This window comes from Halomonas citrativorans, from assembly GCF_900163645.1.
Lineage (GTDB): Bacteria > Pseudomonadota > Gammaproteobacteria > Pseudomonadales > Halomonadaceae > Vreelandella > Vreelandella citrativorans.
Genome location: NZ_FUKM01000014.1, coordinates 115344 through 160683, shown reverse-complemented (window position 1 = coordinate 160683; position 45340 = coordinate 115344). Strand labels below are relative to the sequence as shown.

Genomic DNA, 45340 nt, shown 5'->3' with positions numbered 1-45340 from the left:
GGCCGGACTTGGCCTTCTGAACAGCATCCATGGAAAGGGCGCGAATGGCATTGGCGAGGGTAAAGCGATTTTTCATAAGGATAATGCCTTGGTCTTGTTGATTAAATGATACTGCGAGTTATAAAGCGCTACGCGATTAATGACGCCAGTTCCTGTTAGTCGCTGTCAAAAGCCGAACGTCATCCGCCAGCGAGTGTTCGCAAAATCTATCTAAAACGTCATTTTTCGCTATTTTTAAAATGAACAGTGATTGATCAAATGATTGGATAATTAAGCGCTTTTCGTCAAACATGGTGACGGGGTTTTTGAATGGATAGTTACTATACAAAAGTATATAGGTATCATGTTTTTATAGTTTTATTAGCTATAAATATATATTATTCAATCATTTATCATGGATGTTTTTTATAATATTTTCATGATCTCTAAAATGTGCCTCCTGTTCTTATGATCAATCTATTTACAAATGATCGTCTAGTGGTAGATTGAAGGCATCAGTAGGCGGCTGGATAGAGTGTCTGGATATTTGTTGTTATCAGCCGCTGTGCTTCTATTGCTTGTACGGGGAGAACCTGAATGTCTAATAAAACGCCTGCTCTCAGAATCGCGATTGGTGGCGATGAGGCTGCTTACGACTTAAAAGAAATACTGATCAGCCATGTTCGTGAGCTAGGCTTCGAGGTTGAAGATTTTGGCACGTTTAATGCTGAGCCGGTGCTGTATCCCGACGTCGCCTTTGAGGTGGCAACGGCCATTAAGGAAGGACGTTTTGATCGTGGAGTACTGGTCTGTGGGACGGGTATCGGGGTGGCTATTTCTGCCAATAAAGTGCCAGGTATACGGGCTGCTCAAGCGCATGATGTTTATTCGGCCGCTAAAGCTCAAACCAGTAACAACGCACAAATTGTGACCCTTGGAGCGAGGGTTGTGGGACCAGAATTAGCCAAGTTAATTGTCTCCACTTTTTTGAATCATCATTTTTCTGGTGGTGCTTCCGAATTAAAAATAGCAAAAATTGAAGAGTACGAGTCTCGATTAACAACCCGCTAATCATAAGTTGATGGGATGACGAGACTGATTAATAGCCAGAAATTAACAATAACACCACCATGCAAGCTGTGATGACGCCGTACGTCTTCACCCCGGAGGTATAACAATGACACGCCTGTTTAATGATCCGAGTAATTTTCCTGAAGAAGCGCGTTTAGGGTTAGTGGCTGCTAATCGCGATAAGTTGATGGCTGTGCCCGGTGGTGTTGTGCGCAGTACGCGCAGTGAGCCCGGTACGGTAGCCGTTGTAATTGGAGGCGGGAGCGGCCATTACCCAACCTTTGCTGGTTTGGTGGGGCAAGGGTTAGCGCATGGTGCCGTCATGGGAAACCTGTTCTGCTCTCCTTCCTCTCAGCAGGTTTACTCGGTGGCTAAAGCCGCCCATAACGGTGGGGGTGTGCTGCTTTCGTTTGGCAATTATGCGGGTGATGTGCTGCATTTTGGTGAGGCACGAGAGCGCCTCATTGCCGAGGGTATTCCCTGTGAAATCGTGCTGGTGACTGATGATGTAGCCAGTGCACCGCTAGAAGAGATAGATAAGCGTCGTGGCATTGCGGGGGACTTAACCGTTTTTAAGGCCGCTGCTGCCGCTGCTGAAAACGGCTTATCGCTTGAAGCAGTCGTCGTGGTGGCGAAAGAGGCAAACCGTTGCACGCGCTCTTTTGGTGTTGCCTTTGAGGGGTGCACGCTGCCAGGAGCGGATGATTCGCTCTTCCATGTGCCTGAGGGCAGGATGGCTATTGGGTTGGGGATTCATGGCGAGCCTGGCATTAGTGAGGCTGATATTCCCACCGCGGATGAGCTGGCAGAAATGCTCGTTAATCGATTGCTGCAAGAGGTTCCTGAAGGTATTGAAATCAGCGGAGCCCGCGTGGCCGTGGTGCTTAATGGTTTAGGCACCGTAAAGTACGAAGAACTATTTGTCATTTATCGTAAGGTCGATGAGCTATTGCAGAGTGCAGGCATACACATTGTAGAGCCGGATGTGGGTGAGCTGGTGACTAGCCTGGATATGGCTGGGGTTTCACTGACATTTTTCTGGCTTGATCAGCAAATGGAACCGCTTTGGACCGCTGCGGCTGATGCGCCTGGTTATCGAAAAGGCAGTGTCAAGCCCGCTGAGGCGTTAGACCCGGCTGAGGTAGAGGTAGTGGTGCAAGATGCTATTCCTGAGGCCAGCGAGTCTTCTCGCAAGTTAGCGCGGGGCGTCATCGAGTCGCTGGAGGTTCTTGCCAATACCGTCAATAGGAATTGTGATTTATTGGGTCAGATTGATGCCGTCGCAGGTGACGGTGATCATGGCATCGGTATGCAGCGCGGTAGTAAAGCGGCGCTAGAAGGTGCTAACGAGGCTTTTAATAGAGGTGCGGGAGCGCAAACAGTGCTGCAATGGGCAGGGCAGCGCTGGTCAGATAAAGCGGGCGGTACGTCAGGGGCTATCTGGCGGGTGATTCTGAAATCAATGGGAGAGTCGCTGGGCAATGATAGGCCGCTCTCGGGCCAGCGCCTGGCGGCAGGTGTGATAAATGCGCGTGATCAGGTAATGGCGTTTGGTAAGGCGGAGCTGGGCGATAAGACGCTCGTTGATGTGCTGGCCCCATTCGCCGATGCTTTATCCAGAGAGGTTGAGAAAGGCGGTGAGCTGGTGACTTGCTGGGAGATTGCCGCACTCACTGCTAGTAAAGCAGCTGACGAAACGGCGAAGCTGTTGCCCCGAGTGGGGCGGGCACGCCCGTTGGCAGAAAAAAGCCTGGGCACGCGCGATGCAGGAGCTGTTTCGCTCGCGCTGATCATTCAAGCGCTTATCCCTGTATTGAAAAAGTGTGAGCCTAGCTGACATTATACGTTCTCGTGCGAGGTGCTTAAGTAGGAGCGCCTCGTTTTTAAGTACGTGCCATGCTTTTAAACAATTCCCGGATGCTGAATGAATAGTCAAGATGTTGCTGACATTGACTTAATGACAGAGATTTCGACTCTCTACTATGTACAGGGGGAAACCCAAGAAGCGATTGCTAATCGACTCGGTCATTCACGAGTACGAATAGGACGTCTGCTTAAAAAGGCGCAAGCAGAGGGAATTGTTGATGTTCGAGTACGAATGCATCCCGCTGTTAGTATTGAAATTGAGCAAGAGCTTAAGCGACGTTTTGGCCTCAAGAGGGCGCTAATTGCCTTGGATAACGCGGATCCGGATGCGCAGCGTTCAGGTGTGGCAAGCCTCGTGGCAGATCACTTATCGCGTAGCCTGATTGATGGCCAGATTGTCGCCGTTGGTATGGGGCGTAATGTAGCCGCCGTGGCAGATAACGTTTTTCAGGCAGAGGTATTAAAGGTTTCTTTTGTCTGTGCAATTGGCGGATCGCTGCGTGCAGGTGAGCATATGAACCCTGACCATATTTGTCGACGCTTGGCGAGCCGGTTTGGCGGCGATAGTGAGACACTTTACGCTCCTGCCTTGGTGCAAAATGGCGATGTAAGGGACGCATTGTACGAAAATTCCACTGTTCGCCAGACGCTGGATCGTGCTCGACGTGCTGATACTGCTTTAATTGGTGTGGGTGACGTAAGTGAAGATAGCAATATGGTGCGCATGGGGTGGTTTTCTGCTCAGGAGATAGCCGAAGCACGCCTGTCTGGAACGGTGGGGGATATGATGGGCTATGACTTTATCGATATCCACGGTCAGCCTTCTGATACACGCATGCAGGGGCGTGTAGTAGGCCTTAATATTCAGGACCTTACGCGAATTCCCGATGTTATTGCTATCGCTAGTGAGAATACCAAAGCTGTAGGTATTTTGGGTGCGCTCCGCACAGGCGTGATTGATACATTAGCGACCAGCGTCACCAATGCACACACTATTCTGCGCCTTGATGAGGCGACTCAGCGCAATGTGACATAAGCAGATGCCTGTCCATTGGCTTTTTGGCTGACCTGAACGCCCAATTTATTCAGGTGCTTGGCGGCTTTGGTTGTCTGCTTAATCCCTTTTTCAGTCTCTTCTTTTGTTTATCGCTTTGTCCATGGCATATGCATTTTGGTATGCCAAGGATGTCGTGAGTTAAGCAATGCATTTAATAAGGCTGTGATCATATGATCGAAGATAATTCATGTATTGCTGATATAGTCATCTTTTATGCCTGATTAATTTTTTATTTTTTTATTGTTAATAATCAATTTGTTATTGCTTTAGCCTAAAGTATGAGTATGAAAAGTTACATTATAAATTGACTCGACTATCCTTAAAGTACTTAACTCATATGTACACGGTGATATCTTTTGTAATGTACGAAAGGTTGTAAACCATAATAAGAGACATTAGGAGTGAGCAATGCGTAATGCCGATAACAACAAGCACGCTGAATTACCACTAACCATGCAAGCTGTCGTGGCCTATGCTCCAGGTGATTATCGCCTTGAGGAGGTTGCTGTTCCAGAGGCGAAAGAGGGAGAAGTGGTGATTAAGGTCGAAGCATGCGGCATCTGCGCAGGTGACCTCAAGGCATACGAAGGCGCACCCAGCTTTTGGGGAGATGATACTCAGCCCGCTTATATAAAGGCTCCTATGATTCCTGGGCATGAATTTATAGGTCATGTAATGGCATTGGGTGAAGGCGTTAAACACTTGGAAATTGGTGATCGCGTTATATCTGAGCAAATTGTGCCCTGCTGGGAATGCAGATTCTGTAACCGGGGTCAGTATTGGATGTGTGAAAAGCATGATGTCTATGGGTTTCAGAACAATGTAAATGGTGGTATGGCTGAATACATGGTCTTCCCCAAAGAAGCCATTAACCATAAGCTCCCCGATGAAATCCCGATGGAAAAAGCGGTTCTCATTGAGCCCTATGCTTGCTCACTGCATGCCGTTAAACGTGCACAGGTTGAGCTGGGTGATGTAGTGGTTCTCTCCGGTGCCGGTACGCTTGGACTAGGAATGATCGGCGCGATTAAAAAATCCGGCCCTTCAAAACTAGTGGTCCTGGATCTCAATAATAAACGACTAGAGCTGGCCAAAGAGTTTGGGGCGGATATCGTTCTGAATCCAGCTGAGGTTAATGTTGTCGACTATGTAAAAAGTATTACAGAGGGATACGGCTGCGATATTTATATTGAGGCTACCGGAGCAGTTAAGTCGGTAGAGCAGGGACTTTATATGATTCGTAAACTTGGGCGGTTTATTGAATTTAGTGTTTTTAAAGAACCTGTTACTGTTGATTGGAGTATCATTAGTGACCGTAAAGAGTTGGATATATTGGGTGCTCATTTAGGCCCCTATTGCTATCCATTAGTTATTGACGGTATTGGTAATGATGATTTTCCGACGAGCCGTGTAGTAACCCATAAGCTTCCATTGAATAAGTTTCATGAGGGGCTAGATCTTATGCGCAACGATCCCGATGCATTAAAAGTGGTGTTAATTCCAGACTGGAAGTAAGTCGTGAAAGATTTTTATCATAAGCATAATAATAACTGGAGTGGTCATGCCAGCGACATTAAATTCGTTGCCCGCTAACAAGCGTATGAAGGTTTATGTGGCAGGTGTTTGTGCCCTAGCGCTTATGGCACTAATGGCATTTGATACCAAAGTTTTAAGCCTTGCTGAGCTTGAAGGTGAAGTGGGTTTTTCACCAGAAAACTTTGCACAACAAAGTTTTCCTGAGATCAAAGAGTACATTGAAACCAATGCGGTAGAAGCAAACGTGTTGGCCCCAGAGGCTCTTGAGAGTGCCGGTGCGTCAGGAAAGAAATACGGTGTTCCATCAGGTATTGGCCATGTTATACCGGTGACACTAACAGGTGTGGTCGTAGACGAAAAGTCAGGCATTTACACCGTTAATGTCGCTGATATGTCCGATGAAATTGTTATTCGGGTGCAAGCCGGATCGGCGATTAATGGCACAACGCTTCGCGATACCACTGGTGATATTCAGTTTAGTGATTTTACCAACCAGATTGAGTATCAAAATGCAGGTGCTGCTTTAAATGAAGAAATGAAGCGTCAGATACTTTCGGAAATGGCAGGGCAGGATTTAACGGGAAAAACATTAGTAATCGCTGGCTCCTTTAACATGATTAATCCAAAGAACTGGCTAATTACTCCGGTGAGCATAGCGATCACTGACTAAGGAGTAGCTATGTATAACAATCAGAAATCGACAGCTAAAACGACTTCACGTGAGGTGATCCTTTCTGCACGTAATGTTGAAAAACGTTTTGGTGCAGTGCAAGCCCTTAAAGAAGTCAATTTCGATATACACCGAGGACTGGTGACTACGCTTTTTGGCGAAAATGGGGCGGGAAAATCTACACTGATGAAAATTTTGTCTGGCGTCATCCCTCAGACAGCTGGAGATATTGTTCTTGAAGGAAAAAATGTTTGCTTTTCTTCACCATCTGATGCGGAAGCATTAGGTATTACTATCATTCACCAAGAGCTAAGTTTGGCTCCTAATTTGAATGTCCGCGATAACATCTTCATGGGGCGGGAGCTCACTAAAGTTAGTGGTAGCGTCGACTATAGCGAAGAGGCACGTCAGGCTGAGTTGTTAATGAAAGAGCTGGATGAGCCCATTCACCCCTTGACGCCGGTCGAAGATCTGCGTGTGGGTCAACAACAGATTGTTGAAATCGCTAGAGCGCTGTCCAAAAAATCCCGCATTCTCATCATGGATGAGCCGACTTCTGCATTAAGCGCGTCGGAGGTTGAGACACTATTCAAAGTAGTCCGGGATCTCAAAAGCAAGGGTGTATCGATTGTCTATATCTCACACCACTTAGAGGAAGCGCTGCAAATTACAGACCATGCTGTTGTTCTGCGTGATGGCGTTATGACCGCCTATGCCCCGCGCTGCGAAATCGATCTTCAATGGATTGTAAGGCACATGGTGGGCGAGAGTTTTGATCTTGGCTCACCCCCGGAAGGGTATGAGCAAGGAGACATAGCGCTTTCTATTCAGCACCTTTGCGTAAGTGACGATAATGTCGCAGATCGCTATGTGGTGGATGACTTGTCACTTGATGTTCGTGCGGGAGAAATAGTCTGTATTTATGGATTGATGGGGGCAGGAAGAACAGAGCTACTAGAGTGTGTTGCTGGGCGAGTAAGGCAGTCGGAAGGGAAAATATTGCTCCAGTCACAAGAGGTATCGCATTACAACATTGCACAGCGAATAGAAAGAGGTTTGGTGCTAGTACCGGAGGACCGCCAACGGGATGGATTGGTGGCAACCATGACAGTCGGGCGTAATTTGTCGCTGGCTAGCATCAATGCATTTACTCGCAAAGGACTTACTTCATCCAGCTTAGAGGAGGGAATGGTTGCTTCAGCCATCAATAAGGTACATATCAAAACAGATGGTGGTGAGGCTGAAATTGGCTCGTTGTCTGGAGGCAATCAGCAGAAAGTTGTTATCGGTAAAATGCTGGCAACCAATCCTGACGTCTTCATGCTTGATGAACCGAGCCGAGGTATTGATATTGGCGCGAAAGCAGAGGTCTTCAAGCTGCTCAGTGAAGGGGCACGCGAGGGCTTGGCAGTCGTTTTTACAACATCTGAAGTAAGCGAGTGCTTAAGCATACCGCATAGGGTTGTAGTGATGAGCAAGGGGCGAATCTCTGCTGAATTCGGACCTGGCGTATCAAAGGAAGAAATTATGGCCGCTTCAGGCGAATCAGTTGCCGCGTGAGTATTCAATCGGATAGGTGTTTAACATGTCTCATTACAACAACGGATCACAAGGCAAAAAGGGCGGCATTGATATCATCAAGATATTATTGGAAGGTAGGGCCTTTTTTGCATTGATCGCGATTATTATCGTCTTTTCTATTCTCTCGCCTGTTTATTTCTCGACGGGCAATTTTTTGACGATGTCCTCGCACGTAGCTGTTTTCGGTTTGCTAGGTATAGGAATGCTGTTTGTCATCCTAACAGGCGGTATAGATTTGTCGGTAGGCTCTACATTGGCGCTGTGCGGAGTATTTGCCGGCATGCTACTAGAGGGGGTTGAGATTGAGGCGCTTAATTTAGCGTTCTTTCCCTCCGTGTGGGTTGTTGTAGTGCTTACGTGTTTACTAGGTGGGTTGGTCGGAAGTATTAACGGTGTTCTGGTTGCCTATTTTAAAGTACCTGCTTTTGTTGCCACCTTGGGCATGTTGTATGTTGCCCGCGGCGCAGCATTGTTATTGACTGATGGCCTGACTTTTAATCGCTTGAGTGGCGATCCTGCATTAGGTAATACGGGGTTCGAGTGGCTTGGTTTTAACAAATTATTGGGGATTCCTGTGGGAGTTCTGATCCTCTTTTTTGTGGCTATTGTATGCATGCTGGCGTTAAGTCGCACACCGTTTGGCCGCTGGATCTACTCAACGGGTGGTAATGCACGCGCGGCAGAGTTATCGGGTGTGCCTGTTAATAGAGTGAAGCTCTCTGTTTACATTATTTCCGGTGTATGCGCTGCCTTGGCTGGGATTGTTCTTGCCTCTCAATTAACGTCAGCAGGACCCACAGCCGGAACAACCTATGAATTAACGGCAATCGCTGCAGTCGTTATAGGGGGTGCTTCACTAATGGGTGGGCGCGGCTCAGTAAGAAATACTCTGCTGGGTGCATTTGTAATTGGCTTCCTGGCAGATGGCTTGGTAATCATTGGGGTTTCTGCCTACTGGCAAATGGTGTTTACAGGAAGTGTTATTGTTTTTGCCGTCATGCTTAATAACATTCAGTACAGTGCCAAAAATAAGTCTTCTAAAAAGTTAGAGAAAAAACAAATTGATTCAAAAGATAAAAATTCTGAAGCAACAGCCGCTTAGCGTGGTTTTGCTTAGAAGTATGGCCTGCTAAGGGCTACGCAGAAGCTCTAATAATCATAACTATGAGGTGATGTATGTTTCCAAAAAGTAAAAAGCTAGCTCTAACAGCGCTTGCCAGCATGTCAATGCTAGTAAGTGGCTCTATTGTGGCTCAGGATAAAGGGTTAATATCTATTATTGTGAATGATATGTCTAACCCCTACTGGCAAACAGAAGGAGCAATTGCTGAGCGCACCGCACAAGAATTAGGGTACACAGCAAATGTCAGTTCACATGTAGGTGATACTAATACGGAAAGCAATCAGGTGGACACGGCTATTACCAATGGGGCTGAGGCTATAATTTTGGATCCTGCTAATGCAGATGGCTCCATTGGCGCTGTCCGTAGGGCTGTCGACGCAGGAATTCCTGTATTTATAATTAATGCTGAAATAAATCAGCAAGGATTAGCTAAGGCGCAGCTAGTTTCAAACAATGCTCAAGGGGCTGCACTAGGAGCACAAGAATGGGCAATGCAGTTGAACGGGGAAGGGACCTATATAGAATTAGAAGGTCCGCCTTCAGATAATAATGCCGCAACCCGCTCTAATGGGTATGAGACTGTCTTGAGCCAGTACCCTGATCTAACCCAGGTAGCCTCTGATATTGCTAATTGGGATCGTACCCAAGGGCGTAATAAGATGCAGAGTATGCTGCGTTCTCACCCAGATATTAGTGGTGTCATCAGCGGTAACGATGAAATGGCGCTAGGGGCTATCGTGGCTCTCAAACAAGAGGGCCTGCTGGACGGTGTGTTAGTTGGTGGGTTCGATGGTTCTCCTGATGCCGTTGATGCAGTTCGTTCTGGTGAGTTGGCTTATACAGTCTTGCAGCCAGTAGCTGTCTTTGCAGAAGATGCCGTTAGAATTGCTGATAATTATATTAATACAGGTGAAACTGGTCTGGATAATGAAAAGCAACTTTATGACTGTATCCTTATTACACCAGATAATGTTGATGACTATATCGCGCCCTTCGTACTAGAAGGATAAGTGGTCAGAAAGCGATCTAAAGGCCAGTCAGTTTTATACTGGCTGGCCTTTTTAATAAAGAGAAGAGTTGATGATTTATAATTATGGTTCGATTAATATCGATTATATCTATCACGTTCCATATTTTGTTCGTCCCGGAGAAACACAAAGGTGCGACGGGCACAGTGTTGGATTAGGCGGTAAGGGCGCAAATCAATCGCTGTCAATAGCATGCGCTAACGGTTTGGTAAGCCATTGGGGTAGAGTGTCTTCAAAAGATGCTTGGGCGGTTGAAGAGCTAAAAAGGGCGGGAGTAAATGTATGTGATATAGAGCTAACCCAGCAGCCTAGTGGACATGCTGTTGTTCAGATTGATGAGCAAGGGGAGAACTCTATAATTTTGTTTCCTGGTGTTAATCACGGAGCTGAAAAAGAGCGATTGGCATTTTTGCTATCTAAAGTGAAGTCGGGAGATACGTTACTTGTTCAAAACGAGTGTGATGGACTTGGCTATATTATTCCGCTTGCAGTTAGCCATGGTTGTAACGTTATATTTAATCCCGCACCCATGACCGCAGATGTATCAGAATTACCCCTGGATCAATGCAAGTTGCTTTTTTTTAATCGCACTGAAGCCGCTTCTTTATTAGAAATGCCGATAGAGTCGAGTGCATCAGACTTGCTCCGAAAGTTAAGAAATAAACTGGGCAGTGCCGAGATAGTACTGACCTTGGGAAGCGAGGGTGCATGGTACTTATATAATAGTGAAACTTATTTTCAAGCTGCTTTACCGGTGAGAGCTATTGATACCACAGCGGCGGGTGATACCTTTGTGGGCTATTTTCTTGCAGCTCGCCAGGCGGGCGCTGAGCCATTTGAGTGCCTCAAAAGAGCAACGGCAGCCGCCGCGTTAGCCGTTCAATACCGGGGCGCTGCCAGCAGTATCCCAAAGGCAGAAGAGGTCGATCGGCTGATGCGGCAAGAAGGGATGTAAAGTGCTTTTTTAATATTTTAATGGCTAAGATTTATCCGCCCTGTGCACGCGTAGGGATGCGGTTGTTACATGTATTGGTGACTAATATTAATTGGATGCGATGATATCTCGCTCGTTGGCTTTTTATTTTTTCGCTGATCTTCCGGCCTTTTTCTTCCTCTCAGTATGTCCACATCATGGGTTTGAGTGTGTGTTTATCTCGAACATGCCCAGACCTTGAGAGCACCCTGGCTTTCTCTGTCTTTCAATATTGGTTGACCATTTTTCCATGAGTTTATTTATATTGTCTGCAGTTGTGGATACGACATTGATTTTGCGTGCCTGCTTTATATGGTTAGGCGATATTTCTCATTCATCTGATTGTTTTTATTGAATTTTTAAATGGTTTTAATTATTTTATTTTTCTATATTTATTAAAGTTAATGTAATTTACCATAGACTAAAGTTCTGTTTCGAGGAATATAAATTGCCTATATCTTCAATTGGTCAACCAATTGGAGGTGACTTGCATGAGTCAAACAGCTACCGCATCGAAGGCCAGTACCGTAGAGGCGCTTCGGAAGCGGGCTTACAATATTCGCCGTCACGCCCTACGTATGGGCGAGGTGCAAGGTCAGGGCTATGTGGGTCAAGCCTTGGGAATCGCCGATGTACTGGCCGTTTCCTACTTCCACGCTTTAAAAATCGATCCTAAAAATCCCGAATGGGAAGAGCGGGATCGCTTTCTGCTGTCCATTGGCCACTATGCCATCGCTCTTTATGCCGCTCTGATTGAGGCAGGCGTTATCAGCGAAGACGAGATTGAAGACTACGGCAGTGATGACAGCATCCTGCCCATGTCCGGTATGGCCGCTTATACCCCGGGCATGGAAATCACCGGCGGCTCCTTGGGGCACGGTTTAGGTATCGGTGTTGGCATGGCGCTTGGTCTTAAGCGCAAACAGAGCACTTCACGGATTTTTAATCTGTTATCCGATGGTGAGTTGAACGAAGGCTCCACTTGGGAAGCTGTTGCCTCAGCTGCGCACTGGAAGCTGGATAACCTGATTGCCATCGTTGATGTTAACGACCAGCAAGCCGACGACAAGTCTTCCATGGTGCTTAATTACGAGCCCATCGCAGATAAGTGGACGGCGTTTGGCTGGGAAACCTACCGCGTTGATGGCAACGATCTTGAAGCCGTACTTGAAGCCTTCGATAACGCCTTGGCAAGTAACTCCGACAAGCCCCGCGTGATCATTTGCGACACCTTGATGGGCCGCGGCGTGCCCTTTTTGGAAAAACGGGATAAGAACCACTTTATTCGTGTGGATGAAAACGAATGGAGCGTGGCGCTCAAAGAGCTTGATGACGTTTACGGTATCCAGTCAGGGGAGAAATAAGATGAGCGCCAAGAAGAAGCTTAAAACATCGGCCATGATCGCCTCCATTGCGGGGGAAGACCAGCCGACTACCTCGGCGCCGTTTGGCCACGCGCTGGTCGAGGCCGCCGGTAAAAACGACAAGATCGTCGGTATGACCGCGGACTTGGGAAAGTACACCGACCTGCATATTTTCGCCAAGGCCTACCCGGATCGTTATTACCAGATGGGTATGGCCGAGCAGCTTTTGATGATGGCCGGTGCCGGTATGGCTCGCGAAGGCTTCATTCCCTTCGTGACCACCTATAGCGTATTCGCCTCGCGCCGCGCCTATGATTTTATCTGCCTGGCGATTGCCGAAGAGAATCTTAACGTCAAGATCGTCGGCGGCTTGCCTGGCCTGACCACCGGCTACGGCCCGAGCCACCAAGCCACCGAAGATGTTGCCATCTTTCGCGGCATGCCGAACCTGACGATCGTCGACCCGTGTGATGCGGTCGATATCGAGCAGTCCGTTCAGGCGATGGTGGATTTCAACGGCCCGGTATATCTGCGCCTGCTGCGGGGCAAGGTGCCGCGCGTGCTGGACCGCTTCGAAGGTTACAAGTTCGAAATTGGCAAGGCCAAGCAACTGATCGACGGTAAAGACGCCCTGATTATCTCCTCAGGCCTGATGACTATGCGGGCTATCGAGGCTTCCGACGAGCTCAAGGAGAAAGGCAAAGAGGTGGGCGTGCTGCACTGTGCCACCATCAAGCCGCTGGATACCCAGACTATTCTGGAAGAAGTGCGCCGCCACCCGGACCGCCCCGTCTTTGTCGCCGAGAACCACTCGGTAGTAGGCGGCTTGGGTGAAAGCGTGGCCTCGCTTCTAATGAAAGAGGGTGTGGCCGTCAAGTTCTACCAGATCGGCCTGCCGGATGAGTTTTTAGATGCCGGTGCGTTGCCCACCCTACATGACCGCTACGGTATTTCTACCAAGGAGGTAGTCAAAACCATTGAGCAACATGTTGCTGTAAACGTTAATTGATTCAGAAACTTAATACGCTAGTTACAACTTACAACAAATAATCGAATTGAGAGAAACGTCATGAAAAAAACTGTACTTGCTACTGCCATCGCCGGCGCTGTTTTATTTGCAGGCAGTGCCACCGCCCAACAGACCCTTCAACTAACGCACAATGCGGCAGAGGGAAACCCCAAGTGGGAGGCATCCGAGCTTTTTGCCGAATTGGTTGAGGAAAAAACCGGTGGTGAGTTGAGAGTTGATGTTGGCGGTAACGCCCAGTACGGCGACGACATGGAAGCCTTGACGCTCATGCGTATGGGTACCCTGGCGTTCAGTACCAATAGCCAAGGCGCAACCTCCAGCGTAGTGCCCCAGTTCTCTGTGCTGGGTCTACCTTTTCTCTTCGACTCGCTTCCCGCCGCTTGGGAGGTCATGGATGGAGAAGTGGGTGAGGAGCTGAAACGCTTGGCCGAAGAGCAGAACTTGGTACTGCTCGGGCTGTGGGATAATGGAATTCGTCACGTTAGCAATAACGTGCGGCCAATCGAAACGCCAGCCGACCTGCAAGGCCTCAAAATTCGTACGCCGCCGGATGAAATGACGGTGGATATTTTTGAGGCATTGGGTGCCAACCCTACCCCCATGAATTTCTCCGAGCTTTACATCGCGCTTGAACAGGGAGTGGTAGACGGTCAGGAAAATCCTTTGATGAATACCTACTCGTCAAGGCTCCACGAAGTTCAGGACTATATCTCGCTGACCGGGCACAAGTATGAGTCCACTCCACTGCTCATGAGCAAGATGATGTGGGACATGCTCTCTGCTGAGCAGCAGCAGGCGGTTCGGGAAGCGGCTAACGAGGCAGGTGAATTCAATCGCCAAGCTTCTCTTGAAGCCGATGAACGGCTTCGTGGCTTGATCGAAGACGCCGGAGTGAGCATTAACGAGGTTGATAAGGCGCCTTTTGTCGAAGCGACCTCCTCGGTTTACGATCTGTGGCGGGAAGAATATCCCGAGCTTGTGGACATGGTAGTTAACGCCGCTCAAAACGGGCAGCAGTAACGAACCGGAGGGGCTTTTCATGACGCTCTCAGACGAGAGCCGCAACAGCGAAGCCGGTAAGCCGGTTTCGCTGTTAATCGGCTCGAAGAACTTGATTTATCAAGTATCCAAGTGGTTGGCGATCATTTCGATCGTGACCATTTTCGTGTCTCTGCTCTCTGGGGTGGTAGTTCGCTATCTTTTCTCGACAAACCTTGGCTGGGTGACGGAAATTCCCAACCTGTTCTTTCCTTGGTTAACCATGGGCGCCATCGTGGCGGCTGCGGCCAGAAACGAACATATCGGGATTGAGCTGGTGGTGGAGAAGCTACCAAGGCTACCCCGAAAAGTGGTGACACTCACTGTGAATGTGATCGCGCTGGTTGCTTTCAGCACTATGGCTTATCACGGCTTGAATGTGGTGGAGATTGCAGGCGGACAGCGTTTTCCCATTACTCGTCTTGGCATGTCTTGGGCGTATTGGTCGGTGGTTGCTGGGTTTGCAGGGCTCGCGCTTGTCTCGCTGATCAATAGTGCATTGGTTCTGGTGGGCGGTGAGGAGCAGTCAGGCCCGCAGGTATCGCACGGGGAGGAAGGAATATGACAGTTCAAATGCTAGTGGCGTTTGTTCTCTTCTTGCTGATGGCAATGCCCGTGGGGTATTCGCTAGTCATTAGCGGTTGGGCGGCATTGTCGGTCTTCGGGCCTATGCCTTCCAGCATGGCGTTGATGAAGATTTTTCAACCAACGCAGAGCTTCCCACTTCTGGCGATTCCTTTCTTTATTCTTTCCGGTAGTCTGATGATGTCGGGCAAGTTGGGTCAGAAGCTGGTCGGTCTAGCGTCAATGCTGGTGGGCAAGTATCACGGCGGGCTGGGGCAGGTAAGCGTGGTGGGCTCGACGGTGTTCGGGGGCGTATCCGGCTCGTCGGTGGCGGAAGCCTCGGCACTGGGTTCGATGCTCATTCCGTGGCAGAAAAGGGAAGGCTATCCTGGAGCATTTGGAGCCGCGGTCACATCGGCTTCCTCGGTCATTGCTGGTCTGATGCCGCCCTCGATTCCGCTGATTTTGTTTGCCACGGTATCCAACAGTTCCATTGCCTCGCTGTTTATCGCCGCCGTTATTCCCGCCCTGATGCTGGCGGCCGGTATGATGCTGGCCTGTTACTTTGTGGGCAAGCGCCGCGAGTTTCCTCGTCTTAAACTCAAGCACACGCGCGCCGAGATGCGCAGCACGCTGTTCACCGCGCTGCCTGCGCTGCTGATGCCGGTGTTTATCGTGGTACTGCTAAGAGCCGGTATTGCCACGCCCACTGAGGTCAGCATCATCGCCGTGGCCTACGCGCTGATGGTCAGCGGTATCATCTATCGCGATTTGACCGGCGAGCGGGTTATGGCGGCGCTGGTCAATACGGTCATCACCACGGGCATCGTGATGCTGATCATCGCAGCGGCCAATATCATCGCCTATATCTTGACCTCGGGTGGTGTGCCGCAAGCAGTTGCCCAGTGGGCCGTTGAGTATCTGAAACACCCGCTTCTGATAATCCTGGCGATCAACCTGCTGCTGCTTTTCATCGGCATGTTCCTGGACTTGCCTGCAGCCATCCTGCTCTTGGGCCCCACACTTGTCTCCATTGCCAACGCTATTGGGCTGGATCTGGTGCAACTGGGCATCATGATGTGCGTGAACCTGAGTATTGGCCTGTTTACGCCGCCTATTGGCACAACACTGTTCGTCTCGGCGGCGATCGCCCGCGAGCGTATCGGAGCGGTAGTAAAGGAGCTCGCACCTTTCTATCTGGTGGCCATTATCGTGCTGCTGCTTGTTTCTTACGTACCGGCACTGATCATCTACTGAGGTTTGATATGCATAACATAGCTTTTGCTGGGCTTGGCGCTATGGGCCGACCCATGGCGACGTGCTTGAAAAACGCAGGCTTCAACGTGCTGGGTATTGACGCGTTTGAGCAGGTTGAAACAACCTTCAACGATCAGGCCACTTCGAGCGACGCAAAGCATCGTTATCTCGCCGATTGTAATGCACTTTTTATCATGGTGGTGAACGCCGAACAGGTGCGCGCCGTGTTGTTTGGCAACAACGCAGGTGACGGCACCACTTCAAGCGTCGTGTCGTCGCTAAAAGAAGGTGCCTGTATCGTGCAGATGTCGACGATTGCGCCAAGCGACGCCGCTGGTATCGCCAGCGAAGTGGCAGCGGTTCGACCGGGTCTTCATTACATCGATGCGCCGGTCTCCGGCGGGGTCGTAGGCGCCCAAGCCGGTGAACTGACTATCATGGCCGCCGGTAGCGAGGAGGCCCTTGGCCGTTGTTCGAAAGCGTTCGAGGTGATGGGAAAGGCGGTGTTCGTCGCCGGGCCCACGGCGGGCCAGGGCGCGGCCATGAAAGCCGTTAACCAGTTGCTGTGCGGCGTGCATATCGCCGCGGCCGCCGAGGCGCTGTCGCTTGCTGAAAAGAGCGGAATCGAGTCATCGGTCATGCTTTCGATGGTGCAGGGCTCGGCCGCTTCGAGCTGGATGCTGGGCGACCGCGGCCCACGCATGATTGCCGAACCCGGCGAGGTCACCAGCGTCGTCGATATCTTCTGTAAGGACATGGGCATTGTCTGCGACTCCGCCAAGGTCGCCAAAGCGTTCACGCCGCTGGCGGAGACCGCCCGGCAGATGTTCGTGGCAAGCTCCGAGCGGGGGGAGGGCAAGCTTGATGATAGCCAGGTCATCCGCACCTACCGCCTGCTCAACGGCAAGGGATGAGGCGACCTATGGCAATGAGTTTTATATCCGTCAGTACCGCTGCCTACGATGGCTATGGGTTCGATGTGATCTTGCCTTCGCTTGCGCGGTGCGGGGTAAAAAATGTTGAGTTCGCTTTTATCGATGGCTACGTAGAGGCGTTTACTGATAGCGACTTTACCGAGTCATTTGCCAGCGATTTGAAAAGCGAGATGCGCCGCTATGGCCAGCAGTGTCGTTACTTCTCAGGCCATATTGATCTGGGGCTTGAAAACGCTGCTGCCAGGCTTGAGGCGCGCTGCCGTTTTGCGGCTTCGCTAGGCGCAGGTTTTGTCATTACCAACGCGGCCACGAGTGAGCATGAGAGCACGTTCTTTAAGCAGGCCGATACACTGGCCGCCATTGCGCGTGAGTACGGCGTGCGTATTTTGCTTGAAAACCCCGGTAACGGGGCGCCCAACGTGTTCGATAGCTCAGCGGATGCGTCGGCGTTACTTGAACGGTTGGGTGATGAGGCCTTTGGCATTAACTACGACATGGGCAATTTGCTTTCCCACTGCCTAAATAAGAACGCCCTTGATGATGCTCTGGCGGCCATGTCTATCGCCGATCACTTTCATCTCAAGCCCTGTGCTCGACGTAGCGATGGGTTCGATTTTGTTCCGTTCGGCGAAGGTGATACGGATGATAAAGCGCTCGCTGCTTCGCTGCTTGACCAAGGTAAGCCGTTCTCGCTGGAACTTCCATTTCGACTGCATCGCGATGCTGGTGCTCAGCCGTGGCGCGATGAACAACCACTGCCGCTCGATAGGATCGAGTCGCAAATTTTACGCTCCCTTGAGGAGTTGGCTTTACTGACCCAACATTAATAAAAGGAAAACGTCATGCTGCTTAAAGGTAAAGTATGTATCGTGACTGGCGCTGCCGGTGAAAAAGGTATTGGTCTTAGAACGGCGCGTCTCTTCTACGAGCACGGTGCTTCCATTGTTATTTCCGACATCAATGAGGCAGCCTGCGAGAAAGTACGCAGCGAGTTTGACGCTGACCGCTCGATGGTCGTAACAGGTAACGTGGTAAGCCGTGATGACTGCTTCAGTCTGGCGAAAGCCGTGATGGAAAAGTTTGGTAGAATTGATGTGCTGGTCAATAACGCAGGCATCACTCAGCCGGTTAAGTTTGAAGAGATTACGCCAGAAGATTACGACCGTATTTTAGACGTTAACCTGCGTGGCATGATGTATATGTCGCAAGCTGTCGTGCCGCACATGAAACAGGGCGGAGCTGGGTCTATCATTAATACATCTTCGGTTTCTGCACAACGCGGCGGTGGTATCTTCGGTGGCCCACATTATAGTGCGGCCAAGGCCGGTATGCTGGGGCTTGGAAAAGCCATGGCGCGCGAGCTCGGTGCATCCGGTATTCGTGTTAACTCCGTAACGCCTGGCTTGATTGCCACCGACATTACTGCTGGCAAACTTGATGATCAAATGAAAGCAAAAATCCTGGAAGGTATTCCGCTCGCCCGCTTGGGTGGACCCGCCGATGTTGCCAATGCTTTCCTTTTCCTGGCAAGTGATCTCTCAAGCTACATGACAGGGACTACTCTGGATGTGAACGGCGGTATGCACATTCACTGACTATGATAAGCTACCCTTATACTTAAAATACGGTATAGGGGTAGCACTTGGATGACGCTATGAGCCAAATGGATCCGAATCTTTTGGATAGGCTTAAGGAGTTTGTTTCTGTCTCCGAACTTTCCAAGGATGGCCGGTTAAAGCTCCCTCCAGAAAGAGCGCTCTGCGAGCACTTTGATATGCACCGCTCATCGGTACGAAATGTACTTTCAGTATTGCATAGCCTTGGGTTCATTGAGCGCAAGCAGGGCAGTGGCACCTTTCTCAAAATGCCGGAGCCGGTGTTTATTCAGCTCTACTTTGAGCTGGCGCTAAAACTTAATTATATCTCTGTCGATCATCTTGAAACTGCCCGGGAAATGTTTGAAAAAGAGATTGTCCAGGCAGCCGCGGTCAACCATCAGGCCCATGAGCTAGAGCAGCTTGAAAGGCTCTGCAGCAAGATCGTTAATTCCACCGATGTACTTGAAGGTATTCAGGCGGATTACGAGTTTCATGAGCTGTTGGCGATTATGGCCAAAAATCCCGCTGTGTTGATTATTTTTCAAGGACTGTCATCGGTGCTTAAAAAAGTACTTCATCAGCGCAGGGTTCTTGCCAGGCAGTCAAAGGGCGCACAAAAGAAAACCAACGAGACGCATATCGCGCTTGTTGATGCTGTTAAAACCCGTGATCGCGAGTTGGCACGCCAAGCTATGCACGACCACTTTGAGACCTGGAATCAGCAGACATTACGCTCCTTCCCTCAAAAGAAAGCGCCTGCTTTTTCGATAGAGTAAGCGCTTATATTCCAAGGCAGCGGAGCTATTTTGATAGCCAGCGTAGCGTAGCGTTGCTGCCTGCCTGATACACGTCAGTCTTCACCGCGTTAGCGCTGGCAATCCTGCAAGCAGCGTCGGCTTCCTTGCTATTGGTGTCCTTGTATAGCCTGGTCAGTGATAAACTATCGTTATATTTAGCGGGTTAATAAATTAACCCGCTAGCGCAGATTTCGGTAGCGAGGGCTGGTGTGAAAGGTGTTGTAAGTACAAGAAGTGCAAAAGGGCTGTTAACGTCGCTAAGCGTTGGTGCGCTAGGCGGCACGATTTTTCAACTGACCGGTTTACCGCTTGCCTGGATGCTTGGCCCTCTGGTTGCCAATTTGCTGGTTTCCTCTCGGGGCGTTAACGTTGTAGTGCCGGAGCGACTGCGTAATGTTTTTCTCGCTGTTATGGGGTTGGTGTTAGGCAGCCAGGTAACACCGGAACTCGCTCAGCGGGTGGTCGATTGGCCAATATCAGCCGTGCTGTTGTTAGCGGGCATTAGCGCCTCTACGGTGGCGGCCTCGGCCTGGTATCGGCGCTGTGGGTTTGATTCCGTCAGCGCTTGGTTTGCCGCCGCTCCCGGCGCCATGACCGCGATGATTATTCTGGGCGACAAATGTGGCGGCGACCCTCAGCGTATTGCTATTGCCCAGTCGATTCGCGTGATTTTGGTGATTTTAGTGTTACCTCCTCTTTTTTGGGCCTACGAGGGCGGGGACGGTGACATGGCGTTGCGGGCAAATGAGTTTGAACATGCCTGGATGCTGTTGCTTATCCCTCTGCTACTGCCGCTCGGGCGCTGGCTACGCTTTCCTACCCCCGCCTTATTGGTACCGTTGCTTACCGCTGCACTGCTTTCAGGGTTTGATATTGCAAGTCTTCGGTTGCCTGATTGGGGGATGAACCTGATGCTTTGGGTATTGGGCAGCGCAATCGGTTCTCGCTTTAAAGGCATGACGCGACGGTTATGGGGGCGCTATTTATGGCAGTCAGGCATTGCCACGCTGTTGGCGCTTATGGTGTTGGCCCTGTTTGCTGAGTTGATTCATCAGTTTGTGGGCGTTGGCCGTGATGTAGCCCTGCTGGCGCTGGCACCCGGCGGGGTTGGCGAGATGGCCATTTTGGCGGTGGCGCTTAATATTGATCCGGTATTTGTCGCATTTCACCACCTTCTTCGCATGGTGACGTTGATGGTCTTTGCGCCATTTTGGGCTCGCTGGCTTTTACGGCATCAGGCATCTAACCCTACTAATGATCGATAAGTAACGTAAGGAACGTTCATGTTTTCTCGTATGCTGCAGCCGCTATTTCGTTACTTTGAAACGCGCGTAGATCCTTACCCCATGGAGGATGTTCAAACACCGCCTAAAGGCCTATTGCCCTTCATCAAGCACTTCTCGCGCCCGGTATTGCCGTTGCTGATTGCCATGACGCTGTTTACTGCGCTGGTGTCATCCGCGGAGGTGCTTTTCTTTAACTACATGGGGCAACTGATTGATTGGCTGGGCAATGTAGAGCGTGAAGGCTTTTGGGCTGCGAATGGGCTTTGGTTGACCGGGGTCGGTGTGTTGATGCTTGTGGGGCTGCCGCTGTTGGTGCTGGCTCAATCGTTGATTACTCATCAAAGCATCTTCGGTAATTATCCGATGATTGGCCGTTGGCTCTCGCATCGTCATATGCTTAACCAAAGCCTGGCTTTTTATCAGGACGAGTTTGCCGGGCGGGTATCCCAAAAAGTGATGCAAACCGCCTTGGCGATCCGCGAAACGGTCACTAAGGTGATGGGCCTTTTGGTCTACGCGATTGTGTATTTTACCGGTGCGGCGATTTTGTTGGGGCGGGCCGATTTATGGCTATTGCTCCCTTTGGGGCTTTGGCTCATTGGGTATTTGGCCATCATGCGCTTTTTTGTTCCTCGGCTGCGTGATGTGTCCATGGCGCAGGCCGACGCCCGCGCGCAGATGACCGGGCGCGTGGTCGACAGCTACAGCAATATTCAAACCATAAAGCTATTTGCGGATACCGAGCGTGAGCAGCGCTATGCACGCGATGCCATGGAAGGATTCATGGAAACCGTGCATCAGCAGATGCGTTTGGTCACCATTATGAGTGTCTGCCTGACGCTGCTAAATACCGCGCTGCTGGTAGGCACGGCAGGCATGGCGATTAGCACCTGGTATTACGATGCCATTTCGCTAGGCGTATTAACCATCGCGATTGCGCTGGTGATGCGGATCCGCTTTATGTCTGACTGGATTTTATGGGAAGTGGCGGGCTTGTTTGAAAATATTGGTACGGTACAGGATGGCATGAACACTATCGCCCGCGAACCGACCATCAGTGATGTGCCCAATGCGCCAGCCCTCCATGTACCGGCGGGTAAAATTCATTTTGACGCGCTGCGTTTTGGCTATGAGCAGGCCAAAGGCGAAAGCCGAACCGTGTTTGATGGACTGAATCTGACAATCGCCCCCGGTGAGAAAATTGGCCTGATTGGTCGTTCGGGCGCGGGTAAATCGACCCTCGCTAACCTGCTGCTGCGTTTTTATGATGTTCAGGGCGGGCGCATTCTTATCGATGATCAGGACATCGCTCAGGTCACGCAAACCTCGTTGCGTCACCAGATTGGCATGGTGACCCAGGATACCTCGCTTTTGCACCGTTCACTGCGCGATAACATTCGCTATGGCACTCCGCAGGCAGACGATGAGGCAGTATGGGCCGCCGTATGCCGTGCCCATGCGGATGCGTTCATTAACGACCTGGTAGACCCTCAGGGGCGTCGTGGGTTGGACGCACATGTGGGCGAGCGCGGCGTTAAGCTGTCGGGTGGCCAGCGCCAACGCATTGCCATCGCGCGCGTGCTGTTGAAAAACGCGCCTATTTTGGTGTTGGATGAAGCCACGTCGGCGCTGGACTCTGAAGTGGAAGCCGCCATTCAAGAGCAGTTGGATACGTTAATGGAAGGCAAAACGGTTATTGCCATTGCCCACCGTCTTTCCACCATCGCAATGCTTGATCGGCTGATCGTGGTTGAGCAGGGGCGTATTGTAGAAAGCGGCACGCATACCGAATTGCTCGCTCAAGACGGTATTTATGCCGGGCTATGGAAGCGCCAGTCGGGCGGCTTTCTTGGGGTCGATATGTGATTTTTCTGATCCTCTGCTAACGTGTTCCAGACGACAGCTAAACCAGGAGATCGACAATGCAAGTGGTAACGCTACAAGCCCTAGGCGGGCTGGATAAACTTAATGTGCAGGATGCCACGGCACCTGGCGCACCTGCAGCGGGTGAGATTCGTGTACGCATTCATGCAAGCTCGCTGAATTTTCATGATTACGGCGTAGTGGCGGGTAAAATGCCGACCGCTGACGGCCGTATTCCCATGTCGGATGGAGCGGGTATTGTTGAAGAGGTAGGTGAGGGAGTATCCGAGTTTTCAGTGGGTGATCGCGTAGTATCGACGTTCTTCCCTCACTGGCTGGAAGGCCCTGCACGCATTGCGGATTTTACGACGACGCCTGGCGATGGTGTCGATGGCTACGCCTGTGAACAGGTGGTTCGCCCTGCGCAGTGGTTTACCCATCAGCCGAAGGGGTATAGCCATGCTGAGTCGGCAACGCTCACTACTGCAGGGTTAACGGCATGGCGTGCGCTTGTGGTGGATGGCGGCTTAAAAGCAGGCGATACGGTATTGGTGCTGGGCTCTGGCGGTGTATCCATATTTGCGCTGCAGTTTGCACGCATGATGGGCGCCCACGTTATCGCGACGTCGTCTTCCAACGCGAAACGTGAGCGGTTACGTGAATTGGGCGCTACCCATACGATTAACTACAAGGAAACCCCTGAATGGGGCAAGCAGGTTAATGAACTGACGGATGGGCAAGGTGTTGATCATATTGTCGAAGTAGGCGGACCTGGAACGCTGCCGCAATCTATCGAAGCGATCAAAATTGGTGGGCATATCTCATTGATTGGTGTGCTGACTGGCCGCCAGGGAGACATTCCAACCGCGAAGCTAATGGCAAAACAGGCGCGTTTGCAGGGCCTGATTGTGGGCAGTCGCCGCCATCAGATAGAGATGATCAAGGCTATAGAAGCTAACGATATGCGCCCCATTATTGATCGAGAGTTTGCATTAGCCGAGATTGCGGATGCCTTTCGCTACCAGGAGGCGGGCAAGCATTTAGGAAAAATCTGTTTAACGTTCTAAAGGCATTCGCTTGCGATCTTTACCAGCACTGCCCGTAAGGGGGTGCTGGTAGAACGATGCGATTATTCTGCTAAACGGCTATACACCACGCCCTTAATTTCAAGCTCCCAGATATGCTCATAAGGCACGGTGATGCTATCCACTTCATCAGGATCATCGTGACTTTTGTGTAGCTGTTTTTCGGGAATGACCGTTGCATCCATTTTACGGGCGAGCTGAATGCGCGCGCTAAACCGGTTGCCAGCCTGGTCAATGAGAACGCGCTCTCCCGACATACATTTTTCAAGCTTGGCGTAGAGCTCTGCCTCGCTAACATGAACAATACTCATGGTCGCCTCCTGCGTAACATGAAATGGTTGCGGATAATGGTTATCTCTGAAGATGTCATTTTAGTCGATAAGTTCGAATAGCTCCGCAGTGATTTATCCTCAAAATACTAACCTTGTTCTTGTTTAGTGTATCGACCGTAAACCTCAGGGCGTTCGTTGTTTGATGGCGCCTCCTCATCAAGCGCTTGTCCATAAAGAGCGACAGCGTTTAGCGGTGTACTGTCGGGGCCGTTGGGTGTGGCAGCAGTTTTGGTTTATTACCGATCTAACCGTGCGGGGGAAGCAGGTGCTGAGCGATGCCGGTATTAAGCCTGCGCTGTTGTCACCAAATGCTGCGCTGGCCGTCAGCAATACGCTGACGGCCACTTTAAACGTACCGATCGTGCTATTTACGCTGTCTCTTCTGGCAACTCAGCGCTGTGGAAGACGTTTTGTACATCGTCCAGATCGGTGAGCATGCCCACAAATTTTTCAAATAGCGCCACGTCATCGCCTTCGAGCGGCGTGGTGTTTTGCGGCAGAAACTGAATCTCATCAATTTCAAAATCGAGCTCACCGAACGCATTCAGCAGGGCTTGCTTGGCTTTAGAATATTCGGTGTGTGGCGCATAAACCGTAATACGCGCTTCTTCCTGCTCAATGTCGGTCACATCAACATCGGCTTCCATCAGCGCTTCAAGCACCGCCTCTTCTTCCTGGCCGACAAACGCAAAAATCGCGCAGTGATCGAACATGTGGCTAACGCTGCCGGGGGTGCCAATCTTGCTTTTCGTTTTGGTAAAGCAACCGCGTACATCGCCAAAGGTGCGGTTAGGGTTATCGGTTAAGCAGTCGACAATCACCATGGCGTTACCGGGGCCAAAGCCTTCGTAGCGTGCTGGAGAGAAGTCTTCGCCACCTGCGCCGCTGGCCTTGTCTAGCGCTTTATCAATAACGTGCGAGGGAACCTGATCTCTTTTCGCACGCTCTATTAAACCGCGCAGGGCAAGGTTACCGTTCGGGTCTGAGCCGCCTGCTTTTGCAACGACATAAATTTCACGCCCGTATTTGCTATAAACCTTGGTTTTTGCGTCGGCCGTTTTAGCCATCGATTCTTTACGGTTTTGAAACGCCCTACCCATATCGGAGTCCTTTATTAGCCGTGCCACGCCTGTTTTGACAGCAGGCGTCATTTTCATCGAAAAAGGGGCAAATTTTACCCAACAGCGTACCATGCTAACAGCGTTATTTAAGAGAGACGACGTTATACAGCAAGCAACTCAGCCGGTAACGGCATTGGCGCATGTAGACGACGATTCATTAACAAGTACAAAGAGGAAAAAATGCCGTTTTCACTCTGGTTGTCACTCGCGGCTATCTGCGCCATGGGGGCTATGTCGCCCGGGCCCAGCCTCGCTCTGGTTTTAAAACACACGTTGGGCGGTGGGCGGTTGCCAGGTATTACCGCTGCTTTATTTCATGCGGCTGGCGTCGGGTTTTATGCGCTTTTGACTGTCTGGGGGCTGGGCGCGTTAGTTACTCGTTCGCCTGACGTTTTTCAACTGATTACCTGGGCGGGCGCCGCCTATTTAGCCTGGTTAGGCATCAAGGCGTTACGGGCTGGCAGGGCGGGGGTGATGAGTCAACAGGGGGTGGTAACCACTCGCCGTCAGGCGGCCAAAGAGGGGATGCTCGTGGCGCTGGGTAATCCCAAGCTGATTATCTTTTTTGTAGCGTTGCTGAGCCAGTTTGTTACTCCTGATATGAGTAGTATGGCAAAGATGATCGTCGTACTAACCGGTATGCTTATTGATGGTGGTTGGTACGTGTTGGTGGCGGTCGGCTTGTCGCATTCGCGGGTACTGCCTTGGTTGCAGCGCCATGCGCACTGGATAAATCGATTAACCGGCGTGCTACTGATTGCGCTGGCGCTGCGCGTTGTCATGGGGCCCATTACCTTAGGTTAATAGGCCGTTGTGCTTGGCAATAATCGATATAAGGCGCTGGTGCCATCCCTGTAGCCGTGGCAAGGTAGTGTTTATATCGCCTGGAAGGTGTAAGGCTTAATAATGACGATTTACGATCAAGACTGTTACACCCACCAAGGGCAGCCGTTTAATTTACGCGCGCTGCGTGGGCAAGTGCTGTTGGTAGTTAATGTGGCCAGCCAGTGCGGATTTACGCCGCAATTAAAAGAGCTTGAGGCGTTATACCAGCGTTATCGTGACCGCGGCTTCACCGTGCTGGGGTTTCCCTGCAACCAGTTTGGCCGTCAATCGCCGGAAAGTGCCGAAGCATTTTGTGCGTTTGGTGAGCAAACGTACGGGATAAGCTTCCCTTTGATGGAAAAAATCAGTGTTAATGGCAACCACGCACACCCGCTATTTGTCATGCTGAAACAACAGGCGCCCGGGGTTTTGGGTACCCAAGCCATTAAGTGGAATTTCACCAAGTTTCTGGTTGGACGCGATGGCAGGGTCATTGCCCGTTTTGGCCCGCGAGATCATGGGCAACCCTTACGCTTGGCATTGGAAGCGGCGCTGGATCGTGAATAGGTCATTGGCCATCAACGAATCAGAATGTTGACGGCGGCTTAATGCTCTCCACGGGCAACCTTAACGCGGTTCATAAGCTCGACCCAGCGGTGGCGTACCATCATGGTGGTTAGCCCGGAAAAAAGCGCCCAGCCTTTGCGCCGCCACCCCTTTAAGCGCAGGTTATGACTCACCAGCTGTTGCATCAGCTTATGGTCATCAAACTTTCGCCATTCGCTGGCAATCGAAAGTTGATGGCGTGACATCACCGGGGCTAGCTCCAGGCGAAACATCCACTCAAGCTCCATCAGCGGCATGTCGTACTGGTTAATGACCTCGACCATGCGGGCGTAATCCCGTTCGCTGGGTTCGCGGTCTAGCCATAAGGGGGCCAAGGCAAGCCAAAGGTCGCCGCGCTCGTCGACTAGTTGCTGTGCGTTCATGATGGCCTCGCAGGCATTTAAAAGAAGGGGCACTATCCTGCCGTGAAAGGCAAATAAGCTCAAGAGCGGACAGCGCCCGCTTGGCAAGCTAAAATAGCCGCCATGCTTACAGCATTGTCATGCTGATAATGAAATCAATCCGATAGTGAGGTTCGATGTGATTATTAAACCCAAAGTACGCGGCTTTATCTGCACGACTACTCACCCTACAGGCTGCGAGCAAAACGTGCTCGAGCAGATTGAAGCAACCCGCGCGCGTGGTTTGGATAAAAGTGCCGGCCCCAAAAAAGTTTTGGTGATCGGGGCTTCCAGCGGTTACGGCTTGGCTGCTCGGATTACCGCTGCCTTTGGTTACGGTGCTGATACGCTGGGCGTGTTTTTTGAAAAGCCCAGCAGTGAAACCAAAACCGGTACGGCGGGATGGTACAACAGCGCAGCGTTTGACAAGTTTGCCAAGCAGGAAGGCCTTTACAGTAAGTCTATCAATGGCGACGCCTTCTCTAACGAAGCGCGTGAAAAAGCCATTGAACTGATCAAACAGGATATGGGCGAAATCGACCTGGTGGTGTACTCACTGGCATCCCCCGTGCGTAAGCTGCCGGATAGCGGTGAACTCAAGCGCTCAAGCCTGAAGCCGATCGGTGAGACCTACCGCGCTACGGCTATTGATACCAATAAAGACCGGATTATCGAGGCAGAAGTGGAGCCTGCCACCCAGCAGGAAATCGACGATACCATCACCGTGATGGGTGGCGAAGATTGGGAATTGTGGATGGACGCACTGGACCAGGCGGGCGTATTGGCCAAAGGCGCACGCAGCGTGGCGTTTAGCTATATCGGTACGGAAATTACCTGGCCGATTTACTGGCACGGCGCCTTGGGTAAAGCCAAGGAAGACCTGGATCGCGCGGCCACGGCGATTGATGACAAGCTTAAAACTAGCGGCGGTGGCGCTAATGTCGCGGTACTCAAATCTGTTGTTACCCAGGCCAGTGCTGCTATTCCGGTGATGCCGCTGTATATCGCCATGGTGTATCGCATCATGAAAGAGCAGGGCGTACACGAAGGCACCATTGATCAGCTCAATCGACTCTTCGGTGAACGGCTCTATGCTGCAGGCCAGAGCGGTGCTATGGCCACGGATGATAAAGGCCGTCTGCGTCTGGATGATTGGGAGCTGCGCGACGATATCCAACAGGCTTGCCAGGATCTGTGGCCGGAAGTGACTACCGAGAATCTGTTTGATATCACTGATTACGCTGGCTATAAGCATGAATTCTTAAAACTGTTCGGCTTTGAGCGTGATGATGTCGATTACGACGCCGACGTGAACCCTAATGTTGAGTTCGATGTGATTAATTTATAAACCGTTAAATCGGTAAGCGACTCGCTTACCGCTTTAACGAATTGCCGGGCCTTTGTGCCCGGCAATTTGCGTTTGACGCGTAAAGTACGTTAGCAGCAGGCATAAAATCAATCACTGTTAAATGTTTACTGCTGGATACGCAAGTCCTCTGGTTTAGCGCCTGATGACACTCAGGATTACGACGCGTCTGACCCCAACGCAGGCAAAGACGTTTCGTAACAGAGTCGTTTCAGCTGCGGGCCAGAAAATGCCATGAACAGACGATGTCATGAAACTGATTTGATAAACAGGCAGCGATTACCCCGCAACTGGCGGGTATTGGTGATTTTCAATTTGGTCAACTAACTTGTAAGAGTGTGGCACTCAAGGAGAGACAGCATGAAACGGACTACATTAGCTATTGCAATTGCAGCCCTTTGCACTGGAATGTCCAGTGGCGTGTTCGCTGAGGATAACCAGAAAGAAAGTGGTCAACCAGAAGGCGCGCTGGAACAACAGGAAGAGGCGGTCGATGAACAGGACGACGCTCAGGGTGAGCAGCCCGCCGCTATGAAAGGCGACAACGCGGAGTCTTCTTCGGATGCTGACCAGGATGAGAGTGATGATCCGAACGACCTAATGTCTCGCCAAATAAGTGATATCGAAGGCATGACAGTGGTCAACATGCAGGATGAAGAAATTGGCGATATTGACCGGATCGTTGAGCATAAAGAGTCTGGTGACTTGTATGCGGTTATTTCCATTGGTGGCGTATGGGGAATTGGTGCCGATGAAGTGGCGCTGCCATTAGGTGAAATTGAGATGAAGGACGACCAACTGGTTACCAGCACCACCTACGGTAGTGAAGAGATAGAAGCGACGGCAGAACAGTATGACGAAGACAATTTCAGCCAGATAGATAACAGTATGACCTTAACGCAGGCCCAGCAACATCCTAATTAAGATACTGTAATGGGAATGGCTATCTAATGTCTGAAAGGCCATAACCGCTTTATTCATGAGTTCGCCTTGCCTTGTATGATGAAGCAAGGCTTTTTTTGGTTGTTAAACGATTATTAAGATTGTCATTAACTTTCATACAAGTTTTAAGAAGGATGGTTTTTTATTGTTACTTTTTTCCTCCGTTGACTAGGGTTTGTACGAAAAGTCGCTGAGCGAAGGCCAGACAAGGCAAAAATCAGCGAAAAAACGGAGTTTACATGTGTAAATGAGTATTTTGAGCTGATTTTTAACGCCGTATGGCCGAGCGCAAGCAGTTTTCGTACAAAGCCTAGCTTTTGAAGAGTGATTCATCCAAGGAGGAAATTATATGAACCGGACAATAGTAGCCATTGCTATCGGTGCTATCTTTACGAGCATTTCAGCAGTCGTGCTGGCCAATGAAAATGATGCATCACAGAGCGGCGGTCAGATGACCCAGCAGCAGGACAGTTCGACAGCGGGACAGCAGCAAAGTACGGACACTCCCCGTAACCAGAAGCAGGGTGATACCAAGCGCGAAACCGGCACTCAAGGGCCTCAACAGAGTTCCGAAAGCGACGATACACAGAATGAACAAGGTGGTAATCGTTTGGAAGTTTTGAAAGATGAGGGCTCCGACCAGACCACGGTTGAATAATATAAAACTTCACCATTGTGTCTTGCCGAGTTTTACTAAGTAGGCGGTGATAATATATGTGTTAACTTTTATTATAATTCATCGTTAGCTTTGATCTGAGGCGCTTAGGTCTACTAGCTTTTTAAGTGCAAGCCAACACAAGGAGCAATATTATGAAACGGACAACACTTACGATTGCCATTGGTGCGATTTGTGCAGGACTTTCAGGTGGCGCTCTGGCTCAAGACGCTAACCAGAACGACACTGACAATGCCGATCAAATGACGCAGCAGCAAGATGCTACGGCGCAAACGCCGCCACAAGGCACAGCAACCGATAGCCGTGCACAGTCTCAGCCTAATGGCGACGAAACGATGGACGTTGAAGTCGACCAGGAGCCTGCTGAGGTAAGAGTTGAACAAGACTCTCCCAATATTCGAGTAGAGCAGTCAGAACCGGACGTGACGATTGAACAGCCCGAGCCCAACGTTACCGTTGAAGAAGCTGAGCCCAACGTTACCGTTGAGCAGGGTGGCGAGCCTGAGGTTAATGTCGAGCAAGCCGATGATGCACAGGTCGACGTTAATAGCGATGACGATCAAGAACGCCAGCAGGCCGCCCAGGATAATCGTAGCGACCAGGATGGCGATAATTCATTGATGTCTCACCCGGTTAGCGAGCTGGAAGGCATGGTCGTCATTAACCAGGATGGCGAAGAGGTCGGTGATATTCACCATATCGCTCAGCACAACGACTCTGGTGACCTGTTTGCTATTATCTCAGTCGGTGGTATCTGGGGCTTCGGCGCGACAGAAATCGCTTTACCGATGGATGAAGTGCAGCTCCAGGATGAACAGCTCGTCATGAATACCACGTATGGCAGTGACGAGATTGAAGCGTCCTCAGAGGATTATGTCGAGGATAATTATACGCAGGTCGATAGCGATATGACGCTATCCGAAGCGAAGCAGAATCAAAACCAATAAGCGATTTGATCGATAAGCGGCTTAGATGCTGACAGGAAGGGCAGGGCGTTCGCGCCTTGCCCTTTTCTATTTGCGGCTCTGTCCATCAATACGATGTATAACTATGCCCATCACTTCGGTCCTCAAATACGGTCCTCAGCTGCGGTCCTCAAATACGATCAGCGCTAGCCAGGTGCGATTGCGCGTTTCGATACTTATGCTTTTACCTCTTCCTGCTCTGCAAGGCTGGTCTCTTTGTCAGCAGATGACTCTTTGGTGGTCGCTCGCGTACTAACACCTGATGCATTGCCTTTCGCCGGTAACGTTTTGGTATTGGTTGGCGCGTCATTAAAACTGTTTTTTAGCATTTCATTGTCGGCGTTCATATCAATGCTGCCGTGGAAAACGCTGCCATCTTCAAGCACAAGGCAGGGTGATACGATGGTGCCAGTCACTTGGGCGCCCTTGTGAATCGTTGCGCGGTGTAATGCGACTAAATTACCTTCTACTTCGCCGGATACGTGCAAGGTATGAGAAAACACATCGCCTTTAAAATAGCTATTTGCGCCTAATGTGACGGTGTGCTGTTTGCAGGTGATAGTGCCGCTAACATGCCCTTTTACGGTCAAATCCTCATCACTATTGATGTCGCCTTCTACTTGCGTATGGCTACCGATAATGGAGGTGCTGGGGCGTGCATTGCTGCTGGTTGGCGTGCTCGATAGAAGCGTGTCACTTGAGTCTGGTGAGCTGGGCGGCGTCGTTTTTTGCTCGGCAGTTGCATTCTTGGCTTTATTAAACATCGTTAACTCCTGGTAAATGTCGGCCTGGCGCTTTTAAGACGCACGCGTTGGGCATAAAAAGTCATTGAATACTTTAATCTGCTTAACGGCTGGATAAAGCTCAGAATTAAGCCGAGTGGGGGAGGTTATTCGCGCCGCCATAAAAATAAATCGCGTATAACCTTAGTCTGGGCAAAATATTGACAGTGGCGGGACCGGTGTATGGGTATTCAAGCATGGTTTATTCTTATTGGTGTTAGCGCAATGACACTGATTGTATGGGATGGCAGGCGCCGTAAGGCAAGGCAGCGCGCTGAAGGCTCGTACTCTTCAGATGACGTGCCTCAACCGTCGCCTGCTGTCTCTCTCGTTTCTGACATCGCTGTTGAACAGTCACCACCCAAAGCCACCGTTACACCGATGGTGGTCCCGTTAAAAGAGGGCAGCCGAATTGGGGCGGCCACATCGATTACGGGGAATATCACCGCCAACGAGCCCGTGCTGGTTAAAGGGAACGTGCAGGGCAGGGTCGTCGCGTCGCATCACTCTTTAACGGTGAATGCATCAGGGCAGGTAGCACCCTATATAGAAGGTGGTTTTGTCACCGTTGATGGCCATGTCTCAGGCACACTGAAAGCGCATGCCAGGGCCACACTACTTCCACAAGCAACTGTACAGGGTGTGATTGATACGCCATGTTTAGAGTGTGAGGCGGGTGCCTGGCTTCAAGCAAGTGTTAGACATCGCGTCGTTCAGAAGAGCGTTACTGCGATGGTTTCTTAGGGCGGTTTCTTAAGACGATTTCCTAAAGCGGTTCTTAAGGCCGTTTTAAAGAGCTGGCTATTTATCGCTACGGCCTCTCAGGCCTCAGCTCTTTATCTTCATAGCCTCAGCCCAGCGTACGGCGATGCCTTTTTCTATTGGGTGCTACCAGACGCTACCCAAAACGTCACAATTGGGTAAGATGACGTTTCATTTACTGATGGCGTTTTGGCATGCAGCTCAGCTCTTTGTCTCCCCCGTTAACGCTTGCGCGCCAGCGCATTGGGGTATTACTGCTGCCTGGCTTTTCCATGCTCTCACATGCCAGTGCCGTCGAGCCGCTGCTGATGGCTAATCAGCTTAGCGGCCAGGTGCTCTATCAAGTGTTTACGCTCAGTACCGATGAGCAGCCGGTGCGAAGCAGCGCTCAATTATCCTGTCATGCTGACTACACCCTGGAAGGGGCACCGCCTCATCTGGACATGGTGCTTATCTGCGCGCCTTCGCCTCTGCCCTATGCGTTACCGGCCAAACTAATGGAGTGGCTGCGCCACCAGCCAAGCCGTACGATGCTGGGCGGATTAGCGGGAGGAGCTGAAGTGTTGGCCCGCACGGGATTGCTGGAAGGATATCGAGCGACCTTACCCTGGCAACGTTTTGCGGCCTTTGCCCAAGCGTATCCTCAAGTGACACTGTCGCAACAGCTTTTTGAGATCGACCGCAACCGGATCACCTGTGCCAGCGGTACGGCGGCCATGGACATGATGCTGACGCTGGTGCGCCAACAGCAGAGCAGTCATCTGGTTGAGCAGGTGTCAGAGCACTTTATGTGTGAGCGAATCCGCATGGCCGATGAGCGCCAACATGTGCCGCTTCGCCACCGCTTGGGCCACGCCCCGCAGAGCTTGATAGACGCTGTGACGCTGATGGAAGCCAACATAGAAGAGCCACTTTCGACCCTGGAGCTGGCTGAGCATTTGGGCATTTCCCGCCGCCAGTTGGAGCGCCTGTTTAAAAAATATCTTCAGGCTGTGCCTAGCCGCTATTACCTCAATTTGCGTTTGCAGGATGCCCGTAAACAACTGCGTGAAAGTGATCGCTCGGTAGGCGATATCGCGTTTGCGACGGGATTCTCCTCGGCGGCTCATTTCTCAACGGCTTACCGCAATCATTTTGGATTAACCCCACGGGAAGAGCGTTTGAGCTGATGCTCGTCCACGTCGCAACATCTGCAGTAACGCATTAGCACCAGAGACCTCCCTTCGGAAATAATCTGAAATATGGGCAGCATTACATAATTTACCGTCACATTACTGAAAGCGGGTGAGCTTGCTCGCCCCGTATACTGATATAACTGATTGACTCAACGAGAGGGACTGACCCATGAGCACGACCCCAACCCGGCAGGATTTCGATCACTACATGACCCCCAACTATGCGCCGCAGCAGATTATTCCGGTGCGCGGAGAAGGTAGCCGCTTGTGGGATCAGCAGGGGCGTGAATATATTGATTTTGCGGGCGGTATCGCGGTGAACTCGCTGGGTCATTGCCATCCCGTGTTGGTGAATGCCTTAAAAGAGCAGGGGGAAAAACTCTGGCATCTCTCCAATATCTATACTAATGAACCCGCGCTTAAGTTGGCTAAAAAGCTGGTTGAACGGACCTTCGCTGACAAGGTGTACTTGTGCTCTTCCGGCGGTGAAGCCAACGAGGCCGCACTGAAGCTGGCGCGCCGTTACGCGGTAGACCATTACGGCGAAAAGAAAGACAAGATCATCTCCTTCAACCAATCCTTCCACGGCCGCACGCTGTTTACCGTGAGCGTGGGTGGTCAGCCCAAGTACTCCCAGGGTTTTGGTCCAGTGCCTGGCGGTATTTTGCACGCTGAGTTTAATGATCTTGAAAGTGTGCGTGCCTTAATGGGCGATGACACGTGTGCGGTGATGGTCGAACCTATGCAGGGTGAAGGCGGCATTTTGCCCGCGACGCCCGAGTTTCTAGAAGGCCTGCGCGAACTGTGCGATCAGCACAATGCGCTGCTGGTGTTTGATGAAGTGCAAACCGGGGTTGGCCGTTGCGGTACGTTGTATGCCTATGAGCGTTATGGCGTAACGCCCGATATTCTCACCAGTGCCAAGTCGCTGGGTGGCGGCTTCCCGGTTGGCGCGATGCTGACAACCGACAGCGTCGCCAAATCCCTCGCGTTTGGAACCCATGGTTCTACCTACGGCGGTAATGCCTTGGGCTCAGCGATTGCGTTGGCTGCGCTGGAATTTATCGATACACCAGACGTATTGGAAGGCATTCAAAAGCGCCACGACCTGTTCCGTGAGCAGCTGGAAACCATTAATCGCAAGCATGGCGTGTTTAAAGAAATTCGCGGCATGGGTCTGTTGATAGGTGCCCAGATGTCGGACGCCTTTGAAGGCCGCGCCAAGGATATTCTGCCGCTGGCCATCGAAGAAGGCGTAATGGCATTGATTGCAGGTCCTAACGTACTTCGCCTGGCGCCTTCACTGGTAGTGCCGGAGGCAGACATTGCTGAAGGTATGGCCCGTTTAGAGCGTGCGATTGAGCGCCTTGTTGCCAACGCATGAATTCGACCACGGCGATATTGAGAGAGGGGGCGTCAAGAATGCTGGTCATTCGTCCGGTCAAAATGGCGGATCTCGAAGCGCTGGTCGTGTTGGCAGAGCATGCGACTCCCAAGCTTACCAACCTGCCCGCTAACCGCGAACGTTTAGAGGAGCGCATTGAGCGCTCCCTAGCAGCGTTTAATGATGAGATCGAGTTTCCAGGTAACGAGCACTACACCTTCGTGCTTGAAAACAGCGCGTTGTTGGATGAAAAGGGTAATGGCGAAGTGCTGGGAACGGCCACTATTCGTGCTCAAGCGGGCGCCAATGAGGCCTACTACACCTACCGCCAGGAAACGTTGATTCATGCGTCCCAACAGCTCAATGTACGTCGCGAAGTACAAACCCTGGCGCTCTCTCATGAGGTTTCTGACGCTACGCTGCTGTGCGCGTATTCACTAAACCCGCGTTACAAGGGGACCAGCGCCGAAAGCCTGTTGCGGCGTGCTCGGCTGATGTTTATTGCCCAGTACCCCGAGCGTTTTTCGCGCATATTGGCCGTGGCGTTTCCCGGTTACCTGGATGCGCAGAACGAATCGCCCTTTTGGGAAAGTGTGGGCCACCACTTTTTTGCGCGCAGTTTTCACGATATCAACCACATCGCAGGTGTGCGCTCCAAAAGCTTTATTGCCGAGGTGATGCCTCAGTTCCCGCTCTATTTGCCGCTGTTGACGCCACCGGCCCGGGCGGCGATTGGCCGGGAGCATCCTGCGCATGAAGAAGCTTTGCAGGAGATGCTTGCCGAAGGCTTCGTGCGCTCGCGCCATGTGGACATTTTCGACGCCGGGCCGCTTGTGAAAGCCGAACGCGAGCGTTTGGCGACATTCAACCGTGCCGCTTGGCATCCGGTACGCCTTCGTCCGGACGAAACGCTTCCAGATGCCGAACCTGCCTTGATCGCTAATCAGGCGCTGGGTGATTTTCGCTGCATTGTCGCCCGTTACGCGCTTTCAGCCACTGGGCAACTGATGCTTTCAGAGGCGGATGCCAAACGCTTGGGAGTAGAAGAGGGGCGAGCTGTATTTGCTGCACCACTCACTCTGCCCAGCGCGGTGGATGCCTTTGATGAAGGAGAAATATGATGCGCATTCGTCCTATCGCCCGTGCAGATGTTGATGGGTTGCTGGCGCTTGCGCAGCAGGCGGGCGTGGGCTTTACCTCGCTGCCCAATAACCGAGAATTTCTGGCAGAAAAAATTGAAACGTCTGTTCGCGCGTTTGAAGAGCGCACCCCGGTTAACAATCGGCTCTACTTCTTTGTGCTGGAAGATGAGGCCAATGGCGAGCTGGCTGGCTGCTGTGCCATTGAAGGCCAGGTAGGGCACGAAGTGCCTTTTTATAACTATCGGTTGGGCACGCTGGCGCACTCGTCGGTACAGTTGGACTTGCACCGCACCATCGATACGCTGTTTTTAAGCTCTGACCATACCGGCGATGCCGAAGTATGCTCACTTTTTTTGCGCCCGGAATATCGCGGCGAGGCCAATAAGCATCTGCGCAACGGTGCACTACTCTCCAAGGCACGCTGGCTGTTTATTGCGCAGTTTCGTGATCGTTTTCCTGAGAAAGTGCTCGCAGAAATGCGCGGCGTGTTCGATGAGCAGAACCGCAGTCCCTTCTGGGAGAGCCTTGGAAAACACTTTTTTCCCATGGATTTCAGCGAAGCCGACCGCTTGACCGGTCTTGGGCAGAAAAGCTTTATCGGTGAATTGATGCCGCGTTTTCCCATTTACACCACCTTTATGGCCGAAGAGGCGCGCGCGTGTATTGGCCAAGTGCATCGCCATACCCGGCCTGCGCTTGAAATGCTCAAAAAAGAGGGGCTGCGCTGGGAAGGCTATATCGATATTTTTGACGGTGGCCCGACGGTTGAAGCCTATATAGACGATGTGCGGGCTGTGCGCAATTCGCAGCTATATCACGTTGAAGTATCGACCAAGGCACCTGATGAGAGCGTTAGCCGCTGGTTGGCCGCGACCACCACCATGCAGGCCTTTACCGCCGCGTGGATAGGCCGTGCACCCACCCGCGATACGATTGTTTTAAGCCACACAGAAGCCGAGCGCCTAGGGGTTACCACAGGTGATGCCGTGCGGCTTCTGGAAACCTGAACAGGTAGGAGAACATGATGCACGCCCAACAACAGCAGCTTATCAACGGCGCCTGGGTGGAGGGCGCTGCAGCATCGTTTAGTAAGTTTGACCCCGTCTCAGGCGGGCTACTCTGGCAAGGGGCATCGGCCAGTGATTCTCAGGTTGCAGAAGCGGTAGCCGCTGCGCGTAAAGCGTTTCCCGAATGGGCAAAAACGCCATTTGGCGAACGCCAAGCGCTGGTCGAGCGTTTTGCTGAGGTACTTAAATCACGCAGTGAAGCGCTGGCTGTCGCCATTGCCTCTGAAACCGGCAAGCCACTTTGGGAAGCGCGTACGGAAGCGGGTGCTATGGTGGGGAAAATAGCGCTCTCACTCAAGGCGTACAAGGAGCGCACCGGCGAGCGTGAAAAAGCTGTAGGCAGTGCCAAAGCCGTGCTGCGCCACCGCCCACACGGGGTGATGGCGGTGTTTGGCCCCTATAACTTCCCAGGCCACTTGCCTAACGGCCACATGGTGCCGGCTCTCTTGGCAGGCAACACCGCCGTCTTCAAACCGAGCGATCAGACACCGCTAACCGCGGACTTGACGCTGCAGTGCTGGCGAGAAGCCGGGCTGCCTGATGGTGTGATCAATCTTGTTCAAGGCGGTGTGCCGGTGGGGCAGGCGCTCTCTGTGCACCCAGGGATCGATGGCCTGCTGTTTACCGGCAGTGCACAGGTTGGCGGCATGCTGCAACAGCAGTTTGCCGGGCAACTGGATAAAATCCTCGCGCTGGAGCTTGGGGGCAATAATCCGCTGGTGGTGAAAGACGTGGATGATGAGCGCGCCGCCGTGCTGGCCATTTTGCAATCCGCCTTTCTGTCCGGTGGCCAGCGCTGCACCTGCGCCCGGCGCTTGATCGTACCCCAGGGCGAGGTTGGCGACCGGCTAATTGACGCGCTTTCCGAAGCGATTGCCAGGCTTCACGTGGCTGGGCAGTTTGATGAGTCGCCCACACCATTTTACGGCGGCCTGGTCAGTGTGGTGGCGGCTGAAGGCCTGCTAAAAGCACAGGATGCGCTGGAGGCGTTGGGTGGCACGGTGATTAACCGTATGCAGCGTGTTAAAGAAAATACCAGCCTGCTCACGCCTGCATTAATCGATGTGACGGGCCTGGAAGTGCCTGACGAGGAGTACTTTGGCCCGTTATTGAAGGTGCACCGTTACTGTGATTGGGATGAGGCGCTGATGCTTGCCAATAACACGCGCTATGGCTTGTCCGCAGGTTTGATTGGCGGTGAAAAGGCCGACTGGGACGATTTTCTGCTGCGTATCCGTGCGGGGATTGTGAACTGGAACCGCCAGACCACTGGGGCTTCGGGTGATGCGCCGTTCGGTGGCGTCGGCGATAGCGGCAACCACCGTCCCAGCGCGTACTATGCGGCGGACTACTGCGCCTATCCGGTGGCTTCCATGGAAGCTGAGGCATTGGAGATGCCCGATACTCTGCCGCCGGGAGTTAGTCTGTGAGCACATCTGTGATCAGTAACGTTAGGGAAGTCAATTTCGACGGGCTGGTAGGCCCGACGCATAACTACTCAGGGCTCGCCGTAGGCAATGTGGCTTCCATGAGCCACGGCGGCCTTGAGTCCAATCCTAAAGAGGGGGTGCTACAAGGGCTTTTAAAAATGAAATCCTTGATGGAGGCAGGCTACGCCCAAGGCGTTCTGCCACCTCAGCAGCGCCCGGATATCGGCGCGCTGCGCGATTTAGGATTTAGTGGAAACAACCACGAGTTGCTCGCCCGCGCCGCCACAGAGGCCCCGCAACTGTTGCGGGCTGTATGTTCCGCTTCGAGCATGTGGACGGCTAACGCCGGTACCGTTACCCCCAGCATCGATGCGCCGGACCGCCGGGTTCACTTTACCCCGGCCAACCTGCAATCAAGCTTTCATCGCTTTCTTGAACCGCAAACCACGGGCCGCGTGCTGCAGGCCATTTTTCACAGCGAACAGCACTTCGCCCACCACCCAGCGCTGCCCGCCACGCCTGCGTTTTCCGATGAAGGTGCTGCCAATCATACTCGCCTGTGTGGTGAATACGGTGAGCCGGGCGTTCATCTGTTTGTATATGGCCGCCAAGCGTTTGGTGACGTGCGTAGCGGCGAGCGCGAACCTGCTCGCTATCCCGCCCGCCAAACGCTGGAAGCCAGCCAGGCAGTAGCCCGCCAGCATGGGCTTGTTGCGTCGCAAACGGTATTTGCTCAGCAGCATCCGGACGCTATTGATGCGGGCGTATTTCATAACGACGTCATCGCCGTGGGCAACGGTCCCGTGCTGCTGTATCACGAAATGGCCTTTTTGGATGAAGAGGGGACGCTCGATGAACTGCGCCGTAAAATGACGACGCCCTTGATTCCTGTTCGTGTGCCCATTGAAGCAGTGAGCCTGGAAGATGCAGTGGCGTCGTACCTATTTAACTCGCAGCTGCTTTCCAATCCCGATGGCACCATGACGCTGGTCGTGCCCAGCGAATGCCAGGAGCGCGAAGCCGTCTGGCGCACCGTTCAAGACTACCTGCTGGCAGGCAATAACCCCATCAGTGACGTGGTGGTGAAAGACGTCAAGCAAAGCATGCGCAACGGCGGCGGCCCCGCCTGCCTGCGCCTGCGCGTTGCTCTTTCAGAAGCCGAGCGCGCAGCACTGACCGGCCGCGTATTGCTCACCAATGATCTTTACGCAGACCTTACTGCTTGGGTCAATCGCCACTACCGGGATCGCTTGGTACCTGGCGACCTCGCCGATCCGCAGTTGGCAGAAGAGTCGCTCAGCGCACTGGATGAGCTAACGCAGCTTCTGCAAATAGGGTCGGTTTACCCGTTTCAGTTGGGATAGAAGAAATCAGCTTTGAGCTAAAATCAGGCGTTATGTGGCTTGGGGAGTTCCAATAAATATGGCATTCAGTGAAGCAGAAAAAGCTGCGCTACTGAAGGTGAAGGGTGTTGGGCCTATGGTAGTTAAGCGCTTTGAGGAAATAGGTATCGGTTCGTTTTCGGAGTTGGCGAATTACGAACCAAAAGAAATAGCCGAAATGGTCGCTTCGATGCTTAGGTCTACGTGTTGGAAGAATAGTCCTCAAGCGCTGTCAGCGGTTGAGTCTACTATAAAAAGGGCTCGACAAGGTTTGTAGTGGCTACGCTCACATAATAGTGTTGGGTGGCACTGACGTGATGTGCATAGTTTTGTAAAAGAAAAATGCGTATATCGGATGTTTCAGCACGAGATAATAACCTAACCAGTAGGGACTCAAAATGACAGTTGAAACATGGGCTCTATATGTCGGTACGGTGCTGCTGTTCATGAGTACACCGGGGCCGAGTCATTTGCTCATGCTTTCTGTCAGTGCGTCGAATGGATTCCAAAGGTCGCTTGCCACGGCCGCCGGCGATTTAACCGCCAATACCTTTCAAATTATCTTGGCAGGGCTTGGGTTGGCAGCGGCTTTACATGCTTCCAAGTATGGGTTCTCCGTTGTCAAATGGCTCGGCGTGGGCTATCTGATTTGGCTAGGCATGCGTCAGATTATCCGATCGTTCAAAACGCATGGCGTAGCCGCGCCTGCCCGTAGGGCATCGCTGAAAGCACTCTGGGCGCGTGGGTTCATCACATCAGCCGCTAACCCCAAAGCAGTTGTGTTCTTTGCTGCTCTCTTTCCACAATTTTTGAGTTCTACCCATAGCTTGCTTCCGCAAATTCTCGTGCTGGGCTTTTCTTATATCGTGATTGATGGTCTGTTTCTCAGCGCCTACGGTAAGGGCGGGAACTGGATAGCAGCGAAATTAAGCGGCAGAAAACAGATATGGGTTGAGCGATTTGCAGGAGCTGGCCTAATTGGCGCAGCCCTGTTGCTTGGGCTCAAGTCTCAGCGCTCATAGGCCAATTAAGGTGCTTTCTCAACGAGTGCGAAAGGGCGCCAGGAGTAAATATGACGCCACTGATTGTGCCGACTAACGATAAGGATTTTGCAGAGCAACTGATCCGCCAGAATATGTCCGGCTACTATGAGCAGTTGGATATGCACTGGGACAGCGCTTTGTTTGAAAGTGAGTGGCGCACCCTGGAAAGCTATCAGTTGGTCATTAACACGCACCCGGTGGGCCTACTGTGTATCAACCAGGCTACCGAGGCTTGCTATATTCGCGAGCTGCAAATCGCGCCGCAGTGGCAGCGTCAGGGTTTTGGTACGGCAGCCATCCATCATATGGTACACAGGGCGCGGCAATCGAGTATCGATACGCTGCGCCTTCGGGTGTTCTGCATTAATCCTGCCGTCGCGCTCTACGAACGCATAGGCTTTCACATTCGTAAAACGGAAGGCAATACTCACTACATGGAACGGCGTATTGTTTAAGTGATGCCTGCCAGATATGCCTTTGTTTATTTAGGAAATTTGCTTGGCTTTGCCGACATTAAGTAGGGCGATACCGGCGCCTATCAGTAGGGCACCGGGGAGTAAGCCCTCAGGGGCGGCTTCGCCCTGTATCACTATCGCCACCGGTACGCCAACCACGGCGCCGACGGAACCCAACAGGCTGAGAAGCACTGGCCCGCCGGTTTTTTGAAGCAGAAATAGCAGTAAAAACTGGCCTGCAAATACCATTGATTGAAGGGCAATTAGTAGAAGTGGTAGACGTTGCCCGCTTGGAATACCAAGCGAAAAACCAGGCAGCAGGCCGACGCTGAACAGAAGAGCCGCCGCGGCGATTAACATTCCGGGAGCGAGGGCATCGCCTGAGACACCCGCTGGCCAGCGCAACGTTCGGTAAAGATTGCCGATAGCCAGTAGTACCGGCCCTGCCAACGCTAGAAAAATCCAGGCATAGTCGGCATCAGGCGCGGAAAGCTTGTGAGCCGCTAGGGTGATGGCGCCAGCAAGCGCAGACATAACGCCCATCGCACGCATCATCTGAAAGCGTTCCAGCCTTACTATCAGCGCGCCGACATAGGTGAGCAGCGGCGGCAACGTAATCACCAAGGCGACAAAGCCAGCGCCGATATGTGGAATAGCCGAGAAGAAAATCAGGTTAGAACCCGCAACGCCCACAAGGGCCGAAACAAGGTAGTACTCAAGTGTGCGGCCCGTGACAGGTGGCAAATTGCTGCGCAGCGCTGCCACCACCAACAGAATCAAGGCCGCGCCAGTAATCGACCAAAATAGAAAGGCGAGTGGCGACAGCTGCACATCACCGGCCAGTTTGGCCACATTGGTCGAAAGTCCTAGCAGCGCGCCACCTGCCACAAGATAGATAAATGCGGCAAGTCGCTTCTGTTTGGGAAGTGCCCCTGATCTTGCCTTGGATGGTTGCATAGAGTGGCTCTTGTGGTTGCTCTGTAAAATGATTCTCAAAATATCTTGATATCAAGATATATGGTTTTTTATCTTGACGTCAAGCTAAAAGGCGGTAAGCATGAACGCCATGGATCATGTCGATAAAATACTCACACAGTGGCAGCAACAGCGCCCCGACCTGAACGTGGCCCCAATGGGCACGCTGGGCCGACTCAAACGACTGAATCAGAGCTTGATGCGGCGCATGGAGCAGACGTGGGCGGTGTATGGCCTTAACGACTCAAGCTTTGATGTACTGGCCACGCTGCGCCGTGAAGGCCCGCCTTACGCGCTTTCTCCCAGCGACTTAATGGCCTCCACCATGGTGACGTCCGGCACTATGACGCACCGCCTTCAGCAGCTGGAAAAAGCGGGATTGATTGAGCGTGTCAAAAACCCCGCCGACGGACGAGGCTTTCTGATTTCGCTATCTGAGAAAGGGTTTGCGCTAATCGATGAGGCCATTGTTGCCCACGTAGAGACCCAAGCAGAGCTGGTTAGTGGTTTGAGCGACGAGCAGAGGGCGCAGCTTGATGCGCTACTTAAGCAGTTTTTGAACAGTGTTGAGAAGCAGTGAGGCGTGAACGTGGGCATTCTGTGAGATATCTTTGTCGCAGGCTGTGTTGGCTGCAGAGGTTTAGTGACTATTTGGCGAGATGGCCGTATGTCGGACCATGTATAATCGGCGTTTTATACCGTTTGAAGTCTTAATGCCCGATGGAGATTACACCGCGATGTCTTTACGTTTTAGCTGGTCGAGACTGGACGAATTAAACACGCACGATTTTTATAACATCGTAAAGGCACGTGAAGCGGTGTTTGTGGTGGAACAGCGGTGTGCCTATCAGGAAATTGATGAGCTGGACCCGCTTGCTTGGCATCTTTCCGCCACGGTTGATGGTCAGCTCGCGGCGTATATCCGAGTAGTGGGGCCGGGTGATAAATTCGCCGAGCCCTCCATTGGCCGAGTGATGACACTCAAGGCTTTCCGGGGTCATCAATATGGCCGGGCGCTTATGGGCGAGGCGGTTCGTTTTACCGAGCAAACCTATCCTGGTCTGGGCATTAAGATCGGCGCACAAGTCTATTTGAACGTTTTCTATGAGTCGTTTGGGTTCAAGCGAATCAGTGAGCCTTACGATGAAGATGGCATACCGCATATTGATATGGTCAAACCCGCCTCCCACGCATAAACGATCATGGAACAGGAGTTTAATCCCGTGACCGCTTCAGATGCCTGCTTTTCAGAGAGTGAACGCCACGGGCTTTATCGTGCCATTTATGAGCGTCGTGATGTGCGCTCGCAGTTTCTTCCTGACCCGATTCCCGCTGACGTGCTGGCGCGTCTATTGCAGGCTGCCCACCATGCGCCTTCGGTAGGGTTCATGCAGCCCTGGGATTTTATTGTCATTGAAGGTGGCGAAGTCAGGGCGTCTATCCTTGCGTTATTTGAGCAGGAAAATCAGAAAGCTGCTGAGCGTTTTGAAGATGAGCGGAGCGACCTTTACCGTAGCCTCAAGCTTCAAGGGATTGTCGAAAGCCCGCTGAATCTATGTATCACCTGCGACCGCAGCCGGGGTGGCCCACACGTGCTAGGCCGCAACAGTATTGTCGAAACTGACTTGTTCAGCACGTGCCTGGCGGTACAAAACCTGTGGTTGGCCGCGCGAGCCGAAGGGGTTGGCGTTGGCTGGGTAAGTATTCTTGATCAGGCGCAGTTAAGTGACGCCTTGAACCTGCCTGATCACGTATATCCCGTGGCCTATCTATGCATTGGCTATGTCAGCGAGTTTCTAGATCAGCCGGAACTTGAAGCCAAAGGCTGGCGCTCCAGGCTACCGTTAAGTGAGTTGGTACATGGCGATAGCTGGGGGCAGCCACTTGAGAAGGGTCCTCTTGATGCGCTGCTGCGCAATTCGTCACGCTAATCGCCGCAGGTGCGAGCTTTTGCATGATGGTGCGGGGCGGGCTACAGGATTGCCGTGACGGTATTAATTTCAGCAAAATAAGGTAAATAGTGATGCGGGACACCACTATTCAGCGACTTGGCACAGATAGTCCTCATCTTCCCACCGTAGTGCGTTGGACGTTTGAAGCGTGGGGGAATTTATACCCAGGGCTAACGCTAGAAGAAGCCATTGATGACACGATGTCTGAGTGCGGTACCTCGGGTGTGCCCTCCGTATTTATTGCTTTGCAAGGCGACGTACCTGTCGGCACTGCCTGTTTAATTGACGATGATATGAGCATTCGGCGTGAATTAACGCCGTGGCTGGCCTCTGTTTTCGTAGCGCCTGAGTGGCGCGGGCAGGGTATTGCTTCCGCGCTGGTGCAGCGCGTGGAAGCAGAAGTACGCAATAGCGGTATTCACCAATGTTATCTCTATACCCCTGATCAGCAGTCGCTTTATCAGCGGCTAGGTTGGCAAGCAATAGAAACGCTTGAATACCGAGGCGAAACCGTGATGCTCATGCGACGCCTCTTAACGGAGTAAAGACGTTGATGACGCAGTGGACGCGGAGTGTACTACTTCGATACCGTCGCACGCTGCCGCTTTGACATACCTAACGATAAGCCGTTGGTCGGCCGACGATTTGCCGATCACACAACATGAAAATAGGTAGGCCAGTGGTACGACGGCTAACAAAATTTTAGGGAATCACCATGCGGCGTTTGCTGGTACTGCCCACCTCGCGTGCGGGTTGGGGTTTATTAATTGCGTTTTTAACACTCATCGCTATGGGAACGTGGCCGATGATTGGTTGGGTAAACCGGGCAACGTTAGTGCTAGGCCTGCCCTTAATA

47 protein-coding genes (1 of these 47 running past the window's edge) are annotated in these 45340 nt (G+C 51.8%); 42 read left to right on the top strand and 5 right to left on the bottom strand.

Features of this window, described 5'->3' with window-relative positions:
• Positions 1-576: 576 nt before the first annotated feature.
• From CZ787_RS04080 to CZ787_RS03980, 21 genes are all read left to right on the top strand, one after another.
• On the top strand, positions 577-1050 hold the full coding sequence (locus tag CZ787_RS04080) for an RpiB/LacA/LacB family sugar-phosphate isomerase (protein WP_087106447.1): 474 nt from the start codon (positions 577-579) through the stop codon (positions 1048-1050).
• A 106-nt stretch (positions 1051-1156) separates the two neighbouring features.
• Complete coding sequence (locus tag CZ787_RS04075; protein WP_087106445.1) at positions 1157-2887, top strand: dihydroxyacetone kinase family protein; 1731 nt, start codon at positions 1157-1159, stop codon at positions 2885-2887.
• Between the two features lie 87 nt (positions 2888-2974).
• A complete protein-coding gene (locus CZ787_RS04070; protein ID WP_087106443.1) occupies positions 2975-3952 on the top strand; it encodes a sugar-binding transcriptional regulator in 978 nt (325 codons plus the stop codon).
• A gap of 429 nt (positions 3953-4381) precedes the next feature.
• A complete protein-coding gene (locus CZ787_RS04065) occupies positions 4382-5488 on the top strand; it encodes an MDR/zinc-dependent alcohol dehydrogenase-like family protein (protein WP_087106440.1) in 1107 nt (368 codons plus the stop codon).
• 46 nt (positions 5489-5534) lie between these two features.
• A complete protein-coding gene (locus tag CZ787_RS04060) occupies positions 5535-6179 on the top strand; it encodes a DUF2291 family protein (RefSeq protein WP_254908561.1) in 645 nt (214 codons plus the stop codon).
• 9 nt (positions 6180-6188) lie between these two features.
• Entirely contained in the window at positions 6189-7739 is a 1551-nt protein-coding gene (locus CZ787_RS04055; RefSeq protein WP_087106436.1) for a sugar ABC transporter ATP-binding protein, read from the top strand.
• Between the two features lie 25 nt (positions 7740-7764).
• On the top strand, positions 7765-8862 hold the full coding sequence (locus CZ787_RS04050) for an ABC transporter permease (protein ID WP_087106434.1): 1098 nt from the start codon (positions 7765-7767) through the stop codon (positions 8860-8862).
• A 74-nt stretch (positions 8863-8936) separates the two neighbouring features.
• Positions 8937-9893, top strand: coding sequence for a D-ribose ABC transporter substrate-binding protein (locus CZ787_RS04045; RefSeq protein WP_087106432.1), 957 nt, complete (start codon positions 8937-8939; stop codon positions 9891-9893).
• A 70-nt stretch (positions 9894-9963) separates the two neighbouring features.
• Positions 9964-10866, top strand: coding sequence for a ribokinase (locus CZ787_RS04040; RefSeq protein WP_087106429.1), 903 nt, complete (start codon positions 9964-9966; stop codon positions 10864-10866).
• A 509-nt stretch (positions 10867-11375) separates the two neighbouring features.
• On the top strand, positions 11376-12248 hold the full coding sequence (locus CZ787_RS04035) for a transketolase (protein WP_087106427.1): 873 nt from the start codon (positions 11376-11378) through the stop codon (positions 12246-12248).
• Position 12249: 1 nt separating this feature from the next.
• Positions 12250-13257 carry a transketolase family protein gene (locus CZ787_RS04030; protein WP_087106425.1) on the top strand — a complete coding sequence of 336 codons (1008 nt, stop codon included), beginning with the start codon at positions 12250-12252 and terminating at the stop codon, positions 13255-13257.
• Positions 13258-13317: 60 nt separating this feature from the next.
• A complete protein-coding gene (locus CZ787_RS04025) occupies positions 13318-14298 on the top strand; it encodes a TRAP transporter substrate-binding protein (RefSeq protein WP_087106423.1) in 981 nt (326 codons plus the stop codon).
• A 19-nt stretch (positions 14299-14317) separates the two neighbouring features.
• Positions 14318-14881 (top strand): TRAP transporter small permease, encoded by a 564-nt coding sequence (locus tag CZ787_RS04020; RefSeq protein ID WP_087106420.1) that lies wholly within the window; start codon positions 14318-14320, stop codon positions 14879-14881.
• A complete protein-coding gene (locus tag CZ787_RS04015) occupies positions 14878-16137 on the top strand; it encodes a TRAP transporter large permease (RefSeq protein WP_087106418.1) in 1260 nt (419 codons plus the stop codon). The genes CZ787_RS04020 and CZ787_RS04015 overlap by 4 nt, the downstream gene beginning before the upstream one ends.
• Before the next feature lie 8 nt (positions 16138-16145).
• Positions 16146-17051, top strand: coding sequence for an NAD(P)-dependent oxidoreductase (locus CZ787_RS04010; protein WP_087106416.1), 906 nt, complete (start codon positions 16146-16148; stop codon positions 17049-17051).
• Between the two features lie 14 nt (positions 17052-17065).
• Positions 17066-17899, top strand: coding sequence for a sugar phosphate isomerase/epimerase family protein (locus tag CZ787_RS04005; protein WP_176372168.1), 834 nt, complete (start codon positions 17066-17068; stop codon positions 17897-17899).
• A 15-nt stretch (positions 17900-17914) separates the two neighbouring features.
• Positions 17915-18667, top strand: coding sequence for an SDR family NAD(P)-dependent oxidoreductase (locus tag CZ787_RS04000; RefSeq protein ID WP_087106413.1), 753 nt, complete (start codon positions 17915-17917; stop codon positions 18665-18667).
• Between the two features lie 59 nt (positions 18668-18726).
• Positions 18727-19446, top strand: coding sequence for a FadR/GntR family transcriptional regulator (locus CZ787_RS03995; RefSeq protein WP_087106411.1), 720 nt, complete (start codon positions 18727-18729; stop codon positions 19444-19446).
• Positions 19447-19676: 230 nt separating this feature from the next.
• Positions 19677-20732: an AbrB family transcriptional regulator gene (locus CZ787_RS03990; RefSeq protein ID WP_087106409.1), complete on the top strand. Its 1056-nt coding sequence runs from the start codon at positions 19677-19679 to the stop codon at positions 20730-20732.
• Between the two features lie 18 nt (positions 20733-20750).
• Positions 20751-22619, top strand: a complete 1869-nt coding sequence (locus CZ787_RS03985) for an ABC transporter ATP-binding protein (RefSeq protein ID WP_087106407.1) — start codon at positions 20751-20753, stop codon at positions 22617-22619.
• A 56-nt stretch (positions 22620-22675) separates the two neighbouring features.
• Entirely contained in the window at positions 22676-23683 is a 1008-nt protein-coding gene (locus tag CZ787_RS03980) for a zinc-dependent alcohol dehydrogenase family protein (RefSeq protein ID WP_087106405.1), read from the top strand.
• Positions 23684-23745: 62 nt separating this feature from the next.
• Here the strand turns inward: CZ787_RS03980 and CZ787_RS03975 are convergent, their stop codons facing one another.
• Positions 23746-24012 (bottom strand): hypothetical protein, encoded by a 267-nt coding sequence (locus CZ787_RS03975; protein WP_087106403.1) that lies wholly within the window; start codon positions 24010-24012, stop codon positions 23746-23748.
• Positions 24013-24175: 163 nt separating this feature from the next.
• Between CZ787_RS03975 and CZ787_RS19050 the strand changes: the two genes are divergently transcribed.
• Positions 24176-24466: a hypothetical protein gene (locus CZ787_RS19050; protein WP_087106402.1), complete on the top strand. Its 291-nt coding sequence runs from the start codon at positions 24176-24178 to the stop codon at positions 24464-24466.
• Here the strand turns inward: CZ787_RS19050 and CZ787_RS03965 are convergent.
• The gene (locus tag CZ787_RS03965; RefSeq protein ID WP_087106400.1) at positions 24402-25133 is read right to left on the bottom strand and encodes a YebC/PmpR family DNA-binding transcriptional regulator; all 732 of its coding nucleotides are present in this window, start codon (positions 25131-25133) and stop codon (positions 24402-24404) included. The two genes, CZ787_RS19050 and CZ787_RS03965, sit on opposite strands and share 65 nt — an antisense overlap.
• A gap of 201 nt (positions 25134-25334) precedes the next feature.
• Here CZ787_RS03965 and CZ787_RS03960 point away from each other — a divergent pair, with 201 nt between their 5' ends.
• Positions 25335-25958 (top strand): LysE family translocator, encoded by a 624-nt coding sequence (locus CZ787_RS03960; RefSeq protein WP_140398964.1) that lies wholly within the window; start codon positions 25335-25337, stop codon positions 25956-25958.
• 102 nt (positions 25959-26060) lie between these two features.
• A complete protein-coding gene (locus CZ787_RS03955) occupies positions 26061-26546 on the top strand; it encodes a glutathione peroxidase (RefSeq protein ID WP_087106396.1) in 486 nt (161 codons plus the stop codon).
• 38 nt (positions 26547-26584) lie between these two features.
• Here CZ787_RS03955 and CZ787_RS03950 read toward each other — a convergent pair whose 3' ends face one another.
• Positions 26585-26968 (bottom strand): DUF7079 family protein, encoded by a 384-nt coding sequence (locus CZ787_RS03950; RefSeq protein WP_087106394.1) that lies wholly within the window; start codon positions 26966-26968, stop codon positions 26585-26587.
• A 157-nt stretch (positions 26969-27125) separates the two neighbouring features.
• Between CZ787_RS03950 and fabV the strand changes: the two genes are divergently transcribed.
• The 4 genes from fabV (at position 27126) to CZ787_RS03930 (ending at position 30917) form a co-directional block, all read left to right on the top strand.
• Positions 27126-28334, top strand: a complete 1209-nt coding sequence (fabV, locus tag CZ787_RS03945) for an enoyl-ACP reductase FabV (protein ID WP_087106393.1) — start codon at positions 27126-27128, stop codon at positions 28332-28334.
• 378 nt (positions 28335-28712) lie between these two features.
• The gene (locus CZ787_RS03940) at positions 28713-29276 is read left to right on the top strand and encodes a PRC-barrel domain-containing protein (RefSeq protein ID WP_087106391.1); all 564 of its coding nucleotides are present in this window, start codon (positions 28713-28715) and stop codon (positions 29274-29276) included.
• 367 nt (positions 29277-29643) lie between these two features.
• Positions 29644-29952 (top strand): hypothetical protein, encoded by a 309-nt coding sequence (locus CZ787_RS03935; protein WP_087106389.1) that lies wholly within the window; start codon positions 29644-29646, stop codon positions 29950-29952.
• Positions 29953-30104: 152 nt separating this feature from the next.
• Positions 30105-30917: a PRC-barrel domain-containing protein gene (locus CZ787_RS03930; RefSeq protein ID WP_087106386.1), complete on the top strand. Its 813-nt coding sequence runs from the start codon at positions 30105-30107 to the stop codon at positions 30915-30917.
• A gap of 194 nt (positions 30918-31111) precedes the next feature.
• On the opposite strand, the gene CZ787_RS03925 is transcribed toward CZ787_RS03930, so the two are convergent.
• Positions 31112-31699, bottom strand: a complete 588-nt coding sequence (locus CZ787_RS03925) for a bactofilin family protein (RefSeq protein ID WP_087106384.1) — start codon at positions 31697-31699, stop codon at positions 31112-31114.
• A 201-nt stretch (positions 31700-31900) separates the two neighbouring features.
• Here CZ787_RS03925 and CZ787_RS03920 point away from each other — a divergent pair, with 201 nt between their 5' ends.
• The 9 genes from CZ787_RS03920 (at position 31901) to CZ787_RS03875 (ending at position 41557) form a co-directional block, all read left to right on the top strand.
• The gene (locus CZ787_RS03920) at positions 31901-32461 is read left to right on the top strand and encodes a bactofilin family protein (protein WP_087106381.1); all 561 of its coding nucleotides are present in this window, start codon (positions 31901-31903) and stop codon (positions 32459-32461) included.
• A 212-nt stretch (positions 32462-32673) separates the two neighbouring features.
• Positions 32674-33648 carry a GlxA family transcriptional regulator gene (locus CZ787_RS03915; protein ID WP_087106379.1) on the top strand — a complete coding sequence of 325 codons (975 nt, stop codon included), beginning with the start codon at positions 32674-32676 and terminating at the stop codon, positions 33646-33648.
• A gap of 175 nt (positions 33649-33823) precedes the next feature.
• Positions 33824-35038 (top strand): aspartate aminotransferase family protein, encoded by a 1215-nt coding sequence (locus CZ787_RS03910; protein WP_087106376.1) that lies wholly within the window; start codon positions 33824-33826, stop codon positions 35036-35038.
• A gap of 38 nt (positions 35039-35076) precedes the next feature.
• On the top strand, positions 35077-36159 hold the full coding sequence (locus tag CZ787_RS03905; protein WP_087106375.1) for an arginine N-succinyltransferase: 1083 nt from the start codon (positions 35077-35079) through the stop codon (positions 36157-36159).
• On the top strand, positions 36159-37187 hold the full coding sequence (gene astA, locus CZ787_RS03900; protein ID WP_087106373.1) for an arginine N-succinyltransferase: 1029 nt from the start codon (positions 36159-36161) through the stop codon (positions 37185-37187). The genes CZ787_RS03905 and astA overlap by 1 nt, the downstream gene beginning before the upstream one ends.
• Positions 37188-37204: 17 nt before the next feature.
• Positions 37205-38677 (top strand): succinylglutamate-semialdehyde dehydrogenase, encoded by a 1473-nt coding sequence (gene astD, locus CZ787_RS03895; RefSeq protein ID WP_087106371.1) that lies wholly within the window; start codon positions 37205-37207, stop codon positions 38675-38677.
• The gene (astB, locus tag CZ787_RS03890; RefSeq protein ID WP_087106368.1) at positions 38674-40041 is read left to right on the top strand and encodes an N-succinylarginine dihydrolase; all 1368 of its coding nucleotides are present in this window, start codon (positions 38674-38676) and stop codon (positions 40039-40041) included. The genes astD and astB overlap by 4 nt, the downstream gene beginning before the upstream one ends.
• Before the next feature lie 416 nt (positions 40042-40457).
• Entirely contained in the window at positions 40458-41081 is a 624-nt protein-coding gene (locus CZ787_RS03880) for a LysE family translocator (protein ID WP_087106364.1), read from the top strand.
• A 50-nt stretch (positions 41082-41131) separates the two neighbouring features.
• Positions 41132-41557, top strand: coding sequence for a GNAT family N-acetyltransferase (locus CZ787_RS03875; RefSeq protein ID WP_087106362.1), 426 nt, complete (start codon positions 41132-41134; stop codon positions 41555-41557).
• Between the two features lie 30 nt (positions 41558-41587).
• Here CZ787_RS03875 and CZ787_RS03870 read toward each other — a convergent pair whose 3' ends face one another.
• Entirely contained in the window at positions 41588-42514 is a 927-nt protein-coding gene (locus tag CZ787_RS03870) for a DMT family transporter (protein ID WP_087106361.1), read from the bottom strand.
• 100 nt (positions 42515-42614) lie between these two features.
• On the opposite strand from CZ787_RS03870, the gene CZ787_RS03865 reads away from it, so the two are divergent.
• The 5 genes from CZ787_RS03865 to CZ787_RS03845 all read left to right on the top strand — a co-directional run.
• Positions 42615-43112: a MarR family winged helix-turn-helix transcriptional regulator gene (locus tag CZ787_RS03865; RefSeq protein WP_254908558.1), complete on the top strand. Its 498-nt coding sequence runs from the start codon at positions 42615-42617 to the stop codon at positions 43110-43112.
• A 157-nt stretch (positions 43113-43269) separates the two neighbouring features.
• Entirely contained in the window at positions 43270-43728 is a 459-nt protein-coding gene (locus CZ787_RS03860; RefSeq protein ID WP_087106359.1) for a GNAT family N-acetyltransferase, read from the top strand.
• A 6-nt stretch (positions 43729-43734) separates the two neighbouring features.
• Positions 43735-44463: a 5,6-dimethylbenzimidazole synthase gene (bluB, locus tag CZ787_RS03855; protein WP_087106357.1), complete on the top strand. Its 729-nt coding sequence runs from the start codon at positions 43735-43737 to the stop codon at positions 44461-44463.
• 92 nt (positions 44464-44555) lie between these two features.
• A complete protein-coding gene (locus CZ787_RS03850) occupies positions 44556-45029 on the top strand; it encodes a GNAT family N-acetyltransferase (RefSeq protein WP_087106355.1) in 474 nt (157 codons plus the stop codon).
• A gap of 170 nt (positions 45030-45199) precedes the next feature.
• Positions 45200-45340 carry the 5' portion of a hypothetical protein gene (locus CZ787_RS03845; RefSeq protein WP_087106353.1) on the top strand. The gene runs 87 nt beyond the window's last position, so only the first 141 of its 228 coding nucleotides appear in the window; its start codon is at positions 45200-45202; its stop codon lies beyond the right edge, outside the window.

What these genes read in the sequence shown, in the direction of transcription:
- CZ787_RS04050 (WP_087106434.1), top strand. Translation starts at nt 7,765, where the DNA reads ATGTCTCATTACAACAACGGATCACAAGGCAAAAAGGGCGGCATTGAT.
- CZ787_RS03960 (WP_140398964.1), top strand. Translation starts at nt 25,335, where the DNA reads ATGCCGTTTTCACTCTGGTTGTCACTCGCGGCTATCTGCGCCATGGGG.
- CZ787_RS04055 (WP_087106436.1), top strand. Translation starts at nt 6,189, where the DNA reads ATGTATAACAATCAGAAATCGACAGCTAAAACGACTTCACGTGAGGTG.
- CZ787_RS04030 (WP_087106425.1), top strand. Translation starts at nt 12,250, where the DNA reads ATGAGCGCCAAGAAGAAGCTTAAAACATCGGCCATGATCGCCTCCATT.
- CZ787_RS03980 (WP_087106405.1), top strand. Translation starts at nt 22,676, where the DNA reads ATGCAAGTGGTAACGCTACAAGCCCTAGGCGGGCTGGATAAACTTAAT.
- CZ787_RS04020 (WP_087106420.1), top strand. Translation starts at nt 14,318, where the DNA reads ATGACGCTCTCAGACGAGAGCCGCAACAGCGAAGCCGGTAAGCCGGTT.
- CZ787_RS03880 (WP_087106364.1), top strand. Translation starts at nt 40,458, where the DNA reads ATGACAGTTGAAACATGGGCTCTATATGTCGGTACGGTGCTGCTGTTC.
- CZ787_RS03920 (WP_087106381.1), top strand. Translation starts at nt 31,901, where the DNA reads ATGGGTATTCAAGCATGGTTTATTCTTATTGGTGTTAGCGCAATGACA.
- CZ787_RS04010 (WP_087106416.1), top strand. Translation starts at nt 16,146, where the DNA reads ATGCATAACATAGCTTTTGCTGGGCTTGGCGCTATGGGCCGACCCATG.
- CZ787_RS04060 (WP_254908561.1), top strand. Translation starts at nt 5,535, where the DNA reads ATGCCAGCGACATTAAATTCGTTGCCCGCTAACAAGCGTATGAAGGTT.
- CZ787_RS03995 (WP_087106411.1), top strand. Translation starts at nt 18,727, where the DNA reads ATGAGCCAAATGGATCCGAATCTTTTGGATAGGCTTAAGGAGTTTGTT.
- CZ787_RS04045 (WP_087106432.1), top strand. Translation starts at nt 8,937, where the DNA reads ATGTTTCCAAAAAGTAAAAAGCTAGCTCTAACAGCGCTTGCCAGCATG.
- CZ787_RS03915 (WP_087106379.1), top strand. Translation starts at nt 32,674, where the DNA reads ATGCAGCTCAGCTCTTTGTCTCCCCCGTTAACGCTTGCGCGCCAGCGC.
- CZ787_RS03875 (WP_087106362.1), top strand. Translation starts at nt 41,132, where the DNA reads ATGACGCCACTGATTGTGCCGACTAACGATAAGGATTTTGCAGAGCAA.
- CZ787_RS04075 (WP_087106445.1), top strand. Translation starts at nt 1,157, where the DNA reads ATGACACGCCTGTTTAATGATCCGAGTAATTTTCCTGAAGAAGCGCGT.
- CZ787_RS03985 (WP_087106407.1), top strand. Translation starts at nt 20,751, where the DNA reads ATGTTTTCTCGTATGCTGCAGCCGCTATTTCGTTACTTTGAAACGCGC.
- CZ787_RS04065 (WP_087106440.1), top strand. Translation starts at nt 4,382, where the DNA reads ATGCGTAATGCCGATAACAACAAGCACGCTGAATTACCACTAACCATG.
- CZ787_RS03910 (WP_087106376.1), top strand. Translation starts at nt 33,824, where the DNA reads ATGAGCACGACCCCAACCCGGCAGGATTTCGATCACTACATGACCCCC.
- CZ787_RS03850 (WP_087106355.1), top strand. Translation starts at nt 44,556, where the DNA reads ATGCGGGACACCACTATTCAGCGACTTGGCACAGATAGTCCTCATCTT.
- CZ787_RS03955 (WP_087106396.1), top strand. Translation starts at nt 26,061, where the DNA reads ATGACGATTTACGATCAAGACTGTTACACCCACCAAGGGCAGCCGTTT.
- CZ787_RS04005 (WP_176372168.1), top strand. Translation starts at nt 17,066, where the DNA reads ATGAGTTTTATATCCGTCAGTACCGCTGCCTACGATGGCTATGGGTTC.
- CZ787_RS03950 (WP_087106394.1), bottom strand. Translation starts at nt 26,968, where the DNA reads ATGAACGCACAGCAACTAGTCGACGAGCGCGGCGACCTTTGGCTTGCC.
- CZ787_RS04070 (WP_087106443.1), top strand. Translation starts at nt 2,975, where the DNA reads ATGAATAGTCAAGATGTTGCTGACATTGACTTAATGACAGAGATTTCG.
- CZ787_RS04035 (WP_087106427.1), top strand. Translation starts at nt 11,376, where the DNA reads ATGAGTCAAACAGCTACCGCATCGAAGGCCAGTACCGTAGAGGCGCTT.
- CZ787_RS19050 (WP_087106402.1), top strand. Translation starts at nt 24,176, where the DNA reads ATGGCGCCTCCTCATCAAGCGCTTGTCCATAAAGAGCGACAGCGTTTA.
- CZ787_RS03865 (WP_254908558.1), top strand. Translation starts at nt 42,615, where the DNA reads ATGAACGCCATGGATCATGTCGATAAAATACTCACACAGTGGCAGCAA.
- CZ787_RS03905 (WP_087106375.1), top strand. Translation starts at nt 35,077, where the DNA reads ATGCTGGTCATTCGTCCGGTCAAAATGGCGGATCTCGAAGCGCTGGTC.
- bluB (WP_087106357.1), top strand. Translation starts at nt 43,735, where the DNA reads ATGGAACAGGAGTTTAATCCCGTGACCGCTTCAGATGCCTGCTTTTCA.
- CZ787_RS03940 (WP_087106391.1), top strand. Translation starts at nt 28,713, where the DNA reads ATGAAACGGACTACATTAGCTATTGCAATTGCAGCCCTTTGCACTGGA.
- CZ787_RS03965 (WP_087106400.1), bottom strand. Translation starts at nt 25,133, where the DNA reads ATGGGTAGGGCGTTTCAAAACCGTAAAGAATCGATGGCTAAAACGGCC.
- CZ787_RS03975 (WP_087106403.1), bottom strand. Translation starts at nt 24,012, where the DNA reads ATGAGTATTGTTCATGTTAGCGAGGCAGAGCTCTACGCCAAGCTTGAA.
- CZ787_RS03870 (WP_087106361.1), bottom strand. Translation starts at nt 42,514, where the DNA reads ATGCAACCATCCAAGGCAAGATCAGGGGCACTTCCCAAACAGAAGCGA.
- CZ787_RS03935 (WP_087106389.1), top strand. Translation starts at nt 29,644, where the DNA reads ATGAACCGGACAATAGTAGCCATTGCTATCGGTGCTATCTTTACGAGC.
- CZ787_RS04025 (WP_087106423.1), top strand. Translation starts at nt 13,318, where the DNA reads ATGAAAAAAACTGTACTTGCTACTGCCATCGCCGGCGCTGTTTTATTT.
- CZ787_RS04040 (WP_087106429.1), top strand. Translation starts at nt 9,964, where the DNA reads ATGATTTATAATTATGGTTCGATTAATATCGATTATATCTATCACGTT.
- astA (WP_087106373.1), top strand. Translation starts at nt 36,159, where the DNA reads ATGCGCATTCGTCCTATCGCCCGTGCAGATGTTGATGGGTTGCTGGCG.
- CZ787_RS03925 (WP_087106384.1), bottom strand. Translation starts at nt 31,699, where the DNA reads ATGTTTAATAAAGCCAAGAATGCAACTGCCGAGCAAAAAACGACGCCG.
- CZ787_RS03930 (WP_087106386.1), top strand. Translation starts at nt 30,105, where the DNA reads ATGAAACGGACAACACTTACGATTGCCATTGGTGCGATTTGTGCAGGA.
- CZ787_RS04000 (WP_087106413.1), top strand. Translation starts at nt 17,915, where the DNA reads ATGCTGCTTAAAGGTAAAGTATGTATCGTGACTGGCGCTGCCGGTGAA.
- CZ787_RS03860 (WP_087106359.1), top strand. Translation starts at nt 43,270, where the DNA reads ATGTCTTTACGTTTTAGCTGGTCGAGACTGGACGAATTAAACACGCAC.
- CZ787_RS04080 (WP_087106447.1), top strand. Translation starts at nt 577, where the DNA reads ATGTCTAATAAAACGCCTGCTCTCAGAATCGCGATTGGTGGCGATGAG.
- CZ787_RS04015 (WP_087106418.1), top strand. Translation starts at nt 14,878, where the DNA reads ATGACAGTTCAAATGCTAGTGGCGTTTGTTCTCTTCTTGCTGATGGCA.
- astD (WP_087106371.1), top strand. Translation starts at nt 37,205, where the DNA reads ATGCACGCCCAACAACAGCAGCTTATCAACGGCGCCTGGGTGGAGGGC.